The sequence below is a fragment of the Pusillimonas sp. ANT_WB101 genome (genome assembly GCF_008369125.1).
Classification (GTDB): Bacteria; Pseudomonadota; Gammaproteobacteria; order Burkholderiales; family Burkholderiaceae_B; genus Allopusillimonas.
Genome location: NZ_VOAY01000002.1, coordinates 800239 through 842826, shown reverse-complemented (window position 1 = coordinate 842826; position 42588 = coordinate 800239). Strand labels below are relative to the sequence as shown.

At 55.8% G+C, this 42588-nt stretch carries 33 protein-coding genes (1 of these 33 only partly in view); 16 read left to right on the top strand and 17 right to left on the bottom strand.

What is annotated here, in order from left to right; genetic code table 11:
* Positions 1-967 precede the first annotated feature (967 nt).
* Complete coding sequence (locus FQ179_RS12795) at positions 968-3244, top strand: TonB-dependent hemoglobin/transferrin/lactoferrin family receptor (protein WP_255474974.1); 2277 nt, start codon at positions 968-970, stop codon at positions 3242-3244.
* 241 nt (positions 3245-3485) lie between these two features.
* Here FQ179_RS12795 and FQ179_RS12790 read toward each other — a convergent pair whose 3' ends face one another.
* Positions 3486-4268 carry an IclR family transcriptional regulator C-terminal domain-containing protein gene (locus FQ179_RS12790; protein WP_149397649.1) on the bottom strand — a complete coding sequence of 261 codons (783 nt, stop codon included), beginning with the start codon at positions 4266-4268 and terminating at the stop codon, positions 3486-3488.
* 227 nt (positions 4269-4495) lie between these two features.
* Between FQ179_RS12790 and FQ179_RS12785 the strand changes: the two genes are divergently transcribed.
* From FQ179_RS12785 to FQ179_RS12760, 6 genes are all read left to right on the top strand, one after another.
* On the top strand, positions 4496-5485 hold the full coding sequence (locus tag FQ179_RS12785; protein ID WP_149397648.1) for a tripartite tricarboxylate transporter substrate binding protein: 990 nt from the start codon (positions 4496-4498) through the stop codon (positions 5483-5485).
* A gap of 67 nt (positions 5486-5552) precedes the next feature.
* Positions 5553-7118, top strand: coding sequence for an AMP-binding protein (locus FQ179_RS12780; RefSeq protein WP_255474973.1), 1566 nt, complete (start codon positions 5553-5555; stop codon positions 7116-7118).
* A 25-nt stretch (positions 7119-7143) separates the two neighbouring features.
* Positions 7144-8280 (top strand): acyl-CoA dehydrogenase family protein, encoded by a 1137-nt coding sequence (locus FQ179_RS12775; protein ID WP_255474972.1) that lies wholly within the window; start codon positions 7144-7146, stop codon positions 8278-8280.
* A 58-nt stretch (positions 8281-8338) separates the two neighbouring features.
* Complete coding sequence (locus FQ179_RS12770; RefSeq protein WP_149397647.1) at positions 8339-9499, top strand: acetyl-CoA acetyltransferase; 1161 nt, start codon at positions 8339-8341, stop codon at positions 9497-9499.
* The gene (locus FQ179_RS12765; protein WP_149397646.1) at positions 9499-9939 is read left to right on the top strand and encodes a Zn-ribbon domain-containing OB-fold protein; all 441 of its coding nucleotides are present in this window, start codon (positions 9499-9501) and stop codon (positions 9937-9939) included. Before FQ179_RS12770 ends, FQ179_RS12765 begins: the two co-directional genes overlap by 1 nt.
* Positions 9936-11117 carry a CaiB/BaiF CoA-transferase family protein gene (locus FQ179_RS12760; protein WP_149397645.1) on the top strand — a complete coding sequence of 394 codons (1182 nt, stop codon included), beginning with the start codon at positions 9936-9938 and terminating at the stop codon, positions 11115-11117. The genes FQ179_RS12765 and FQ179_RS12760 overlap by 4 nt, the downstream gene beginning before the upstream one ends.
* 259 nt (positions 11118-11376) lie before the next feature.
* Here FQ179_RS12760 and FQ179_RS12755 read toward each other — a convergent pair whose 3' ends face one another.
* The 6 genes from FQ179_RS12755 to FQ179_RS12730 all read right to left on the bottom strand — a co-directional run bounded on the left by FQ179_RS12755 (position 11377) and on the right by FQ179_RS12730 (position 17803).
* Positions 11377-12201 carry an SDR family NAD(P)-dependent oxidoreductase gene (locus tag FQ179_RS12755; RefSeq protein WP_149397644.1) on the bottom strand — a complete coding sequence of 275 codons (825 nt, stop codon included), beginning with the start codon at positions 12199-12201 and terminating at the stop codon, positions 11377-11379.
* Between the two features lie 64 nt (positions 12202-12265).
* Entirely contained in the window at positions 12266-13135 is an 870-nt protein-coding gene (locus FQ179_RS12750; RefSeq protein ID WP_149397643.1) for a MaoC/PaaZ C-terminal domain-containing protein, read from the bottom strand.
* Between the two features lie 85 nt (positions 13136-13220).
* Positions 13221-14018 (bottom strand): enoyl-CoA hydratase/isomerase family protein, encoded by a 798-nt coding sequence (locus FQ179_RS12745; protein WP_255474971.1) that lies wholly within the window; start codon positions 14016-14018, stop codon positions 13221-13223.
* Complete coding sequence (locus FQ179_RS12740) at positions 14015-15202, bottom strand: lipid-transfer protein (protein WP_149397642.1); 1188 nt, start codon at positions 15200-15202, stop codon at positions 14015-14017. Before FQ179_RS12740 ends, FQ179_RS12745 begins: the two co-directional genes overlap by 4 nt.
* An 11-nt stretch (positions 15203-15213) precedes the next feature.
* Entirely contained in the window at positions 15214-16788 is a 1575-nt protein-coding gene (locus FQ179_RS12735) for a class I adenylate-forming enzyme family protein (RefSeq protein WP_149397641.1), read from the bottom strand.
* A 13-nt stretch (positions 16789-16801) separates the two neighbouring features.
* A complete protein-coding gene (locus FQ179_RS12730; protein ID WP_188074603.1) occupies positions 16802-17803 on the bottom strand; it encodes a tripartite tricarboxylate transporter substrate binding protein in 1002 nt (333 codons plus the stop codon).
* A 486-nt stretch (positions 17804-18289) separates the two neighbouring features.
* Here FQ179_RS12730 and FQ179_RS12725 point away from each other — a divergent pair, with 486 nt between their 5' ends.
* Positions 18290-19285, top strand: coding sequence for a tripartite tricarboxylate transporter substrate binding protein (locus tag FQ179_RS12725; protein WP_255474970.1), 996 nt, complete (start codon positions 18290-18292; stop codon positions 19283-19285).
* 168 nt (positions 19286-19453) lie between these two features.
* On the opposite strand, the gene FQ179_RS12720 is transcribed toward FQ179_RS12725, so the two are convergent.
* Positions 19454-20881 carry an amidase gene (locus tag FQ179_RS12720; protein ID WP_149397639.1) on the bottom strand — a complete coding sequence of 476 codons (1428 nt, stop codon included), beginning with the start codon at positions 20879-20881 and terminating at the stop codon, positions 19454-19456.
* A 257-nt stretch (positions 20882-21138) separates the two neighbouring features.
* On the opposite strand from FQ179_RS12720, the gene FQ179_RS12715 reads away from it, so the two are divergent.
* Positions 21139-21477 (top strand): single-stranded DNA-binding protein, encoded by a 339-nt coding sequence (locus FQ179_RS12715; protein ID WP_149397638.1) that lies wholly within the window; start codon positions 21139-21141, stop codon positions 21475-21477.
* A 133-nt stretch (positions 21478-21610) separates the two neighbouring features.
* On the opposite strand, the gene FQ179_RS12710 is transcribed toward FQ179_RS12715, so the two are convergent.
* Positions 21611-22456, bottom strand: coding sequence for a helix-turn-helix domain-containing protein (locus tag FQ179_RS12710; protein WP_149397637.1), 846 nt, complete (start codon positions 22454-22456; stop codon positions 21611-21613).
* Positions 22457-22498: 42 nt separating this feature from the next.
* On the bottom strand, positions 22499-22879 hold the full coding sequence (locus FQ179_RS12705) for a nuclear transport factor 2 family protein (RefSeq protein WP_223146252.1): 381 nt from the start codon (positions 22877-22879) through the stop codon (positions 22499-22501).
* A gap of 319 nt (positions 22880-23198) precedes the next feature.
* Here FQ179_RS12705 and FQ179_RS12700 point away from each other — a divergent pair, with 319 nt between their 5' ends.
* Entirely contained in the window at positions 23199-23519 is a 321-nt protein-coding gene (locus FQ179_RS12700) for a DUF1330 domain-containing protein (RefSeq protein WP_149397636.1), read from the top strand.
* 250 nt (positions 23520-23769) lie between these two features.
* Here the strand turns inward: FQ179_RS12700 and putA are convergent, their stop codons facing one another.
* The gene (gene putA, locus FQ179_RS12695) at positions 23770-27726 is read right to left on the bottom strand and encodes a trifunctional transcriptional regulator/proline dehydrogenase/L-glutamate gamma-semialdehyde dehydrogenase (protein ID WP_149397635.1); all 3957 of its coding nucleotides are present in this window, start codon (positions 27724-27726) and stop codon (positions 23770-23772) included.
* Positions 27727-27838: 112 nt separating this feature from the next.
* The gene (gene putP / locus FQ179_RS12690) at positions 27839-29329 is read right to left on the bottom strand and encodes a sodium/proline symporter PutP (protein WP_149397634.1); all 1491 of its coding nucleotides are present in this window, start codon (positions 29327-29329) and stop codon (positions 27839-27841) included.
* A 707-nt stretch (positions 29330-30036) separates the two neighbouring features.
* Between putP and FQ179_RS12680 the strand changes: the two genes are divergently transcribed.
* Positions 30037-31644, top strand: a complete 1608-nt coding sequence (locus tag FQ179_RS12680) for a glycosyltransferase family 39 protein (protein ID WP_149397632.1) — start codon at positions 30037-30039, stop codon at positions 31642-31644.
* Positions 31645-31654: 10 nt separating this feature from the next.
* Entirely contained in the window at positions 31655-32779 is a 1125-nt protein-coding gene (locus tag FQ179_RS12675) for a glycosyltransferase family 2 protein (protein WP_255474969.1), read from the top strand.
* On the opposite strand, the gene FQ179_RS12670 is transcribed toward FQ179_RS12675, so the two are convergent.
* On the bottom strand, positions 32675-33136 hold the full coding sequence (locus FQ179_RS12670; protein ID WP_149397630.1) for a GtrA family protein: 462 nt from the start codon (positions 33134-33136) through the stop codon (positions 32675-32677). The two genes, FQ179_RS12675 and FQ179_RS12670, sit on opposite strands and share 105 nt — an antisense overlap.
* On the opposite strand from FQ179_RS12670, the gene FQ179_RS12665 reads away from it, so the two are divergent.
* The 3 genes from FQ179_RS12665 to FQ179_RS12655 all read left to right on the top strand — a co-directional run bounded on the left by FQ179_RS12665 (position 33119) and on the right by FQ179_RS12655 (position 36192).
* Entirely contained in the window at positions 33119-33928 is an 810-nt protein-coding gene (locus FQ179_RS12665; RefSeq protein ID WP_149397629.1) for a ChbG/HpnK family deacetylase, read from the top strand. The genes FQ179_RS12670 and FQ179_RS12665 overlap by 18 nt on opposite strands.
* Before the next feature lie 91 nt (positions 33929-34019).
* The gene (locus FQ179_RS12660; protein ID WP_149397628.1) at positions 34020-34952 is read left to right on the top strand and encodes a 3-keto-5-aminohexanoate cleavage protein; all 933 of its coding nucleotides are present in this window, start codon (positions 34020-34022) and stop codon (positions 34950-34952) included.
* A gap of 25 nt (positions 34953-34977) precedes the next feature.
* A complete protein-coding gene (locus FQ179_RS12655; RefSeq protein ID WP_149397627.1) occupies positions 34978-36192 on the top strand; it encodes an ABC transporter substrate-binding protein in 1215 nt (404 codons plus the stop codon).
* Positions 36193-36544: 352 nt separating this feature from the next.
* Here the strand turns inward: FQ179_RS12655 and FQ179_RS12650 are convergent, their stop codons facing one another.
* Together FQ179_RS12650 and mgtE are read right to left on the bottom strand one after the other, a co-directional pair.
* Entirely contained in the window at positions 36545-37948 is a 1404-nt protein-coding gene (locus FQ179_RS12650; RefSeq protein WP_149397626.1) for a GntP family permease, read from the bottom strand.
* 112 nt (positions 37949-38060) lie between these two features.
* A complete protein-coding gene (mgtE, locus tag FQ179_RS12645; RefSeq protein ID WP_149397625.1) occupies positions 38061-39416 on the bottom strand; it encodes a magnesium transporter in 1356 nt (451 codons plus the stop codon).
* Positions 39417-40351: 935 nt separating this feature from the next.
* Between mgtE and FQ179_RS12640 the strand changes: the two genes are divergently transcribed.
* Positions 40352-41218 carry a methyltransferase gene (locus tag FQ179_RS12640; protein WP_149397624.1) on the top strand — a complete coding sequence of 289 codons (867 nt, stop codon included), beginning with the start codon at positions 40352-40354 and terminating at the stop codon, positions 41216-41218.
* Positions 41219-41370: 152 nt separating this feature from the next.
* On the opposite strand, the gene FQ179_RS12635 is transcribed toward FQ179_RS12640, so the two are convergent.
* The gene (locus FQ179_RS12635) at positions 41371-41841 is read right to left on the bottom strand and encodes a nucleoside deaminase (RefSeq protein ID WP_149397623.1); all 471 of its coding nucleotides are present in this window, start codon (positions 41839-41841) and stop codon (positions 41371-41373) included.
* Positions 41842-41901: 60 nt separating this feature from the next.
* Positions 41902-42588: the final stretch of an alpha-ketoglutarate dehydrogenase gene (gene mdeB, locus FQ179_RS12630; protein ID WP_370459866.1), read on the bottom strand. The gene runs 1929 nt beyond the window's last position; 687 of the gene's 2616 nt are visible here — the last part of the coding sequence; the start codon falls outside the window, past its right edge; it ends in the stop codon at positions 41902-41904.

The window sequence follows — 42588 nt, the reverse complement described above, 5'->3', positions numbered from 1 at the left end:
GAACCTTGTAACCTGAGACTCCTTTCAAGTACTCCTCAACTATTGCCTGCTTAAATTCCTCGTCATATTGCGCCATAAAAAACACCCCGAAGGTTGGATGGGTGTCCAACTTTTGGGGTGCAGTTCACAACGGAAGATGAGCACTCACTAGACACGGTTTATCGCACCGTTTCAACCGCGCAGGGCCAAGACCCTCAAGCGGTAGTTTTCAAAGTTCCTGGATCCAAAAGCACGCCACGAGATCATTTCCATTTTGTGTGGAGATCCTCGGTGATCCCACGGCGTTGATCCTGCTCATGCTGGAGGTGTTCATGGGGGATCGCAGTTTCCGACAACCGATGCTTTACGACCTTTTGCCAAAAAGGCCAAGACGACTGTGCTACTGAACCCATTCGTGAAGCCGTTGATCGAAGAGTTATCCGGCTCGCACGAGAAAGAACGGCAGTGGCGGCTGCTTCTCAATGAATACGTGGAGGTCGATTTTTGATTCCCTAAGCGTATCTCCAGGTGTGGAGTGCAGAGGCACCGTGGCCTGACTTCCGTCAGGTCGAGCAGGACCTCATCATTTGCCGTGCACGGCGTTGCAGCGACGTAAGAGCCTCGACCTGTTCAACCTCGGAGAAGGGCTGAGGGATCTGGTCCTCGATTCAGACAAATTGGTGGCCAGCTTCGAGCATCGCTTTGCGCATGAAGACAAGCTAATCACGGGGGCGATGACCGAGCAGCGCCAATGAGCTTCGTATAACTCCTGCATGTCCGGCTTGTCATCGGAGTAAGCAGGGCATTCCAGTCGGATGCCAACCCTTAGCCCGTTTTGATTTCTCTGCGGCCACCTTGTTGTGTGGCTATTTTTCCCGATTCTGCTTCCCCCCATCGTACATGCTTGATTCACATCATTCTTTAATTGCAAATAATAATGAGAGTGGTTACCATTTGCGTCTTTGTTTTTAATCCCTTTGGAAGAAGAATGACGACAACATTGCGATATTGGTGGGGTGGGGTGTTTATGGCGATCGTTGCTGTTCACGTGAGTGCACAGGAAAAAAACATGACGACCGATGGGGGCTCGGCTGTTGCCGCATCGGGTACCGCCGCTACCCGTACTTTGGCTCCTTTGCGTGTGCAGGGTCAGCAGTTGGGGACGGCACTTCCTGAAGGCTCCACCATTACAACGCGCGAGCAGTTGGACCAGCGCTCCATTGATAGTTGGGAAGACCTCGCCAAGCGTGGTGAGCCGGGGGTGAATTTCAATCGCACTAACAATAGTGTCAATATCCGCGGCATGGATCAGGATCGTGTTGTAACGCGGGTCGACGGGATCCGCATACCTTGGCTCGATGATGGCGCGCGTGGCGAAAAGGGCGGTCTGGATACGATTGCCTTCAATAGTTTGTCCAGCATTGATGTGGTGCGTGGTGCTGGCGCTACGCAGTCGGGCTCATTAGTGGGCTATCTGGATCTGCGCACGCTGTCGCCTGATGACTTGCTAAGCGCGAGCCAGAATTTTGGCGCTTTGGTGAAAGGGGGCTATGACAGTGCGGATCGCAGCTGGGGCACTGATGCGGCTTTGGCGGGGCGTATGGGCCAGGGCGATACTAGCTGGTTGCTGCAGGTTGGTCAGCGAAAAGGCCATGAGCTCAAAAATATGGGCGAAAAGGGCGGTTATGGCACAGACAGAGACGAAGCCAACCCGGAAGACTTTACACAACGCAATGTCATGCTCAAGCTGCAGCATGCGTGGAATAACGAACATAAACTATCCCTGAGTGGTGAGTCCTTCCGTCGTACACGCGATATCGATAATGTACGCCAACAGGGAACAAGCACCTATCCAATCGGTGGCAACAGTACATCGAGTGAAAACGAGCGCGAACGGATTGTTCTGGGGTATGGCTATCTTTCTAGTGAACCCCTCAGCCCTTTAAGTACCGCTGACATCAGCCTGTTCTGGCAGCGTTCCAGCCAGGAGGCTGCCCAAGATGCCATACGCATAGCTGCTCCGCTAGGCCCCTATGGCCGCAACAATTCTGTGGAAGAGTCTGATGTTGGTGTGGTGGGTAACGTGTCGGGCTATTTTGGTGGCCTAGGGCTGGCGCACCGTTGGAGCGCAGGTGCTGAGTGGGTGGGCAGCAAAAATAAACAGAGCTCTTCTGGCTATGATAGCTGCACGCCAAGTATGTCTATACGCCCTCCATGCGCAATGCTGCATACCAATCAGGCTGATGTTCCTAAAGCCAAGGGCAATCAGTGGGCGCTGTGGGTGCAAGATGAGATCGCGTGGGCCGATGGCATGTATGCGTTGACACCCGCAGTGCGCTTTGATTCCTACCGTCAAACGCCCGAGTCTGGCGGTAATTACTCCAGCAACCCCAACGCGTCGATTACGTCACTGGAGTCCAGCAGCGGGCAGCGCGTGTCCCCGTCGCTATTGGCGGCATACAAGCCCATGGATGATCTGTCTTTCTATGCCAAGTATGGCTATGGTTATAAAGCGCCTAACGCTGCGCAGCTGTTCATGAACTACGGTGGCCCTGGTACGTATTTACGTACAGGTAACCCAAATTTAAAGGCGGAGATAAGTCGTGGCTGGGAATTGGGCATGGATGTGGGCAACGCTGATTTGGGTGGTCGCGTAAGCCTGTTCGACAATCGTTATAAAGACTTTATTGACCAGGATGTCGCTTTGACGTCTAGCTCGCCAGGGTGGAATCCAGCGTGGTCGGGGCTATACCCCATGGGGGTAACGGGTTTTGTTAACCGATCGCGTGTGCGCATCTATGGTGCTGAGCTTGCTGCGCATTGGAATATTGACAGCAATTGGTATACGTGGGGCTCTTTGGCATGGTCCCATGGCCGCGATCAGGACACCGGGCGCTATCTGAATTCGGTGGCACCACTTAAAGCCATTCTGGCACTTGGCTATCGTACCGATCAGTGGGGTGCCGAAGCGATAACGACTCTGGCTAAGCGTCGCACCCAAGTAGAATACCCAGAAGCCAGCCCGCCTGAGTTGCCTGCGGGTGATTTCCAGGCACCTGGTTATGGCCTGCTGGACTTGGCCGCATGGTGGAAGCCACAAATAGCTAAAGGCCTGCGGGTTCAGGCCGGTGTGTATAACGTGTTTGACAAGAAATACTGGAATGCCCTGGACGTGCCGCGCTCCAGCGGCAGAGACGTGGCACCCATTGATAGCTACACCCAGCCGGGGCGCAGCGTGCGTGTAACACTGACGTATCAATACTAAACTGATCGGTAATAGTTATTGTTGTGGTGACAATAACTATTCATATCAGAGATTTAAAGATCTCAGCCGAAGAATCCCAAGGCGGTCAAAAAATGCCCGTTTGCGGTCATTGGTTCGGTATTCGTAGGTAGTCCAAGATTGCCCGTTTGCGGTCATTGGGCAGGTATTCGTAGGTGGCCCAAATTTGCCTGTAGGCGGTCACAGGCCCGGTGGTTACGTTACTTGCGCCATGCTCAGCTTTTTAATTTGGCCTTAAGAATGCCGGCGCGATGCCGTCGAGCCGATGTGCCGCGTCGAGCAAGGGGCCAAGTATTGTTTCTACTGCCTTGTCGCGCGAAGTTTGGCGTGAAAGCATGTTGACGTTAAGCGCGGCCACCACATTGCGTTGTGTGTCGTAAATTGGGACGGCCAGACCGCATACCGATTCGTCGTATTCTCCTTCGACCCAAGCGTAACCATTTTGTCGTACTTCTGACAGCAGCGGCAGCAGGTTGTCGACGGTATCTACGGTTTTGGGTGTGTAGCGTCGAAACTGCCTGTCTTGAAGGTAGGCGCTCAGCGCTTCGTCTGACAGATGCGCCAGTGCGAGGCGCCCTGGTGACGTGGCATAGGCCGGGATGCGTGATCCTACGCCCAGCCGCAGCGACAGAATTTTGCGTGAAGGTATGCGCAGAATATAGGTGACGGCATCGCCGTCGAATACCGTCAGGGCACAAGACTCTTGTATTTGTGCGCACAAATCCTCAAGTGCACGCTGTGCGTGACCCCAGAAAGGCAGAGAGGTGAGATACGTCATGCCCAGATTCAGAATTTTTGGCGTAAGGCGAAACTCGCGCTCATCAGTGGCGACGTAGCCCAATTCGCAAAGTGTGAGCAGGATGCGGCGCACCACAGTGCGAGGTAATGATGTGGCTGTTGCCAACGTGCTGACAGTGTGCGCTTCGCCAGACCGTCCCATTGCTTCGATGACGGTAAGGCCTCGGGCAAATGATCGGATAAAGCTTTCGCTGGTTGGCGTTGCCATACAAAGTCCTCTGGGTAAGTGCGAGATGCTGAAAATTCTACTTCAGTGCGTGCTGATCGGGATTGACAGGCTAAATCAAATACCGTTAAATAACCGTATGGCGGATTATATAATCCGCTTAGCGGACAAATCAAGTGGTGTCGTCTCCTTTTAGTGGCGATTTCCAACATACCGCATCTACGTATAAGGAGTTGGCCGCCTGGTCAACGCCAATCAGGAGACCATTCATGATCAAACCCTTACGTTACTGTGTATCAAGCCTGGGCCTGGCGCTCGCATGCGCTATCGCGGGTCAGGCGCTGGCTGCAGAGTCGACTGCCAAGTTGCCAGACCATCCCATCCGTATTATTGCCCCTGCCGCACCAGGCGGCATTCTTGACCAGACAAGCCGCTTTATTGGTGAGCGGCTGTCGGTTGAGCTGGGGCATACGGTTATCGTGGAAAACAAGGCAGGCGCAGGCGGCATGTTGGGTATACAGACTATGCTCAGGGCTGATCCAGACGGCACGACGCTGGTAATGGGCAGTTTGGGGCCTAACGCCGCTAACTACACGTTGCAGAAGACTATTTCTTACACGCCAGATGAGCTGGCACCGGTGATCTACGTGCTATCCATGCCTGATGTCATCGTGATGAACCCGGACGTTCCTGCCAAGACGCTTGATGAGTTGCGCGCTTATGCCAAAACCAAGGAGGGTGGCCTGTCGATGGCGGTGTCGACCAGCGGCTCATCCGGCCATCTGGCAGGCGAGCTGTTCAAGTCCAGAACAGGTATTCCGGCAGTTAATGTGGTTTACAAAGGCGCCTCGCCTGCATTGGTCGACTTGATGGCGGGTCGGGTAGATTTTATGGTTGACAACCTCATAACCGCATTGCCGCTGATCAGGGATGGCAAGCTGCGCGCGCTGGCGGTCACTAGTGCCAAGCGTGCTTCGCAGCTGCCCGATACGCCATCTATGGAGGAATTGGGTTATCCGGGTTTCGACGTTAACGTGTGGCTGGGCCTGTTCGCCTCATCCAAGGTGCCTGCGCCCGTGCTCGATACCCTGAACCAGGCCTTGCAGAAGACACTGGCCAGGCCTGAGGTTGCTGAACGATTCGCGCAGCAGGGCGGAGTACCGGTCGGGGGCAGCCGCGAAGATTTCGGCAAGTTTGTCAACGGTGAGGTCCAGCGCTGGACAACGGTCATTAAAGACGCAAACATCGGCACAGACTAACCACGCCGTGCGGCGTCGGTATGACAGACGTCGCGCACGACAACATACAGAACCAACAGGAAAGCGTGTGAACCAAGCAGAGTCGGTAATACAGAGAATGGCCAAAGATCACCCTGACAGGGTGGCATACAAAATGATTCCGTCGGGCCTGGAAGTAAGCTGGTCTCAGCTTGAAGCCGGGTCGCGCCGTTGCGCGGCGCGCCTGTTGGCGGAGGGTTTTCAAACTGGGGACGGCTTCATTATTTATCTGGAAAATCATCCCCGGTACTTTGAGTTGATGTGGGCTGCGCACCGCGCCGGGCTTTACTACACAACGGTCAGCCTGCATCTGAAACCGGCCGAGCTGGCGTATATTTTGCAAGATTGCGGCGCGCGATTAATGTTTTGTTCGACCAAGACCTCGCAAGGGCTAACGCCACAGTGGCTGGCTGAAACCGGCGCGCAGTGCGTTGTGCTCGAGGGCGGCGATGATCAGCCTTTTACCGATTACGAGCAGTGGCTGGCCGGCGTGCCAGCCGATGCCGTTTTGCCTGCGGATCTGCCCGAAGGCGCAGACTTTTCTTATTCGTCTGGCACCACGGGCGTACCCAAGGGCATCAAGCGCGCGTTGGTTACGGCCAACGCGTATTTCAGCAAGCCTGGCGATGTGCGCACGCGCTGGAAGCAGTTTGATGAGCAGTCGGTGTACTTGTCGACGGCACCGTTCTATCACACGGCGCCGGTTCGCTGGAACATGGCGGTGATGCGGGCGGGTGGTACATCGTTGTTGATGGAAAAGTTTGACCCCGTGCTTGCGCTGGAAACCATAGAAAAATATGGCGTTACCCACGGGCAATGGGTGCCAACCATGTTCTCAAGACTGCTGCGCCTGCCTGATGCAGACAGGCTAAGCCACGATATCAGCAGCATGAAGTTTGCCATTCATGCGGCAGCGCCTTGCCCCGTGCCGCTCAAGGAGCGGATGATAGCCTGGTGGGGGCCCATTCTTTATGAGTATTACAGCGGTACCGAGCTGGTGGGGCGCACCTCTCTGGATTCGCATGAGTGGCTGTCGCACAAGGGTTCTGTGGGCCGTCCGGAATTTGGCGCCGTGCACATAGCTGGCGAAGATGGCGAAGAAGTCGGTGTGGGTGAGCCGGGTGTGGTTTATTTTTCAGGCGGCGGCTCTTTTCAATATCACAACGACCCCGAAAAAACGCGTAAAGCCTATAACGACAAGGGCTGGGCCACCTACGGCGACATCGGCTACCTGGATGCCGAGGGTTATTTGTATCTAACAGACCGACTGGCCAACATGATTGTGTCGGGTGGCGTCAATATTTACCCGCAAGAGGCCGAGAACGTATTGTCTTCGCACCCGGCTGTCAGTGACGTCGCTGTCGTCGGTGTGCCCGATGAAGATATGGGCGAGTCGGCCAAGGCGGTGGTGCAGCTTGTGAACCCGGATGACGCTACTCCTGAGATGGCGCGCGAGCTTATTGAGTATTGCCGCGCACGTATCTCCTCCGTCAAAACACCTAAAACTGTGGACTTCGTCAGCAGTTTGCCGCGCACAGACAGCGGAAAACTGCTCAAGCGAGAAGTTCGTAATAAATACTGGCCAGCCGGAGACACGCATCGCGTGGCGCACTGATAGCCAACTTATCCAGGAGACTTTTGTGAGTCGCAGAAAAAGCTTTACGTCTGACCATGACATGTTCAGGACTTCCGTGCACCGCTTTATTGCCGAGCGCATTATGCCCTTTCATGCTCAGTGGGAAGAAGATGGTCGCGTGCCGCGCGAGCTGTGGCGTGAAGCCGGGGCCGCGGGCATACTTTGCCCGAATATTCCTGAGGAATATGGTGGCGGCGGTGGTGACTTTCTGTACACCGCAGTGGTCATTGAGGAAATCGCCACAGCGCTGGCAACAGGTGTGACTGGCTTTACGACGCACTCGGACATCGTGGCAAATTACCTTCTGCATCTTGGTACTGAGGAGCAGAAGAAGGCCTGGCTACCGGGCATGGCTACGGGTGAGGTGGTGGGGTCGATTGCAATGACCGAGCCGTCGGCTGGCAGCGATCTGAAGGCCATACGCACTACCGCGCTTCCGGACGGCGATGAGTACATTGTCAATGGTCAGAAAACGTTTATCACCAACGGCTTTCATGCGGACCGCGTGTTGTTGGTGGCCAAGACCGACCCGGCCGCAGGTGCCCGAGGCATCAGCCTATTCTGGGTGGACACCACGCTACCAGGCTTTAGTCGCGGCAAGCTGTTGGATAAGCTGGGTCAACGTGCGCAAGACACTGCTGAGCTGTTCTTCAGCGATATGCGTATTCCTGCGGATTGCATGTTGGGCGAGCCGAACAAGGGGTTTTCCTATCTGATGGGTGAGCTGGTGCGCGAGCGCCTGATGATTGCGTTGCGTTGTGCGGCAGCGCTGGAAGCTGCGCTCGAATGGACGATTTCCTATACTAAGGAGCGTCAAGCCTTCGGCAAAGCATTGATCGAGAATCAGCATATTCGTTTCAAGCTGGCTGATATCAAGGCGCTGACGTGCGCTACACGCGCCTTTGTAGACCGCTGTCTGGAAGAGTTCATGGACGGAGAACTGGACGCGGACGGTGCCGCCATGGCCAAGCTGTGGGCGTCAGAAGCCACCAGCGCCATCGATGACCTGCTGCAGATGTATGGCGGCTACGGCTACATGCGTGAATACCCCATTGCACGGGCTCTTACTGACGTGCGGCCCAACCGCATATATGGCGGTTCTTCTGAAATTATGCGCGAACTGATCGCGCGCGCGCTGTAAGCACGCGGGTCGGTGCCTGGTGCGTCGCCGCCAATGAAACACGTATAGGAAACAATAAATGCTTAAAGAATCATGGACGCCCGTCTCCATTGTGGGCGTGGCAGAGTCTGACCTGGGCAAGGTGCCGGGAAAGACGGCGCTAGACTTGCAGGCTCAGGCGGCCCGCCTGGCCCTGGATGACGCCGGGTTGTCGTTGTCGGATGTGGACGGCGTTTTTGCCCATACCGACGATCGCTTTCCGGCCGTGCTGCTGAGCGAATACCTTGGCATACAGCCGCGCTATATCGACTCCACCAATATGGGTGGGATGTCGAATATTTCTCATATACGCCATGCCATCGCGGCGATTTCCGCCGGCATGTGTTCGGTGGCGCTTATTACCTATGGCAGCACCCAGGCCTCTGATGGCTCACGTGCGCTGGCCAGTGTGGTCGAGAACCCACGCACGCCGCGTGGTCAGTTTGTTCTGCCCTATGGCCAGCTTAGCCCGATTGGCTACTACGCCATGGTGGCCCAACTGCATTTCCATCGTTACGGCACGACGCTGACAGACCTGGCAGAGGTGGCAGTGGCAGCGCGCAAGTGGGCTGCACTTAACCCCAAGGCCTATCGACGCGAACCTTTGACCCTTGAGGACGTGATGCAGTCGCCGGTGCTGGCTGACCCGCTGCGTGCGCGTGACTGCTGTCTGGTAACTGATGGCGGTGGTGCGCTGGTGATCACGACGGCCGAAAGGGCAGCCAGCCTGAAAAAGAAGCCGGTGAGCGTAAAGGGCTTGTCTGAGTCGTTTTCCCATCATTACACGCCGTTCAGCACGGCCGACTGGCTGGAAACCGGGGTGGCCAAAACGGCGCAGGAAGCGCTGGATATGGCGGACGTAAAGCGCGAAGACATTGATGTCGTGCAGATCTACGACCACTTCACCATAGGCGTACTGCAATCGCTGGAGGAACTGGGCTTTTGCAAACGTGGCGAAGCCGGCGATTTCGTCAAAAATGGCGCACTGGCTCCTGGTGGTGCCTTTCCCATCAACACCTCCGGCGGTGGCTTGTCTTACGGGCACCCGGGCATGTTCGGCATATTCCTGGTCATTGAAGCCGTGCGCCAATTGCGCGGCGAGTGTGGCGACCGCCAGTTACCGCGCCATGAGTTGGCGATGTGCCATGCACCAGGTCTGGTGTTTTCCTGCAATACGACGATGATTCTTGGAGCGCAATAATGGACACCACTAACCGTCCTTTGCCCAGCCCCACCGAGCTGACCGAACCGTTCTGGCGCGCTGCGCGCGAGGGGCGTATCGATGTGCAGTGCTGTAAGGCCTGCGGCACACTGCAGTTTTACCCCCGCGAAATATGCACCCAGTGCATGAGCGATGGGTTCGACTGGAAAACCTGCTCGGGGCTAGGTCGTGTCTATACCTATACGATTAATCATCGTGCTGCCAACGCTTATATGAAGGGGCGCACGCCTTACGCCGTGGCGGTGGTAGAACTTGATGAAGGCGTACGCTTGATGGGAAATATTGTCGATACGGATCTGGATGCCATTGCCATAGGCGCGCGAGTACAGGCGGTATTTGAGGCGGTCAACGATGAGATTACGCTGATCCAGTACAAGGTGATTGCTGATGACGCCGGATCACCGGTCGCCTCGGAATGACCCAGCGGGCCTTGTCAGGCGTGCGCGTGCTGGACCTGACGCGACTGTTGCCCGGCCCATATGCCATGCACATGCTGCAAGGCATGGGTGCAGACGTCATCAAAATAGAAGACACAGGCGCGGGGGACTACGCCCGCTTTTTGCGTCCTCTGCCGGCGACGGGCATGGGTGCGGCTTTTACGGCATCTAATCCAGGCAAGCGCAGCCTGGCAGTGAACCTTAAAGAAGAAGCGGGCCGGCAGGTGTTGCGTGAGCTGGCGGCGCAAGCGGATGTCTTGACCGAGAGCTTCAGACCAGGGGTTATGCAGCGATTGGGCTTGTCCTACGAAGCGCTCAAGGCCATCAACCCCCGCCTGGTATATTGCTCACTTACGGGTTACGGTCAGAATGGCTCACTGGCTCATCTGGGCGGCCATGATTTGAACTATCAGGGCTATGCCGGCGTACTGCCGCGCAATGCTGAGGACGGGCGCGCGAGCATGCCGCAAACCCTTACCTCTGATCTGGCCGGAGGCAGCTACTCTTGCGTGCTGGCCATCATGGCGGCCTTGCTGGAGCGTCAGGCCACAGGGCGTGGGCGATATATTGATTTGTCTATTGTGGACAGCACGCTGATGTTCGTGCCCCTGGATGCCGCGCAGGTGGCCCAGGGCCGTGTGCCGCCGGCGCCGGGCACCGATCGCCTGAATGGCGGGCACCCCTGTTATGGGCTTTATGCCACATCTGATGGCAGGCAGGTGACCTTTGCCGCGCTGGAGGAAAAGTTCTGGGTGTCGTTTTGCCAGAACGCGGGGTGTGAACAGTTGCTGGAGGAAGACGATCTTATGGATCCGGCGGTGGCGACGCGTGTGCGCGTTGCCTTGTCCGCGATTTTTGCCAGCCGCACGCAGGCCGAATGGGTGGCCTTGGGCGAGGCTTGGGATGTCTGTCTTGGTCCTGTATGGTCGGCTGCTGAAGCACTGGCGGGTGCAGACCAGCGCAATGCACCGGTCTGGCGCACGGTTGCTACGGACGGCGAGGCTGTCCGCGTTTTGCGCGGCGGGGGCGCGGATGGTGCTTGCACCGAAGCGGCGTTGCCACTGCAGGGGCAGCACACCCGCGAGATCCTGGGCGAACTCGGCTGGAGTCAGGGTGCCATCGAGGCCTTGTTTGAAAAGGGCGTGTTGAGCGAGCCCTGAGACAAACCTGTGCAGTCAAGCCAAGCCAAGCCAGGCCAAGCACAGCACTGATACTGACAACGGCAACGGCAACGGCAACGGCAACGGCAACGGCAACGGCAACGGCGCTGGCATTAGCCCCAGAATCGGCCCCGGCAATAGGGATACGCCTATGCCTAGGCTATCTGTTCAATGAAAGGCCACGGGCCCGAACTAATGTGTTCGGACCCGTGGCATTGATGCTTGGCCTAATTGCGGGCCGCAGCGCGGCCCACCCACATCAGGGGCGCCCGCCGCCGCAGATCACAATCTGTCCGCTGATATAGTTGGACTCAGGGATGCAGAACAGATACACCGCACCTGCGGCCTCTTCCGGGAGGCCGGCTCGGCCCATGGGGATCATGGATTCGATATTGGACATGAACTGGGTGCTGATACCCACACTGATGGTTTTGCCGTCGACGTCGATGGTAGAGCCTTCGCCTGCAACAGCGTCTGTCAGTCGGGTCTTGATCAGACCAAAGGCCACGGAGTTAACGTTGACCTTGTAGCGGCCCCATTCCTTGCACAGTGCGCGCGTCAGGCCGTTGATGCCGGCCTTGGCCGACGAGTAATTGGCCTGGCCCGGGTTGCCCATAATGCCCGATGTAGAGGAAATATTGACCACTTTGCGGAACACTTCACGGCCTTCGGCCGCTTCTTTTTTGGCTTGCGTGCGCAGATAATCAGAGGCGGCACGCAACAGGCGAAATGGTGCGGTCATGTGCACGTCTATCATGGCGTACCACTGCTCATCTGTCATCTTTTGGATGACAGAGTCCCAGGTGTAGCCGGCGTTGTTCACGATGATGTCGATGCTGCCAAAGTTATCCAGCGCCGTCTTAACAAACGCATTACCGAATTCCGGGTCTGTGACGCTGCCGGTGCAGGCAACGGCCTCCACGCCTAATTTGCGCAGCGTCTCTACTGTTTCTTCAGCCGGATCGCGGTCCAAGTCGTTGACCACGATTCGTGCGCCTTCGGATGCCAGCTTGAGTGCGATTTCCCGGCCGATGCCGCGCCCAGATCCTGTGATCAGGGCGACTTTGCCTTCGAGTTTGCTCATTTGTTTAAATCCTTAGTAGGTAATTGATATGAAGTGAGCGGGCCGGGCTGCAGAGCCCGCCTGCCTAGCTTATTTCTGCATAGCCGTTGTTGAGGACCATGATGTTGCGTTCGGTGACATAGACGCGAAAGCCGATGACGCCGTTTTCATTCCAGCTTTCAACGCGCAGGGTTTCGCCTGGGTAGACGGGTGCGGTGAAACGCACATTGAGGGCATGCAGGCGGGTGGGGTCGTTGTCGCACCATGCAGCCAGAATCGCGCGGCCTGCCACGCCATAGCTTGCCAGCCCGTGAAGAATCGGGCGGTCGAAGCCTGCTGCGCGTGCAACGGCTGGATCGGCGTGCAAGGCGTTGTCGTCGGCGCACAGGCGGTAGATCAGTGCCATCTCGGGGCGTGTGGCGATTTCCATGACATGGTCTGGTGCCCGGTCTGCGATGGCATTGGGGTAGGGCTCCAGCGTATCGCCGGGCTGCTCTGGCGTGCTAAAGCCGCCATTACCGCGCAAAAAGGATACTTGCTCTATGGTCGCCAGGTTTTCGCCGTTGTCAGCATTGCGCAGCACGCGCTCAGTTACCACAATGGCACCTTTAGATGCCCCTTTGTCGACGATGCTCTTGATTTTTGAATAACCGATTACACGTCCGCTGGTGGGCAGCGGCCGGTGCAGGCGCAGACGCTGCTCGCCGTGCAAAACCTTTACCCAATCAATGCCTGTGGAAGGCTCGCGCATCCAGAAGCCCGGATAACCAAGCACCACTGCCATGAAGGGCAGGGCGCGCAGGCCGTTTTCATAGACGTATTGCAGATGGTCGGGGTTAGTGGGTTCGCTACCGAAGCCCAGCCCCAGCGCATACAAAATAGTGTCTTTTTCTGTGTAGTTCTGTTCAACCGGCGCGAAATCCCGGTTCTTGATCGCATCGTAACTAAAGGCCATTACATTTCCAGATTGAGGTTCAAGGTTTCTTGTCGAACCCTGTTGGCAATGAATGTCGACAGGGTGCAGGTATTTCGTAAGGCCTTTATTCGGGCCACTTATAGGAAGGAGGCTGCTTGTTGATGAAGTTGGTGATGGCCGTCTTGCGATAGTCGGTGCCCAGCGCAATGCCTTGGCCATCCGCTTCCATGCTCAACATGGTCGATAGGTCATGGTCGAATGTGCTGTTCAGGGCGCGCTTGATCAGGCTGACCGCGTCGGGCGAAGCGGTGGCAAGCGCGTTGGCCAGTTCTGCAGCGCGTTCCGTGAGCGATTCGGCGGCTACCAGCTCTGTGGCGATGCCCAGGCTCAAGGCCTCTTCGCCGGTTAGCTCTCTGGTGGAAAAAACCAGTTCTTTGGTGCGCTGTATCCCTATCATGCGTGGCAGGGTATACAGCAGTGCGAAGTCGGGAATCAGCCCGAACCGCAGAAAGGCCATGCCGAATCGTGTGCGGGGGGTAACCAGGATGATGTCGGCAGCCAGAGCAAGCCCGAAGCCGGCACCGTACGCGCTGCCGTCCACGGCAGCAACAATCGGTTTGTCCAGCGTAAGCAAAACAGACAGCCACTCGTGGGAACTATGCATGCGTGACCGGCCTTGAGTGGTCGTCATCTCGCCCTGCATGCTTTTGAGGTCACCACCCGCGCAGAAATGGCCGTCGCTGCCGGCGAGCACCAGCACGCGCACATCTGGGTCGTTTTTGATACGGTAAACAACGTCGCGCAGTGCGGCGCGCATGTCGGCATTGATGGCGTTGCGACGCTCAGGCCGATTCAGTGTCAGGGTGGCGACATGGTTGGATACGGTATAGGTAATGGTGTCCATGCTTTTTTCCGCGCTCATGGTTGTGCCTGTTTGTACATCGTCACCACGCAAGCGCCGCCGATGCCAATATTGTGCTGCAAGGCTACGCGGCAGTTATCGACCTGCCTGTTTTCTGCCTGGCCGCGTAGTTGCCATACCAGCTCGGCGCATTGCGCCAACCCCGTTGCGCCCAATGGGTGCCCCTTGGACAGCAGGCCACCCGATGGGTTGACCACGACGCGACCGCCATAGGTGTTGTCACCGTCGATAATGAATTTTTCCGCCGTGCCTTCGGGCGTCAGACTCAAGGCTTCGTAGCTGATGAACTCATTGGCCGTAAAACAGTCGTGCAGTTCGACCACGTTTACGTCTTCGGGGCCAATGCCAGCCGCCTCGTAAACCTGCTGAGCCGCGCTGCGCGACATGCCATATCCGACGACATCACGCATGTCGCCGGTGAAGGCGCTGGCGGTGTCAGTGGTCATGGCCTGCGCGGCAATGAGTACGCCGTTTTTCAAATTGTGCTTCTTGGCGAAACCTTCGGAGCACACAATGGCCGCTGCAGCCCCTGAAGTGGGCGGGCAGCATTGCAGACGTGTGATGGGGTCGAAGATCATGGGCGAGGCCAATACCTGTTCTTCGGTGAGCTGTTCCTTGAATACGGCGTAAGGGTTGTTTACGGCGTGGCGGCGCGACTTGACCGAGAGCTTGGCCAGTGTTTCGGGTGCGAGCCCGTACTTGGCTTTGTAAGCGCGGCCTGCGCCGCCAAACAACTGGGCAGCACGCGGAACTCCATTTTCAAAGCCCTGTATAGAGTCGGTAGCGTCAACAAAACGCTGCAGTGGGTTGACCCGGTCGCTGTACACACTCTTGAGTGCGCCTGCCGACATCTGTTCAAACCCCACGGCCAGTACACATTCTGCAGCACCAGTTTCTATGGCTCTACGCGCCAGAAAAAGGGCAGATGAACCGGTGGCGCAGTTGTTGTTAACGTTAAAGATGGGGATGCCTGTCAGGCCGACTTCGTACAGCACAGCCTGACCGCTGGTCGAGTCTCCATACACATAGCCAGCGTAAGCCTCCTGGACATGCGTATAGTCCAGACCTGCGTCCTTGAGGGCAGCATTAATCGCGTGCTTGCCCATCTCGTTGTAGGGCTGGTTCTGGCTGGGTTTGGAGAAAGGTGTCATGCCGACACCGACAACGTACGAAGCACGGGACATTTGGATACCTATCAGGTTGATTTCTGTTCAGAGGCGGGCACGGCGGTGCCTTCGTGTTGTGCGGCGAACGCGCGCCGCAGATTGACCTTGAGCACTTTGCCCGTCGAAGAAAGGGGAAGCGTGTCGGCAAACTCAAAGCTTTTGGGGCATTTGTATTTTGCGATCAAGGTCTGGCAATGTTCTAGAAGTTGTACGTCAGTGGCAGCGTGACCGTCTTTAAGTACGATCACGGCATGGACGCATTCGCCCCAGACTTCGTGGGGCACGCCTATGATTGCACAGTGCGAAACGGCGGGGTGCAGGCTTAGCGCGTTTTCAACTTCTGCTGAGTAGATGTTTTCGCCGCCGCTAATAATCATGTCTTTGAGGCGATCGACGATGAAAAGATAGCCGTCTTCGTCCAGATAACCGAGGTCGCCCGTGTGCAGCCAGCCGTTTTGCAGAGCCTGTGCCGTTTCTTGCGGCTTGTTCCAGTAGCCCAGCATGACGCCTGGGCCTTTGACTGTGATCTCGCCAATGGTTCCGGGCGGTGCTTCCTGGCCCTGGGCGTCGAGTATGCGCAGCTCAATCGACAGCGTGGCGCGGCCAGCTGACTTGAAGCGCGCGTCGGGTATGCCTTTGCCGGGCGTGGTGGCGTTCAGGGAAATGACCGGCGAGGCTTCGGTCTGGCCGTAAGACTGCACGATTTCCACAAAAGGTAGCTCTTGAGCCAAGCGGCCCAACAGTTTGCCTGGCATGGGTGAAGCGCCATAGGTAACGCGCCTGAGTGATGTGAATTTTTCTGATGAAAAAGCGGCGTCGTCCATGAGCATCTGCAGCATGCTGGGCACGAGCGTGGCTTCACTGACCTGGTGGCGCTCGATGCAGTCGAGGACTTCATTAACGCGAAATTGTGGCAGCAATACGCTGGTCGCACCCAGTGTTAGCTGGCCAATCAGCCGACCGGCTGCAGCAAGGTGGAACAAGGGTGCGCAATGCAGTGCGACTGAGTCTTGAGGTGAATGAATGGTCGCCATGCGCGCAATCACGGATGTCCACAGATTGGTGTGTGAAAGCATCACCCCTTTCGGGTGCCCCGTTGTGCCGCCGGTATAGAAGATGCCAGCCAGCGCATCGCCGCTAGGGCAGCGGTCTGCGATGGCGGTGGCGCTGTCGATCAGAGGATTCATCTCAACCACGTCGTTCTGTGAGGATGGGCAGCCCAATGTGGCGACTGTCTTCAGGCATGAAGACTTGGCGCGTATGTCGCTTGCAAGCGGCGCGAACGCCTCGTCCATCAGCAGTATTTCGGTTTGAGAATCGTCTAATGAATACGCAATCTCGGCGACGCTCCAGCGCGTGTTGATGGGGTTGACCACGCCACCTGCCCACCAGACTGCCAGGTAATACGCCACATACTCTTCGGAGTTTAGTGAAATAAGCCCGACGCGCTCCCCCGGTTTGAGCCCCAGATCGACCAGGGCGCCCGCAAAGCGCTGCACGCGCTCAAGCAGTTGGGCATAGGTCGTTTTGCGTTCCCCGAAAATAACGGCGATGCCGTTGGGGCTTTGCTTGGCGGCGCGGTGCAGTCCTTGTGTCAAATACATGGCGAACCCGGCTTTATTGTTGAATCTGGATATTGCCCAGCTTGGCCATACGGGCCCAGATTTCCGCGTCGCGGTGCATCCAGTCGCTCAATTGCTTGGCGTTGCCGTAAGCGGGTGTAAGCCCCATGCCGATGAGCTGGGTCTGCATGTCGGGCAGTGCAATGACTTCGCCCAGCGCGGTTGACAGCTTATCGACGATTTCCTTTGGGGTGCCTGCAGGAGCGAGGATGCCGTACCAGCCATTGGGCTCGAAGTCGACGTAGCCCAGTTCAGTAAAGGTGGGCGTATCAGGCAGGGCCGCAAGGCGTTGCTCGCCGCTGACCGCCAGCACGCGTACTTTGGGGTTGCTTAGATGCGCGCGGGCGCCAACGATTTCAGGAAGGGCAGAGGTCAGGCGGCCTCCCAGAAAGTCTTGCATCAGCGGGCCGGTGCCCTTGTATGGGATATGCAGCAGGTCGATTTTTTTCTGGTAATTCAACAACTCGCCATGCATGTGCCCGGAAGTGGCGTTTCCGTATGAGCCGTAGTTGTAGGTGCCTGGGTTTTTCTGGGCGGCTTCGACCAACTGATCGACCGATTTGATGCTGGAATCTGACGGGACAATAAGTACATCGGCCGACAGCGCGATACGCCCCACCGGCGCAAAATCGCGGAAGGGATCATACGGCAGGTCTTTGTAGAATACGGGTGCCTGAATGACAGGTGTGGTGCCCAACAAAAGGGTCAGACCGTCGGGTGCAGAGTGCGCGACCGCGCCGGCACCTATGGCGCCACTTGCTCCGGCCTTGTTTTCCACAATGACGGGTTGCCCCAGACGTTCAGCGAGCTTAGCACCCAAGACACGCCCCAACGTGTCGGAGCCGCCGCCTGCCGGAAACGCCACCACCAGTTTTACGGGTTTCTGTGGGTAGCTTGCCGCGTCAGTTGCCGCCGTTGCCAGAGCGGTGTTGCCCAAGGCCAGTACAGCCAGCGCCTGAACAGACAGTTTTACCACGCGTTTGCGTAGGGAATTCATGTATTTGTCTCCGTTGGGGGCTATCGTCATTATTGAAATGATTGTCCGCTTGACGGATTATTAAATCCGCTTAACGGATAATATTGGCTGCATGCCCATAAGTCAATAGGGAATCGCGCGCCGGGTTTTAGGGTGATGACATGCGCTATGCCAAGTTCAGCAGCAAATAAATTGCCCTGTACCGCTGCTGGATAATTGCCCGAGGTTGGAGTAAGAGATGAGATTGGCTTTTTACGTCTGGTCGAAGAAGTGACGCGTAGAGAGTGGAGCGAAAATAGTGGCGGCAACCCTGATCCGAACGCGCTCTGCCGCATGCGTCGAAAGAAGGAGTCGCGCGATTTTTTGTGAGGAGGGTACTGGTGGGTGAGTGTCGTACAGCGACCGAATCACAGTTTTAACCAAGTACGCAGACAGCACACTTTCTATACAATCGAACGCCTACTTTCAATTTTTCGCTTAATAAAACCGACTCTTGGAGACAACTCTTTGTCCAAATTTTCCGCCGTTTATCGCCGCACACTGACCTGCATTGCGGCCAGCTTGATGGCACTTCCACTTGTTGCCCAAGCCGCAGACGGCAAGATCCCGGATCCGCTTACCATTGTTGTGGGGTACGCTCCGGGAGGGGCAGCAGATCTCACGGCACGCGCATATGCTGAACAGCTGCGTAAAGACGGTGCCGGTACCGTTATCGTGGAGAATCGCACGGGCGCATCGGGGCGTATAGGCTTGAATTACGTCAAAGACTCGGCGCCGAACGGAAGCCGGGTATACCTGATGGCGTCACCTTTGATGACTATTTTTCCGCTGACCTACAAAGATCCGGGCTACGACACCAAGAAAGACTTTCGCGCCATTGCCACGCTTGTTGACATCCCTACAGCAATTTCAGCCGGTGCAGACCAACCCTTTAACGACATGAAAGGGTTTGTGGAATGGGTCAAAACCACGCAGCCTAAGGGCAGCAGTATGGGTGTTGCCACACTCGGCAGTTCGGGGCACTTGGGAATTTTGGCGGTCAATACCAACCACAATCTTAAAATTGAGCCTGTCGCTTACCGTGGTGCCTCGCCGATGTTGATCGACGTGGCCAGTGGCGTGGTTCCTATTGGCTGGGACGCAGTGGCCAGCATGATGTCTTTAAACCAAGCCGGCAAAATCAAGTTTCTGGGAGTTAGCGGCACGAAACGGCTTGATACGCTGCCCGACGTAAAAACGCTTTCAGAGCAGGGCTTTCCAGAGTTTGAAGCCGCAACCAGTTTTTACGCCATTGTCGCGCCAAGCAAAATCCCTGATGCCACGGCCGCTGCATTGGAAGCTGCGTTCATGAAGGCATCTGCAAACGAAGAGCTGAAAAAGCAGCTGGGTGAAAAAGGCTTGCTGGTCGCTCCGGCAAACGGTGCAGACACCGCAAAGCGTGGCGCAGCAGAGCTGGAAACCTGGCGCCCTGTGGTCAAGCGTGCGGGAATACAAATGGATTAACCCGGGGCTCGGAAGGGCACAAGCCACAAGGGACAAGGTACAAAGCACACGGCCTGGCCCTTCTCGCATAAGCGGTAACCATCGGTTGAGATCGAGAGCGATGGCCATGTGAGCCAGCATGCGTTAATTGAAAAAGCCAGGCCGAGAACCTATCCCGGCCTGGCTTTTTTACATAAATGTCGGCAGTGGCGCTTTGTCAGAGCCGGTAGCCTGTTCAAAAATGGAAGCGTAGCCAAGCAGCTCATCATCTGCGCCAAAGCGCGTCGTAAACTGAATGCCAGTGGGTAAACCGTCGCTGGCAAAACCATTGGGCAAGGTGATAGCAGGGTGCCCCGTCATATTGAACACCATGGTCCATGGATACCAATGCGTGCGCACGCCATCGTAATGGGCCCCATCTAATTCAAACGGATCGAACAAATCCATATTAAGCGGCAAGGCCGTGCGCGTGAGCGTAGGCGTCACGAACAGATCGGCAGTTTCAAACATTTTTTGCAGGCGTTTGAACAGTACCGTGCGCGCGAACATAGCCTCTTGATACTCGATCGCGCTAAATTGTTCTGCAGAAAGTATTTGTTGACGGAAGGTTGCGCTGAACGTGTCACCATGTTGTTGCACAAGCTGTGTAAACCGGGCACGCCAGACCGTGTGATTAATGGTGCGCCATATGGGCTCCACAATAAAATCGTCGGCTTCGAACGGGCTTAGTGTGGCACCTAGTTCTTCCAGTATCTTGAGCCCTGCATCAAACCGTTGTCTGGCATCATTGCTTAGCGGGCGGCCAACCGGGCCATAGCAATAACGTACCCTTTTCCCTCGCAAGTCACCCTGCCGTTGCGATGCTGCCGCGTAATCAGTGGGTTTGAGCCCAATAGACCAGGGATCTTCAGCGTAATCGCCAGCCATCGCCTGCATCATCAACCCTGTGTCTGCCACGGTGCGCGTGGTAGGCGTTACGTAGGTTTGATTCCCAAAGATGTCTTGTGCCTGGCTATGCGGAATGACCCCGTTGCTTTGCTTAATACCGACGACACCATTACATGCTGCCGGAATGCGCGTCGAACCACCACCATCGGTGGCGACCGCCAGCGGTGTGATGCCTGCCGCCGTGGCAACCGCGGCGCCACCACTGGATCCGCCCGATGTGCGTTCAGCACTCCACGCATTACGGGTATCGCCAAATAGTGGCGAACGGGTAAAGGGCTGAGAACCAAACTCTGGCGTCGTGGTTTTGCCTATCAAGATTGCGCCGGCCGCTTTCAGGCGCGCCACGGACACGGCATCTTCGGATGGCACGTTGTCTTGATACAGCACAGTTCCAAAAGTGGTACGCACCCCCGCCGTGTTCACGAGATCTTTAACGGTAAAGGGGATCCCGTGCAGGCTGCCCAAGGGCTTTCCATCAGTGATATCGCGCTCTGCCTGTTTGGCCTGCTGCAGCGCTTGCTCACCACACAGCGTTATAAAGCAGTTTAGTATTGGTTGCAGGGCCTGTGCACGGTCTAAGCTGGCTTGCACGATTTCAACCGGTGAAAGCTTTTTATGACGAATCAGTGTCATTAACTCGGTTGCTGATAGCGTGTGCAGCTCGTTCATGATGGCCTTCTTGAGGGGTTGGAATAAGAGGGTAGTGTGCCACAGTGGGCAGCTGCGTTGCGGGATTGGCCCGACAGACTTGGCGTCATAATGGTTGATAACGTGATAGTGATAAATTTCGAGCAGATGACGTTGCTGACACTGGCTTAGCGTGCTGCGAAGCGTAGGTTTTATGTGAGCGGCTCAATAGACAGCCACCAGACTAGGCGTCTACGTGCTATACCGTTGCCTAGATTTCAAACTAAGCGAGATATTTAATGATTGATGCACTGATATCGGGCAAGCTGTACGGCGCGCCCAAGCAGGGTGAAGATAAAACCGGCAACCCCTACACCACAGCTAAAGTAAAGGTGGCGGCAGGTAACGGCGATATGCTGCTGTGCGGCGTAATCGTATTCGACAGCGTGGCGCAGGCGACGCTGCTGGCGTTGGAAGACGGCGATAGCGTGGCCATGTCTGGTACGTTGACCCCAAAGGTGTACCAGGCTAAAGACGGAGAATATCGGCCCGGGCTGGATATGGTGGCCCATGTTGTGCTGACGGCATATCAGGTCAGTCACAAGCGTCAGACTATTGAGGGGGCGGCGGGCGGCTGATGGTTATGCGGCAGAGATGCGGTAGCTTAAGACAAAAGCGTGGCAACATGATTTTTATGTTGTGCGCTTAAGCGAGTTGCGTGCTCTATGCTACGAATTGTGAGCCTGAATGGTTGTCGAAAGATAAAGACGTTTACGAGCGCGCCTTGAACCACTCCGCCGTCACCTCATCAGCTGGGAAGAACGACTCGATCCGCAGTTCGTGTACGGTGACGTCGTGAGGTGTACCCATGGTGGCGATTGACGTGAACAAATTCAGTGAGATATTGTCCTTGCGAATCTGCATGGGCAAGAAGGGCAGCGCGAGCGTATCAAGGTTGGGTAGACGCGTTACCGTGGCTACCCCCGGTAACGCAAGCAGTTCACCGAGAAGAGTTGCCGCTTCACTGCCGGGGCCGTCGCCCAAAGCTTCGCGCTGTATCCATTGCAATAGATCCGTGCATACTTCCCTCCAGTTTTGCAGGTGCTTACGAATGCCATTTGGATCCAGCATCAATTTCAGCACATTGACGCCGTCGTGAGGCAATGGCATGTCATTTGGCATGTCGAGCAGCCAGCGAATTAACATGGCTGCTGACGCATTGGTCATGACGAGATTCCACAGTCGATCGACTACTAATGCCGGATACGGCGTTTGCTGGGTCAGCATGAAGTCTAAGGCCTGTTTTACTGAAGCCAGCTCTGGGTCAGACAGACTGCGTTCCCGGTAGGCGGGAGCGTAGCCAGCAGCCAGCAGCATCCCGTTGCGCTCACGTAGAGGGATGTCGAGGGCAATTCCAAGCTTTAAGACCATCTCACGGCTCGGTTGTGAGCGACCGCTTTCGAGAAAGCTAATATGTCGTTGTGAGGTGCTGCTCTCGGTTGAGAGCCTAAGCTGGCTGTAACCGCGTTTGTCGCGCCAGTAGCGTAGTGCAGCCGAAAAATCGACAAAATAGCGATTGTTACCCGTATTTTTCGTCATGGCCTCGTGCTGATTCATCTAGTCTCCATACTAAATGGTTGCCGAAAGATGTGTTCGGCCTTAGGCAAGCATTTTGTCGAGAAAGCCTGTGATCTTTTCGATGCGTCCTTCGGGGGTTACGACCGCTATATCGGTTCCGATAGCGAGCGGTTCGACATCTGGTGCACCAAGAGCCCACGAGAACCGCACGACGTTATTATGCCCATCTGGGTTTCCCACCACACTAAAGTGCAAGCCAGAAAACTGTGCTTGAGCGGCACCGATCATTGCGTCCATAGCCTCATGCCCCACGGACTGCATGAGTGGGTCAATGTAGCTTGCCTGTGGCGTGAAGGCCTGCTCAATAAGCATACGACGGCGTGCTGGATTGTTTTCGTTCCAGATATGAACATATTGTGTAGCAATGTTGGTCGGGGTGGCCAGAAGTGTAGCGATAGTCATGGAAATCTCCCTTGAAGGATGTCTCGTCATTGAGGACTGAATTGTCGAAGTTGACAGAGAGATTTTGATCTTATCGGCGATTCTGGTCGATTACATGTCAGGTAATAGCGTGACTGTGTATGTGACCTTGTTGGTGCCAATAGCACAGGCAGTGACTGTCGCTGGTCACTTTTGCGATTGATATGTAAAGCGGACAAACGTCATGGCGCGATTACCTCTCGCGTAATTGGCGCGCAATAAGAGGGCCCTGACAATGGCGTAATGCTGTGACAACGCAGTGTTGTATACCAGTTAACGTCATCCATCTCCGGAGCTATGTATGTCAGCTTACGTCGTCGGCATCTTGACCGAAACGCGCTTGAACGATGATATTCGTCGCTACCTCGACCGCATTGACTCGACACTCCTGCCTTATGCAGGGCGATTCCTCATTCATGGGGGGCCATATCTATGGAAGGAAGGTGAGCCGGCCGGCGATTTGATTGTTATCGAGTTTGAGAACCTGGATCTTGCTTCGCGCTGGTACGATTCGCCTGCCTACCGGGCAATTAAGTCGTTACGAATGGCAAATTGCGTTGGTACAGTCTTTCTTGTTGGCGGCGTGCCAATGGGGCACCGGGCTTGGGACATTCTTGGTTAGATGGTGATGCCAGAAAGCTTTGAAGGGTGATTTCTTCTGTCGCATTGCTGCCCGGTGTTATGTAGTGCCACGGTACCTTAGTTTTTTTCCGTTTGCCTGAATTGAATCCAATTTAGGGACGACTTAGTCGTTAACTCGGATTTGTTGTGTTGAAAATCGCCAAGTTTACCCAATGACTTTCGAAGAAAACCACTTCTCTAAAACAAAGGCCGCGAGACTCTCTCGCGGCCTTTTCTATTTCACCTACCAACTACCCAATCGTCATCAAACTTGCATTGCCCCCGGCAGCAGCCGTATTCACACTAAGTGCGCGTTCGATCAGCAGCCTGTCCAGTGGGACATCACGCTCTCCGCGACCCAGGCCGTGCACGTTGACGATGGCACCAGGCAGCTGGGCCACCTGTTTGCAGATGTCTCGCAACTGGTCAGAATCGCCGTGATGCAGTACGGCCTCAAAGCCAGCATCGGTGGCCTGCCAGTCGGGTACCAGGCGTACGCGGGCTTGCGTTTCGCGGGGCAGCAGGGCATAGGTGTCGCGGTGCTCTTCGGGCACCACGGCCTCGGACCCTACCGCCAGGCAGGCAGCAATTTGTGTCAGTAAATCGGCCTGGCTTTCGGCCAGGCACAGCACCCGGGCGCGTGGCAGCAGCGAATAGGTATTGCGTTCGCCGGTGGGCCCGGCAAATTCAAGTATGAGACCGCTCAGGGCCTGCTCGGCAAACTGTTCGCAGGTCTGGGCCAAGGTCGCATCATGGCTTTGCGCCCAGTTGCGCAATGCGGTAAATGCAGTAGCTTGTGCATCTGGCAGCATGGGCATTTGCACGTTTTCGGGTTCGGTCTTCAGGTGCTCAGCAACCGCTCCTGCAGGCCTGGCCGCCAGCAGGCGATACAGATAAAGAGGCCCGCCGGCCTTGGGCCCGGTGCCCGACAAACCTTCGCCGCCGAAAGGCTGTACGCCAACCACGGCGCCAACCACGTTGCGGTTGACGTAGAGGTTACCCACATGGGCGGCGTCGACAACCTGCGCGATAGACTCATCAATGCGCGTATGCACACCCAGCGTCAACCCATAGCCGCTGGCGTTGATCTGATCAAGAAGCGCGGGCAGTTCGTTGCGGCGATAGCGAATGACGTGCAGTACTGGCCCAAAGACCTCGCGTTCAAGTTCGCCAATTTCGTTCAGCTCAATAAGGGCTGGCGTGACGAAGGTGCCGGCTTTGAGGACTGCACCGTCCATGCGTGCCAGCTGGTGCACTTTATGCCCACTGTCGCGCATTTGCTGGATATGCTTTTCAATATTGGCCCGGGCTTCTTCATCAATAACGGGGCCGATGTCGGTGGATAGCTTGTCGGTGTTGCCCAGCACATATTCGCCCATCGCACCTTTTAGCATGGCCAGGGTACGTTCGGCGACGTCTTCCTGTATGCAAAGCAGACGCAGTGCAGAACAGCGCTGGCCGGCGCTGTCGAACGCCGAGGCCATCACGTCTACAACAACCTGCTCGGCCAGTGCTGACGAATCAACAATCATGGCGTTCATGCCGCCGGTTTCTGCAACCAGAGGTATGGCACGGCCGTGGGCATCCAGACGCCCGGCTATGCTGCGCTGGAGAATGCGCGCTACTTCGGTAGAGCCGGTGAACATGACGCCTCGCACGCGTTCATCAGCGACCAGACGTGCGCCTACGCTTTCGCCCCGGCCTGGCAGTAGCTGCACTGCGCCGGCCGGTACGCCCGCTTCAAGCAGAATGCGTATGCCTTGTGCGGCGATGAGCGGTGTCTGCTCGGCGGGCTTGGCCAGTACGGTATTGCCCGCTGCCAGCGCGGCAGAGATCTGGCCGGTAAATATTGCCAGCGGGAAGTTCCAGGGGCTGATGCATACCACAGGCCCCAGCGGGCGATGCGTGTCGTTGGAGAAATGCGTGCGTGCCTGCATGGCGTAATAGCGCAGGAAGTCAACCGCTTCACGTACTTCAGCGATGGCGTTGGCAAAGGTTTTGCCTGCCTCACGAACCAAAATTCCCATAAGGTGCTGCATGTCGCCTTCCATTAGGCTGGCCGCGCGTTCCAGCACGGCAGCGCGCTCTGCTGGCTGTGTAGATTGCCAGATGGGGGCGGCAGCTATGGCGCAGTTTAAGGCGTTGTCAACGTCTTGCGACGTGGCTTCGTACACCATGCCGACCTCATCGCTGTGATTTGCAGGGTTTAGCACGGGTCGGGCTTGAGCGCTTGTATCGCGGGCGCAGCCCAACAGCGGCACGGCTTCGACGTTTTCTTGAGCGCTGGTCAGCAACGCTGAAGACAGCGATGCCAGCCGATGCTCGTTGGCCAGATCCATGCCTTGCGAGTTGGCACGTAGCTCGCCATATTGTCGGGACGGCAGGGCTATGCGTGGGTGCGGCAGGCCCAGATGCCCTTCTTGCCGTGCCATTTCTTCGACTTGTGCAACGGGGTCGCGCACCAATTCTTGCAGTGAAATGCTCTGGTCGGCGATACGGTTGACGAACGACGTGTTTGCCCCGTTCTCCAGTAGCCTGCGTACCAGGTAGGCCAGCAGTGTTTCGTGGCTGCCCACCGGCGCATATACACGGCAGGGGCGGCCATATTTGCCTGAGCCGACCGGGCCTACCACTTGGTCATAAAGAGGCTCGCCCATGCCATGCAGGCACTGAAACTCGTATTGCCCGGGGTAGTAGTTGCGACCTGCCATGTTGTAAATGGCAGCCACGCTGTAGGCATTGTGAGTGGCGAATTGCGGGTAAATGGCTTCAGGCACGGCGAGCAGTTTGCGCGCGCAGGCCAGGTAAGACACGTCTGTATAGGGCTTGCGCGTGTAGACGGGGTAGCCTTCCAGGCCGTTGACCTGTGCCAGCTTGATTTCGCTGTCCCAGTAAGCGCCTTTGACCAAGCGGATCATCAGGCGGTGGCGGCTGCGCCGGGCCAGGTCAATGACATAGTCAATAACGTAGGGGCAACGCTTTTGGTAGGCCTGGATGACAAAGCCTATGCCGTTCCAGCCTTCAAGTTCGGGCTCGAAACACAGTCTTTCAAGCAGGTCGAGAGAGATTTCGAGCCGGTCGGCCTCTTCGGCGTCAATGTTCAGGCCGATGTCGTAAGACTTGGCCAACAACGTCAGCGAACGAATTATTGGGTAGAGCTCGGCCATGACGCGGTCGTATTGTGCACGGCTGTAGCGTGGATGGAGCGCTGAAAGTTTGATGGACAGGCCTGGGCCTTGATAAATGCCGCGACCACCTGATGCACGCCCAATGGCATGAATGGCTTGTTCGTATGAGGCGAGGTAGCGCTTGGCGTCTTCATCTGTGAGCGCGGCCTCGCCCAGCATGTCGTACGAATAGCTAAACCCGCGTGCTTCCATTTTGGTGGCATTGGCCAATGCTTCGGCAATGGTTTCGCCGGTGACGAACTGCTCACCCATGAGACGCATGGCCATGTCTACACCCTTGCGGATGACGGGCTCACCGCCCTTGGCGATGATGCGGTTAAGTGAGCGCGACAGGCCTTTTTCTGTGTGCGTGGACACCAGACGGCCAGTGAAGAGCAAGCCCCAGGATGCCGCATTAACAAACATAGAGGGGCTTTGCCCCAAGTGCTGATCCCATTTGCCATTGCTGATCTTGTCGCGGATGAGCGCATCGCGTGTGCCTTTGTCTGGTATGCGCAGCAAGGCTTCGGCCAGACACATCAGGGCCACGCCCTCTTGCGAAGACAAGGAGAATTCTTGCAACAGGCCTTGTACCAACCCCTGGCGGCCGCCAGCATTTTTCTGTTTGCGCAGTGTTTCGGCCAGTTGCATGGCCATCTTGTGTGCCGCCTCGGCCGCGTCGGGCGCCAGCCGCGCCTGGTCTACCAGCATGGGTAGTAACTCGGGCTCGGGACGACGGTAGGCGGCCGTGATGGCGGCGCGCAATACAGATTGGGGCTGAACACTCTCTGCAAAATCGATAAAGGGCTGATAGGCGGCGTTTGTGCCTGTGCCGTATGTCGCGACAGGGCCTTCTTCAACACTGGTGGAAGAGGCCGCCGCAATATCGGGGGGCGTCAGGCCGCGCTCAAGCTGATCAAGGTAGTTGAAGATCGCCTGCTTGATCAGCCAGTGCGGCGTACGATCGATTTTTTGCGCAGCGGCTTTCAGACGCTCACGGGACGCGTCGTCCAGCTTGACGCCAAGGGTAGTACTGGCCATGGGAAGACCTCCTGGTACAGAGTAGTGTATATCAGCAGCCGGGGCGAACCGGGCGAAAGAGTGGCGCCGTGAGCAGAAAGGTGCAACCCGGTGCAACCTAATTTTATATCAATTAAATGTGGGCGTTTCGGTATTTTTGGTCGGCTTCCTCGAATCGCTGGGCGATGCTCGCGCTGGGGGCGCCGCCCACCAGGCTGACAAGCACGATGCTCACGGTGGCGAGCAAGAACTCCGGAATAATTTCGTACAGGCCCAGCCCAATAAACTGCTTCCAGACTACAACGGTTATGGCGCCTACGAGCATACCTGCCAGTGCGCCGTTACGGGTCATGCGTTTCCATAGCAGGGACAGCAGCACGACCGGGCCAAAAGCGGCGCCAAACCCAGCCCAGGCATAGGAGACGAGGCCCAGCACCTTGCTGTCGGGGTTATGAGCAATGGCGATGGCCACCAGCGCTACGGTTAGCACCATTAGCCGGCCAACCCACACCAGTTCGCGCTGCGAGGCGTTTTGTCGGAGGAATGCTTTATAGATATCTTCAGTTAGCGTGCTGGAGCTGACCAGAAGCTGGCAGCTTAATGTGCTCATTACTGCTGCCAGAATGGCAGACAGCACGACACCTGCTATCCACGGGTTGAACAGTAGCTTGGTCAGCTCAATGAAGACGCGTTCGTGGTTTTCGGTAACGGGGCCGGCAAGCTCTGGATGCTGGGCAAAATAGGCAATGCCAAAGAAACCGACACATACAGAGCCGAGCAGGCAGAGCAGCATCCATGCCATACCGATACGGCGCGCCGCCGGTATGGTTTTGACGGAGTCGGCTGCCATAAAGCGCACCAGAATGTGAGGCTGGCCGAAATAGCCAAGGCCCCAACCTAGCAGTGAAATAATCGCTACAAAGGACAGGCCGCGCGTCATGTCGAAGTTGGCTGGGTTTACGCTTTGTATTGAGTGCACGACGGTGTCCCAGTTGCCCAGGGCCAGCACCACAAAGAGCGGTGTAAGCAATAGCGCGAACAGCATCATGGCTGCCTGAACGGTGTCGGTCCAGCTAATGGCCAGGAAGCCGCCGATGAGCACGTAAATAATGGTCGCGGCCGCACCAACCCAAAGGGCAGTTTGATACTGCATGCCGAAGGTACTTTCGAACAGCCGTGCACCGGCGACAATGCCCGAGGCGCAGTAAATCGTGAAAAATAACAGAATCACAAGAGCCGAAAAAATGCGCAGCAAACGACTTTTGTCTTCGAAGCGGCTTGTAAAGTAGTCAGGTAGCGTCAGGGCGTTATTGTGGTGTTCAGTGTGTACTCGCAGTCGGCCCGCTACAAACAGCCAATTCAGGTAGGCGCCCGCGAGCAGGCCGATGGCGATCCAGCTTTCAGAAATACCGGCAAAGTAAATGGCGCCAGGCAGGCCCATCAGTAGCCAGCCGCTCATGTCAGATGCGCCAGCCGAAAGCGCCGTAACAAAGCTGCCCAAGCGTCGGCCGCCAAGTATGTAGTCAGAAAAATTTCTGGTTGAAAAATAGGCGATCAGGCCGATCGCGATCATTGCGACGATATAGATCACGAATGTGACCATGGTTTCGTGACTTGCACCCATGCTTTGGCCTTATAGGAGTGGTGAGGTTGGCAGGCAATAGCATTGGGCTGCTTATGGCAGCACCGAAGCCACGGGGCAACTGCCTAAGCGCTGGGCGTGGCGTTAATGCTGGCGGTCCGCAGGCTGTGGTCGACCCATCGATACCCAACAGCCCATGTGCTATTGCTTGGGTTTGTAAATAAAAACAGGGATTTTTAACCGAACACACGTTTTTGGTGCAATCGGGTTTACCCCTATTTTTAGAAAAAGGTTGCACCTTTTTTTTGGGTGGCACCGAGGTTGCAATGTCGCAGCAAGAGAAAGAGCACGAGCAAGAGCAAGAGCAAGAGCAAGAGCAAGAGCAAGAGCAAGAGCAAGAGCAAGAGCAAGATTGAGGCTCTGCACCATTCGTGTGTGCAATGCAATAACGGCGACTTTGAGAATAGGCGGCCTGGTGCGGCCAATGGCGTTGCGGTGGTACGCCGGGTGTCTCAGTACCTGTGCATTCGCATAGGCAACATGTCATTTACGCCGGCGGTGGGTGCACGCAAACAATTACATCGCGTAAACTGTCGACGCAGTCGATGGCGTATTTACGGCATCGACTGCGTCGTATGTACTGCCCGCTTCGGTGCCGGTTTTCTGGTGACCTCACCGATAATGTGGCAGATATGTAAGGGCTAACGCGCACGGCCAATGTTTATTTATTCTTGGGTTGCAACCGCAGCATGACGTTTTCTATCGCCACTACTGGGGCGCGTGCATTTTTTTTGCGCCAACGCCTGACGCCACAAAGGGTTACCGGCTTCACGGTATTTATTCTGCTATTGGGTATGGTTGTCCTCTGGACACTGGCTGTCGGCTGGAGTCACTCGGCACCCGATCGAGACGGCATGGAAGAACTCGTCTGGGCGTCGAGCTTAGAGCTGGGTTACAGCAAGCACCCGCCGTTACCGTCCTGGGTAATGCATGCAGCAAGCCAATTGTTTGGGCGCCCTGTTTGGTTGCCTTTTTTGATGGGGCAGCTCTTCTCGGCACTGTCATTGTGGTTTATCTGGAAAATAGGGTGTGAATTCACCACGCCGGCGCGCTCGCTGATTGCTGTGCTGTTGCTTTCCACCATTGCCTATTTCGGCATGCGCGGTACCATTTTCAATCACAATACGGCGCAGTTGTGGTCGATTGCGGCGTCGACCTGGCTGTTTTACCGCGCAATGCGCACTGGTAAAACAGGCGCGTGGGTCGCTGTGGGTGTAGTGTCAGGGCTGGCGCTGCTGACCAAATACAGTGCGGTCATTCAGTTTGCGGCCTTTGCTTTTTTCTTGCTGCGTCAGTACCGGCTGATCAACGCTTCCACCATAAAAGGCATAATCATTGCCATGGTTATTGGTGTGCTGGTGTTTTCGCCTCATCTGTACTGGCTGGCGCAACACAATTTCGAGCCTGTGCTGTACGCCGACAAATCAATTGTTTCTGTCTCACGACTGGCCGCGCTTAAATCCACAGGCAGTTTTCTTGCAGATCAGCTGGCGCGTGTGGCGCCGATGATTCTGGCGCTGCTTGTGGTTAAACGTCTTACTCGCGCAAAAAAACCAACTCCAGACGAGTCTCATGTATGGGCCAAGGCTTTATCGCCCTGGGATCGTTCATTTCTGCTCTGGGTCGGGCTGGCACCGCTGGTTTCAACGGTTGTTATTTCCATGCTGATGGGTACCAATCTGGAGCCGTCGTGGGCGACGACGTTTTTTATTCTTTTTGGTTTTTATTGTTTTTGGTGGTTACGGGGTGATGATGCCGCCGTCCTGCATGCGGTGTTGCTCACTGTTATTGTGATGCAAGTCTGCATGGCCGTGGGGTATGGCATTGCGCGAGGCCCTGTTGCCTGGCATTGGGGCAATGCTTCACGGTCTACGTATCCGGGACAGCAGGTATCGCAGGCCATGCAGTCTATCTGGAAGGAACACGTGCCAGGCGTTCCTATGCGGGTTGTCGCATCAGATATGTGGCTGGGCGGCAATATTGTCGTGCATGCTGGAAGCCATGTTGAGGTGTTTCTTGATGCCGATTACCGGCATGCTCCATGGCTGGATCCACAGACCGCCTTGCAGTGTGGCGCTCTGGTCGCCTACAGCACCGAGCCGCGCGGCTATCTGTCCCCTGAGCTCGAACAGTTGTACAAACAAACTGTCACCCAGGGCGAGCTAGACCTGCGCTGGTCATCGAGCCGTAGCCCCTTGATCAAGATTCACTGGGGTATTTTGCCGCCGTCTGATGCATGTTCAGCTGCCATTTCCCATCCCATTTCTGCCGGCAAACAGAAACCACTACACGACTGAGGCCACTACATTGACCACAATCGAACCGGCAACTTCGGTAACGTCTGATCTCCCTTCGGGGGCGTCGCCTGAGCGGCGTAGCCTGGCGTCGATCTCTTGTGTTGTTCCGTGCCTGAACGAGCACGATAACCTGAGCATTTTGCTGCCCGAGTTAATGGATGTATTGCGCAAACTGGCATGCGCCTACGAAATCATTATTGTCGACGATGGTAGTACAGATGCTACGGCGACATTGTTGCAGCATTGGACTAACCTGCATCCGCAAATTGTCTATCTGCGTCTGGCCCGAAATTTTGGCAAAGAAAACGCGTTGACGGCAGGGCTTAAGGCCGCCAAAGGGCAGGTCGTCGTGTGCCTGGATGCCGACGGCCAGCACCCGCCTGAACTTATCTCGCGCATGATCAGAACATGGAGCGACGGCGCGGATATGGTTTATGGTGTACGCGCCAACCGCAAAGACGAAACGACAATAAAGCGGTGGGGAACCCGACTGTTTTATTCATTGATGCGAACGTCTGACGGGTTGCAGGTGCCGGCAGATGCGGGCGACTTCCGGCTTATGGACCGTGTGGTTGTGGATGCGCTGTTGACGCTGCCCGAACGCGATCGTTTTATGAAAGGGCTTTTTGCCTGGGTGGGTTTTGATGCGCGCCCACTGCTCTATGAGCCGCTTCAACGCATGCACGGCAAAAGCAGTTTTCGTATTTCCAAGTTGTTCAAGTTTGCAGTGGGTGGGCTTACTGCGTTTACCACGTGGCCGCTGCGCTTGTTAAGCATTGCCGGGCTGTCGTTGGCTGCACTGTCGTTTGCATATGGTTTGTTTATTATTCTGAAGTACTGGCTTTATGGGGATGCGGTGCGAGGGTGGTCAACCTTGATTACCGTGGTGCTGTTTTTTGCGGGCATTAACTTACTCTCCATGGGTATATTAGGCGAGTATATTGCCCGAATATTTACTGAGGTAAAACAACGCCCTATTTATCTGCTTCGCGAACGGCGTGGGAAAGGGCTTAAACAAATGGACGGCGACTCAATGGTGGCCCGTTTTCCCGCAGGTGCTCGTACCCGGAGCGGGGTCACTGCGGAAGGCCCAGAAGCGCGCCACGACATAGGTGATGATGGCCATACCCACTAATATTGCCGCCAGCAGCACGTCATAGCGTAATGCCGAGTATTTAAGCCCCAGGGCGTACACGGTTTCGTTAATTAAAAAGCCGGTCAGCGACACGACAAAAAACCGCCTGGCTGCCTGCCAGAACACTGTGTTCTGGTTGCGAAAGGTCAGGCCGTAATGCCCGCTGAACGATACGATAAACGCCAACGCCCAGCCTATTACATTGGCCAGCAGGGGTTGCATCGAAAGCAACTTGACACAGGTTATGGCCACGGCCCAATGTGTGGCGGCTGCAGCACAACCCACAGCCACAAATCTGACGATTTGGCTGCGATACAAGCGACGTATAGCGAGAGATAAATGAAACGGGAAATTCATATTTGTGCAGATGACTTTGGCATGAATGCCCACGTTGATGCCGGCATTGTATCGCTGGCCTTGCGTCATCGGTTGACCGGCACGAGCTGTCTTGTGGATGGGCTTTTATTTGAACAGGATATTGCCCAATTGCAAGCCACAGGCATAAAGATTGGTTTACATCTGAATTTTACGGAGTCTTTGGGGCAAGACGGGCCTGTTTGGCCATTACGCACAATCATTGCGCGCAGCCTTGTCCGCAGCCTGCCAGCCATGGCGATAGCAGATGCGATTGAGCGGCAGCTGCAGCGGTTTGAAAATGTGGCCGGACATTTGCCGCATTATATTGATGGTCACCAGCATGTTCATCAGTTGCCGCAGATTCGCAGCGCCTTGTTGGCCATATTGCAGCGACGATATGCCAACACGCAACTGCCATGGATACGGCATGGCGGCAACGTGCGTAGCGCGGGCTTTCCGCTGGCGCTCAAAGCCAAGGCTTATACGATAGCCATGCTGGGCGCAGGTCCGCTCAGGCGTGAGGCGACGGCTGCAGGCTTTCCCATGAATAATGGTTTTTGCGGTGTGTATGACTTTGGCGGAGGCCAGAAGGCCTATCTGCGTTGGGTGGGGCTGTGGCTGGCCCAATGCAAAAACGGCGACGCATTGATGTGTCATCCGGCAAACGGCCACGCTGTTAATGACACGCTTGGTGCGCAGCGGCAAGCTGAGTTTGCGGTTTTGTCCAGTGACGCACTAGAGGTCATGCTTGCCGGCGAGAAGGTGCAGGTTGTGGGTGGCAATACCTTCTGAATGTCGACGGGCGCGTATGTTTGTTATTTCGTGTAGCCTTTAAGTGAGCTTTTCTGCACGTTGATGAACACACTCTCTAAGGAGGCATGCTTTGAGACAATCCAAGAAAGTTATTATTACTTGTGCGGTGACGGGGTCTATACATACGCCCACCATGTCGCCGTATCTTCCGATTACGCCTGAAGAAATCGCGCGTGACGCGGTAGCGGCAGCGCAAGCCGGCGCGGCAATGCTGCACCTGCATGCGCGCGACCCCCAAACAGGCCAACCCAAGCAAGATCCCAAGTTGTTTGCGCAGTTTTTGCCTGTCATAAAAAGCCAGACCGACGCCATTCTTAACATTACCACCGGTGGTGGCTTGGGCATGTCGCTCGATGAGCGTCTTGCTCCTGCCAAATCGGCTGAACCTGAAGTGGCGTCCATGAACATGGGGTCGTTCAACTTCAATATCTCGGGCGCAGGTGCGCGAATTGAAAAATTCAAGCACGACTGGGAAAAGCCCTATCTTGATATGACGACTGATTTCATTCTGTCCAATACCTTTGCACAGATTGAACGCGGCGTAAACGAGTTGTCGGCCATGGGTACTCGTTTTGAGTTCGAGTGCTATGACCTCGGCCACCTGTATAACGTGGCGCATTTTGCGGATCGTGGTTTGATCAAGCCGCCATTTTTTCTTCAATGCATATTCGGCATCCTCGGTGGCGTGGGCGCCCATCAAGAAAACCTGCTGCATATGCGCGCCATTGCCGACAAACTGTTTGGCGATGATTACTACCTTTCTGTATTGGCGGCCGGCAAGCATCAAATGCCGTTTGTCACCATGAGTGCACTGCTGGGCGGCAACGTCCGGGTCGGGTTGGAAGACAGCCTGTATCTGTCAAAAGGTCGCCTCGCCACGTCGAACGCTGAGCAGGTCACAAAAATACGCACCATTCTCGAAGAGCTTTCGCTGGAAATAGCGACACCCGAAGAAGCACGGGCGATGCTTCAAACCAAAGGCAAAGACAACGTTGCCTTTTGATTGATGATAGTTATCTGGAGACATAATGAAAAAGCGACAAATGTGCGTGCTTTTGGGCACGGTATTCGCCGCCTATGGCATGCAGGCGTTGGCAGCAGATATTTCTGACGACGTTATCCGTATTGGTTTTATTACGGACATGTCTGGTGTTTATTCTGATTACGATGGGACAGCTGGAGCCGAAGCAATCCGCATGGCCATTGAAGATGCGGGTGGCAACATTAATGGTAAGAAAATCGAGCTGTTGGTGGCCGATCATCAGAATAAGGCTGATGTGGCATCGGCCAAGGCGCGAGAATGGTTTGACAGCAACAAGCTTGACGTGCTTTTTGGCGGCACCAACTCGGCGGCCAGCCTGGCCATGTCAGCCGTTGCTGCAGAAAAGAAAAAGCTGTTTATCTCGACGGGGGCAGGCACTTCGGCGCTTACCAATGAACAGTGCAATCCCTACACCGTCCAGTACACGTACTCAACCAGTGCGTTGGCCAAGGGCACTGGCGCAGCGGTGGTAAAAAATGGTGGTGACTCCTGGTTTTTTATTACGACAGACTATACCTTTGGTCACGCACTCGAGCGCGAAACGTCTGAGGTCGTCGAGGCAGCTGGCGGCAAAGTGCTTGGCAAGGTGCGCGTGCCACTGGCGCTTTCTGATTTTTCGTCATTTATGCTTCAGGCCCAAAGCTCCGGTGCCAAAATATTGGGCCTGGCCAATGCGGGCGGCGATTTCGTCAATGCCATCAAGACCGCGTCAGAGTTTGGGCTGAACGCCACCATGAACCCTGTGGGTTTGACCGTTTTTGTGCTTGATATTCATACACTGGGTCTGGACGTGACGCAAGGCATGTACTTTACGACTCCCTGGCACTGGAACCAATCAGAAGAGGCGACGGCATGGTCCAAACGCTTCGAAGAAAAGAACCAGCGCATGCCCACGTATATACAGGCCAGTGATTATTCTGCCGTGCAGGCCTACCTGAAGGGGGTTGGCGCAACGGGTACTGATGATGCGGACACCATTATGGCCTGGCTCAAGGCCAACCCCGTCAATGACTTCTTTGTGCAAAATGGTGTCATCCGTGAGGACGGCCGCATGATGAATGACATGACACTCTTGCAGGTGAAAAAGCCGTCTGAAAGCTCGGGCCCATGGGACTATCACACAGCCATCTCCAAGCTGCCAGCTGAAGACATCTACGGTCCGCTTAGTGAGTCGAGCTGCAAGTTTGTGAAAAAGAGCTGAAGGGCGAGTCAGCCCACATTGTAAAGGGGCTGACGAACGCAACGACCTAAGTCTCCATGCATTGCGCATGAATAAACTGCCCCTTAATCTGCACGCTAATCCAACCTTTTTGGGGGGAGTTCAGTTTGGGGGCTTATTCTTTCCAGTGCCTAAATATCTCCGTCGTTAAGGCGGAGATGCATGGTGCGGACCCGGTTTCCGCCTTTCGAGCTGTCAGCAAGGCTGGGTACTGCCATGTTCAGCGGCTATGCAGTTTACGATGGGGTGTGGGGCGGCTTGCTTTGGTTAAAATTGCAAGCCACCCTTTTTTCCTGGCTGCTGTGTTGTAACGTGGGGCGATACGCCCCTTTGTTCAGAATGAGCCGAACATCGTTCCCAGCGTAATCACTGCAATCAGGGCCACCATTGGCACGCCCATGGTTACTGCGGCAATGTTCAGGTAAGACTGGCGATGCGAGAGGTTGCAGATAGACAGCAGCGTGATGATGGCGCCGCAGTGTGGCAGCGTGTCGAATCCACCCGCAGCCATTACGGCCACCCGGTGCATGAGGTCGGGGCTAATGCCTGCTGCCTCTGCCATGCGCAGGTAGTCGGCACCGAGCGTTTGCAGAGCAATACTCAGGCCACCAGACGATGAGCCTGTAATGCCTGCGAGCACGTTCATGGCGATGGCTTCAGAAATTAGCGGGTTGCCGGGGGTCACGTTGAGCACGGCATCGCGAATAATGGCAAAGCCCGCCAAGCCTGCAATAACCGCACCATAGCCAACTTCCGAAGCCGTGTTGAACAGCGGCAACATGAAGCCATAAACGCCTTTGTTGATAGAGGCGCGCAGATTGCTCCAGTGCCCCAGCCGCGACACGACCAGTGTGACGCACGCAACGGTGAGCGCGATAATCAGTGCCCACAGCCCGGCCATTTTGGCGGGAGAAACATTGGGAAAGCGTGCTGTCAGCGAGCTCATGTCAATACCTGGGAACACCAGGTAGGTAAAAATGGCGTTAACGCCTATCACCAACACGAGTGGCAGCAGCGCCAGCGCCAGCGGCATGCGTGACATGGCACCCTTGTCCACATCTGAGCTGGCCATTGCTTCGCCTTCAGCATGCTGGCCATAGCCTTCACCCGACACGCGCGCTTTGGCAGCGCGTGAATGCAACCACCAAAGCCCACCGAGCAGCATAATGACTGACGCGATAATGCCCAGGCCAGGTGCGGCAAACACGTTGGTACCGTAGTAAGGAATGGGGATGGCATTCTGAATGGCTGGAGAGCCAGGCATGGCCGTCATGGTAAAGGTGAAGGAACCCAGTGCAATGGTGGCAGGAACAAGCCGCTTTGGGATGTCTGCGGTGCGAAATAAGTCGCGTGCAATGGGGTAAATGGCAAACGCCACTACAAATAATGACACGCCGCCATACGTCAGCACGCCACAGGCCAGCACGACGGTAACAATGGCCTGCTTGTGGCCAAGACGCTCCACAATAGCGTTTGAAATAGTGTGAGCGGCACCGGAGTCGGCCATAAGCTGGCCAAACAGAGCGCCCAGCAGAAAGATGGGCAGAAACTGGATGACATAGCCACCCAGCGCTTTCATGAAGGTATCTGTGTAGATAGGCAGATACAGGCCGATTTCACCCGAAAGCAAAACAGCCAGGGCGGCCATAAGAGGCGCCAGAAGCAAAACAGTAACGCCTCGGTAGGCGAGGTACATCAGCAGCAACAGCGAAACAACAATAGCAAGAGTGCTTGTCATGTGAAACTGAACTCCGGGGTAATTCGACGACGTCTGGGCGGCACCCAGAATAAATACAAAACCGACGAGTCTAGCAGAGCCTGCGCACAGGCTATTGATGCATGACAAACAATCAGGCTGCTCCCGGCAGTGGGAGCAGCAAGCTGGCAATGTTGAAGTAAATAAGCACGCCGGCACCGTCGCAGATGGACGTGATTAGCGGCGCGCTGGCCGATGCAGGATCGAACTTGAAGCGGGTCAGAATAAAAGGCAGTGACATGCCAATAACACTGCCAACGGCAACAATCACCACCATGGTCAATGCCACAACGATGGCTACGTCGGTACCAGCCCGAAAGACGCCGATAAAGGAAACCGCCGCGGCCATGGTCAGGCCTAACAGTACAGAAACCGTCACCTCTTTGCCCAACATTTTGATCCAGTCTTTTGCCCTGACATCGCCGGTAGCCAATGCGCGCACCATCATGGTGGCGCTTTGCGAGCCAGCGTTGCCGCCGCTGTCTATCAGTAGAGGAAGAAAAAAGACCAGCGACACCATGCTGGCAATCAGGTCTTCGAAGTGAGCAATGCCTGCGCCAGAGAAGAGATTGCCAAATACCAGAACAACCAGCCAGCCCACCCGCATTTTGTAGAGGGCTGTAACGGTGGCGTGTCTGAGTGATCCGGTTAGTTTGCCTACTGCGCCCAGTCGCAACTGATCTTCGGTGTCTTCTGCCTGTGTGACGTCCAGGGCATCATCGTGCGTCACGATGCCAACAATCTGGCCGGTGGCGTCCATTACTGGCACCGCAAGCAAGTCATAGTGGGCGATTAATCGAGCGGCTTCAGATTGCTCTGAATCGGCCAAGCAAAAAACCGGGTCGCGCGTCATGATGGTGTTGATACGCTCGGCGGGTGAGGCGAGAATCAGTTCCCGCAATGAAACCGTGCCCAAAACGTGTCGATGCTCATCAATGATGTACGCCAGGTAAATGGTTTCTTTGTCGGGAGCTTCATGACGGATGGTATTGAGGGCTTCGTTTACGGTCTGGTCGGCTTGTAGCGTGACATAGGCGGAGGTCATGACCGAGCCAACGGTGCCTTCAGGGTAGCTGGCCAGCAGCCTTACGTCTTCCCGCTCTGCGTGGGCAAGCCCAGGTAACAACGCAAGGCGTTCGTCAGGCGTAAGGTTGTTATACAAGTCGGCCCGCTCGTCATGCTCCATATGCTCAAAAAGCGTGGCAAGCTCTGTGCGACTCATGCTTTGCGCCAATTGTGCTTGCGTTTGCGGGGGCAGGTATCCGAACACGCTCGCGCGCCTGCGCACTTTCATTGCCAACAACAGGCTTAGTGCGTCGTTATGCGAAATCTCCTGCAAAATCGCCGCAGCATCCACCGACTGAAGATCGTTGACAGTGGCGGCTGCACCGGCAGAGTCTTTCTTGTAAAGGAGTTCCTGCACGCGCAGGATTAAGGTATCTGAAAACATTCTTATTCTCTCTTTCTGACTTGGCGTGGCGTACGCCTTCGTGTGTTCTGGGGGGTTTATGCAATACGGCTAGCCCGGCAGAAGGCGTGCCGAGGCGTGGGTTGCGATTTGTCTTTGGTGTGGGGAAGGCCCAAGTTGAGCGTCTGCCACACAGTTTTTCCTAAGAGAGAGCTATGACGTCAGGGAGCCTGTTACACCGCCTGCCTGCCTCAAAAGAGAGCTATGAAATCAGGGGCCTTCCACATAGCCTGCATGCAGAGAGAACTATGAAATCAGGAAATCTGCCTGCGCCTGCCACCCTCGGGGCTTAGGGTTTTCGGGCATGCAACGCTCCGGAAAATGGCCGAAAGCAGACAATGAATACTTTGACGCACGGTGCCGGCCAGCAGTGGAAACAGGTGGAGGAAAGCCAGAAAGCGTGTCAGACAGCACACGATCAGGCCCAGGCCTGGCCATATTGCTAGCCGTGCTGATTGAGCCAGAATTGGTCAGCGCGCGCCACGTCCGTTGATAGGACGATTATGAAGAGCGAGGCCTGCTGATCCTGCTATGCAGAGGCCGTGCCACACAATCGACTGCATCCCTCAGAATTCACCATTTGGCTCTTCGGCGGTCAACTAGGCGCATAGTGTAGCGTTCGTGCTTGCATTAGGCCATTTTTTGGTTGTTTAATGGCCACAACTCCCGTAGCCCCTCATTTCCTAAAGCTCCCACAATTTTTAGAATTTCAGCGAATGGGGCTATGGCAGATAATGCCGACGTTTGCGGCTATCCCATCCTCATGGTCCGCCCAGCCCAGGCCAAGCTCATCACCAGCCCGAACTCCAGCATCTACCGCCATGGGTTCACAGGTATTTGTTTTTATTGGATTTTTTTGCTGAAATAGCGCATACTCAAGGGCGTTTTATTTCTTTAAGTTATTAAGGTTGCCTTTCATGACGATGCCTGGCTATAAAACCAAGCTTGAGCACATCGCCATCGCGGGCGCTGGAAAGCTTGTTATTCAGTCTTTGCTGGATCGACAGCAATATTACGATCCTACTGGCGAAGCATTGCGCAGAGGCATTTGCTCTGCATCCTGGCCTTTGTTTGGTCTGATGTGGCCCTCTGGTGTGCAGCTTGCCACGCAACTTGCCCAGCGGCGTGTGTGCCCGGACGAACGCATACTCGAGATCGGTTGTGGTCTTGGGCTTGCCAGTCTTGTCGGCCAGCGGCGGGGTGCGCACATTACGGCCAGCGACTGCCATCCCCTGGCAGAGACATTTCTCGATGTCAACGCCAAGCTAAATGATTTATCTTTGCTAACGTATCGTTATGGGCAATGGGGTGAAAGTGCGCCAGCCGCCGATCAATACGTTGAACGCCATGGTTTGTTAGGGATACCGCTGCATGAGGAGGGGGGCTCGGCCTTCGGCTCAACCCACTCCCAGACAGGTGATGTCAGTGATGGTGACCCCATTGTTCGTGACCGTGCCGTGCCTGGTGACGGTTTCAGCGAGCAATTTCTTAGCGGGCGCTATGACCTCATCATTGGCAGCGATCTGTTGTACGAACCCGATATGCCGGTGACGCTATCCGCGTTCATTGATCGCCATGCGAACGCCGCTGCCGAAGTCTGGATCGTGGACCCCAATCGTGGCCATCGCAACGCCTTTAGCCGCAACATGGCGCACTATGGTTTTGTGCTGGAAGAAGACAAACGTCTGGATGACCAGCCTGTCATGGCCGAAGAGGGTGCGCAAGCGTATAAAGGTCGCTTGCTGCGTTATCGCCGCCATGCTTTAGGCACGGCACCAAACTGATCTTTCCAGGCTTGTGCCTGGGCAACACATAACGATGCGAGCTGACCCGACTTATTGTTACCCCCTTGTGTAACTGATGAAAGCGACGTGTGGTCTCGGGCGCGAGCCCGCCGCTGTGGCGCAGAACCTGTGCAGGTGCAACTGTTACCGCCTCAGAGCACGTGTCGTTTTTTCCATGCCTTATACGCGTTTAGTTTGCTCTCATTGCGCAAGTACTCTACCTGTACGCCTTGCTCGCCAAATGGTGCCTGCATGCGCTCATACAAGGCCAGCGTTGACCAGCCATACGGCTCGCCCATATCGTCACCCGCGGCATAAACAACGCGGCTGACCCCGGCCATGATCATGGCCGACATGCACATGGCACAGGGTTTGCCACTGGCGTACATGGTGGTACCGTCAAACTTGGGCGTACCGTGTGTGTGGCCGGCATGCCGCAGGGCCTGGATCTCGGCATGGGCGGTTGGGTCGCAGTCTATGTACACATCGTTAACACCGTCGGCAAGTATTGTGCTGTCTTTGACCAGCACGGCACCAAAAGGCTGGCCGCCTTTTTCCACATTTTGTTGGGCCAGATCGATCGCGCGCTGAAGAAAATCGTGGTCTTGTTGTAGGGCATTCATATGGCCGCCTTGCTCCAAATACTGAGTCATCTCGTACAGTAAGCGCAATCACACCAGCTTTCAAGTCATGCCGAGCGCCACACGGGCAGCATTGATTACGGCCTGTGCATCAACGTCGAAGAAGCGTCTCAGTGCTTCGCGCGTGTCACTGCGGCCAAAGCCATCTGTGCCCAGTGTTATGTAGCGTCGGCCGTCGGGGATATAAGCACGAATGGATTCCGGCACCAGCCGCACATAGTCAGTGGCGGCAATGACCGGGCCTTTGCACTGCTGCAAAAGCTGAGCAATGAAAGCCTGATTGGGGGTTTCGCCGCGCAAAGCCTGTTCTTCGCTAAGCCGTCCCTCGCGTGACAGCTCACTCCAGCTCGTAATGCTGAGCACGTCACTTGCGATGCCTTGCAATGCAAGCGCTTCGGCTGCCTTGATCACCTCAACCAGAATGGCACCCGAGCCAAGCAGAGTGACGCGCGGTGTCGCGTCATCAGGGCCGTAGTGGGCAAAACGGTAGCCGCCACGTATCACATCATCGTACGCATGTTCTGGCAGTGCAGGTTGGGTGTAGTTTTCATTCATGACAGTGACGTAATAAAAAACGTCTTGCTGCTCTTCAAGCATTTCACGCATGCCGTGGTCAATGATGACAGCCAGTTCGCCACTAAATGCCGGGTCATAAGCCCTGCAGTTGGGCACAGCCGATGCCCACAAGTGGCTGGTGCCATCCTGGTGCTGCAGCCCTTCGCCCGCCAG

What these genes read in the sequence shown, in the direction of transcription:
- FQ179_RS12640 (WP_149397624.1), top strand. Translation starts at nt 40,352, where the DNA reads ATGACGATGCCTGGCTATAAAACCAAGCTTGAGCACATCGCCATCGCG.
- FQ179_RS12720 (WP_149397639.1), bottom strand. Translation starts at nt 20,881, where the DNA reads ATGAACGAGCTGCACACGCTATCAGCAACCGAGTTAATGACACTGATT.
- FQ179_RS12750 (WP_149397643.1), bottom strand. Translation starts at nt 13,135, where the DNA reads ATGGCCTTTAGTTACGATGCGATCAAGAACCGGGATTTCGCGCCGGTT.
- putA (WP_149397635.1), bottom strand. Translation starts at nt 27,726, where the DNA reads ATGGCCAGTACTACCCTTGGCGTCAAGCTGGACGACGCGTCCCGTGAG.
- FQ179_RS12795 (WP_255474974.1), top strand. Translation starts at nt 968, where the DNA reads ATGACGACAACATTGCGATATTGGTGGGGTGGGGTGTTTATGGCGATC.
- FQ179_RS12665 (WP_149397629.1), top strand. Translation starts at nt 33,119, where the DNA reads ATGAAACGGGAAATTCATATTTGTGCAGATGACTTTGGCATGAATGCC.
- FQ179_RS12745 (WP_255474971.1), bottom strand. Translation starts at nt 14,018, where the DNA reads ATGAGCGCGGAAAAAAGCATGGACACCATTACCTATACCGTATCCAAC.
- FQ179_RS12730 (WP_188074603.1), bottom strand. Translation starts at nt 17,803, where the DNA reads ATGAATTCCCTACGCAAACGCGTGGTAAAACTGTCTGTTCAGGCGCTG.
- mgtE (WP_149397625.1), bottom strand. Translation starts at nt 39,416, where the DNA reads ATGTTTTCAGATACCTTAATCCTGCGCGTGCAGGAACTCCTTTACAAG.
- FQ179_RS12755 (WP_149397644.1), bottom strand. Translation starts at nt 12,201, where the DNA reads ATGAGCAAACTCGAAGGCAAAGTCGCCCTGATCACAGGATCTGGGCGC.
- FQ179_RS12760 (WP_149397645.1), top strand. Translation starts at nt 9,936, where the DNA reads ATGACCCAGCGGGCCTTGTCAGGCGTGCGCGTGCTGGACCTGACGCGA.
- FQ179_RS12680 (WP_149397632.1), top strand. Translation starts at nt 30,037, where the DNA reads ATGACGTTTTCTATCGCCACTACTGGGGCGCGTGCATTTTTTTTGCGC.
- FQ179_RS12635 (WP_149397623.1), bottom strand. Translation starts at nt 41,841, where the DNA reads ATGAATGCCCTACAACAAGACCACGATTTTCTTCAGCGCGCGATCGAT.
- putP (WP_149397634.1), bottom strand. Translation starts at nt 29,329, where the DNA reads ATGGGTGCAAGTCACGAAACCATGGTCACATTCGTGATCTATATCGTC.
- FQ179_RS12770 (WP_149397647.1), top strand. Translation starts at nt 8,339, where the DNA reads ATGCTTAAAGAATCATGGACGCCCGTCTCCATTGTGGGCGTGGCAGAG.
- FQ179_RS12715 (WP_149397638.1), top strand. Translation starts at nt 21,139, where the DNA reads ATGATTGATGCACTGATATCGGGCAAGCTGTACGGCGCGCCCAAGCAG.
- FQ179_RS12670 (WP_149397630.1), bottom strand. Translation starts at nt 33,136, where the DNA reads ATGAATTTCCCGTTTCATTTATCTCTCGCTATACGTCGCTTGTATCGC.
- FQ179_RS12710 (WP_149397637.1), bottom strand. Translation starts at nt 22,456, where the DNA reads ATGAATCAGCACGAGGCCATGACGAAAAATACGGGTAACAATCGCTAT.
- FQ179_RS12735 (WP_149397641.1), bottom strand. Translation starts at nt 16,788, where the DNA reads ATGTATTTGACACAAGGACTGCACCGCGCCGCCAAGCAAAGCCCCAAC.
- FQ179_RS12700 (WP_149397636.1), top strand. Translation starts at nt 23,199, where the DNA reads ATGTCAGCTTACGTCGTCGGCATCTTGACCGAAACGCGCTTGAACGAT.
- FQ179_RS12785 (WP_149397648.1), top strand. Translation starts at nt 4,496, where the DNA reads ATGATCAAACCCTTACGTTACTGTGTATCAAGCCTGGGCCTGGCGCTC.
- FQ179_RS12740 (WP_149397642.1), bottom strand. Translation starts at nt 15,202, where the DNA reads ATGTCCCGTGCTTCGTACGTTGTCGGTGTCGGCATGACACCTTTCTCC.
- FQ179_RS12705 (WP_223146252.1), bottom strand. Translation starts at nt 22,879, where the DNA reads ATGACTATCGCTACACTTCTGGCCACCCCGACCAACATTGCTACACAA.
- FQ179_RS12655 (WP_149397627.1), top strand. Translation starts at nt 34,978, where the DNA reads ATGAAAAAGCGACAAATGTGCGTGCTTTTGGGCACGGTATTCGCCGCC.
- FQ179_RS12650 (WP_149397626.1), bottom strand. Translation starts at nt 37,948, where the DNA reads ATGACAAGCACTCTTGCTATTGTTGTTTCGCTGTTGCTGCTGATGTAC.
- FQ179_RS12765 (WP_149397646.1), top strand. Translation starts at nt 9,499, where the DNA reads ATGGACACCACTAACCGTCCTTTGCCCAGCCCCACCGAGCTGACCGAA.
- FQ179_RS12790 (WP_149397649.1), bottom strand. Translation starts at nt 4,268, where the DNA reads ATGGCAACGCCAACCAGCGAAAGCTTTATCCGATCATTTGCCCGAGGC.